General features: G+C 36.5%; 57 protein-coding genes and 1 other annotated feature (1 of these 58 only partly in view). Of the genes, 6 read left to right on the top strand and 51 right to left on the bottom strand.

Annotated elements, in window-relative coordinates:
• The 19 genes from ACFPQ3_RS05075 to ACFPQ3_RS04985 all read right to left on the bottom strand — a co-directional run.
• Positions 1-664: the 5' portion of an ATP-binding cassette domain-containing protein gene (locus tag ACFPQ3_RS05075; RefSeq protein ID WP_156805431.1), read on the bottom strand. It extends 23 nt beyond the left edge of the window; the window shows 664 of its 687 coding nt (coding positions 1-664); its start codon is at positions 662-664; the stop codon falls past the left edge of the window.
• A 113-nt stretch (positions 665-777) separates the two neighbouring features.
• A complete protein-coding gene (locus tag ACFPQ3_RS05070; protein ID WP_156805432.1) occupies positions 778-2,121 on the bottom strand; it encodes a sensor histidine kinase in 1,344 nt (447 codons plus the stop codon).
• Complete coding sequence (locus tag ACFPQ3_RS05065) at positions 2,114-2,797, bottom strand: response regulator transcription factor (protein ID WP_156805433.1); 684 nt, start codon at positions 2,795-2,797, stop codon at positions 2,114-2,116. The genes ACFPQ3_RS05070 and ACFPQ3_RS05065 overlap by 8 nt, the downstream gene beginning before the upstream one ends.
• 217 nt (positions 2,798-3,014) lie before the next feature.
• Complete coding sequence (gene rplL / locus ACFPQ3_RS05060; protein WP_156805434.1) at positions 3,015-3,380, bottom strand: 50S ribosomal protein L7/L12; 366 nt, start codon at positions 3,378-3,380, stop codon at positions 3,015-3,017.
• A gap of 74 nt (positions 3,381-3,454) precedes the next feature.
• Positions 3,455-3,949: a 50S ribosomal protein L10 gene (rplJ, locus tag ACFPQ3_RS05055; RefSeq protein WP_156805435.1), complete on the bottom strand. Its 495-nt coding sequence runs from the start codon at positions 3,947-3,949 to the stop codon at positions 3,455-3,457.
• 28 nt (positions 3,950-3,977) lie between these two features.
• Positions 3,978-4,111 (bottom strand) — a sequence feature (ribosomal protein L10 leader region).
• Between the two features lie 107 nt (positions 4,112-4,218).
• The gene (gene rfbB, locus ACFPQ3_RS05050; protein WP_156805436.1) at positions 4,219-5,265 is read right to left on the bottom strand and encodes a dTDP-glucose 4,6-dehydratase; all 1,047 of its coding nucleotides are present in this window, start codon (positions 5,263-5,265) and stop codon (positions 4,219-4,221) included.
• Between the two features lie 178 nt (positions 5,266-5,443).
• Positions 5,444-5,932: a phosphoribosylanthranilate isomerase gene (locus ACFPQ3_RS05045; protein WP_156805437.1), complete on the bottom strand. Its 489-nt coding sequence runs from the start codon at positions 5,930-5,932 to the stop codon at positions 5,444-5,446.
• Position 5,933: 1 nt separating this feature from the next.
• Positions 5,934-6,527 (bottom strand): dTDP-4-dehydrorhamnose 3,5-epimerase family protein, encoded by a 594-nt coding sequence (locus ACFPQ3_RS05040; RefSeq protein ID WP_156805438.1) that lies wholly within the window; start codon positions 6,525-6,527, stop codon positions 5,934-5,936.
• Complete coding sequence (gene rfbA, locus ACFPQ3_RS05035; protein ID WP_156805439.1) at positions 6,527-7,396, bottom strand: glucose-1-phosphate thymidylyltransferase RfbA; 870 nt, start codon at positions 7,394-7,396, stop codon at positions 6,527-6,529. Before rfbA ends, ACFPQ3_RS05040 begins: the two co-directional genes overlap by 1 nt.
• A gap of 54 nt (positions 7,397-7,450) precedes the next feature.
• Complete coding sequence (locus tag ACFPQ3_RS05030) at positions 7,451-8,545, bottom strand: NAD(P)/FAD-dependent oxidoreductase (RefSeq protein ID WP_156805440.1); 1,095 nt, start codon at positions 8,543-8,545, stop codon at positions 7,451-7,453.
• A gap of 3 nt (positions 8,546-8,548) precedes the next feature.
• A complete protein-coding gene (locus ACFPQ3_RS05025) occupies positions 8,549-9,367 on the bottom strand; it encodes a ZIP family metal transporter (RefSeq protein ID WP_156805441.1) in 819 nt (272 codons plus the stop codon).
• Positions 9,368-9,390: 23 nt separating this feature from the next.
• Positions 9,391-10,182 (bottom strand): Nif3-like dinuclear metal center hexameric protein, encoded by a 792-nt coding sequence (locus ACFPQ3_RS05020; protein ID WP_156805442.1) that lies wholly within the window; start codon positions 10,180-10,182, stop codon positions 9,391-9,393.
• Complete coding sequence (locus ACFPQ3_RS05015; RefSeq protein WP_156805443.1) at positions 10,166-10,855, bottom strand: tRNA (adenine(22)-N(1))-methyltransferase; 690 nt, start codon at positions 10,853-10,855, stop codon at positions 10,166-10,168. Before ACFPQ3_RS05015 ends, ACFPQ3_RS05020 begins: the two co-directional genes overlap by 17 nt.
• Positions 10,856-10,932: 77 nt before the next feature.
• The gene (locus tag ACFPQ3_RS05010; protein WP_156805444.1) at positions 10,933-11,673 is read right to left on the bottom strand and encodes a cyclase family protein; all 741 of its coding nucleotides are present in this window, start codon (positions 11,671-11,673) and stop codon (positions 10,933-10,935) included.
• A gap of 32 nt (positions 11,674-11,705) precedes the next feature.
• Complete coding sequence (locus tag ACFPQ3_RS05005) at positions 11,706-12,986, bottom strand: O-acetylhomoserine aminocarboxypropyltransferase/cysteine synthase family protein (protein WP_156805445.1); 1,281 nt, start codon at positions 12,984-12,986, stop codon at positions 11,706-11,708.
• An 89-nt stretch (positions 12,987-13,075) separates the two neighbouring features.
• A complete protein-coding gene (locus ACFPQ3_RS05000) occupies positions 13,076-13,900 on the bottom strand; it encodes a metal ABC transporter permease (RefSeq protein WP_156805446.1) in 825 nt (274 codons plus the stop codon).
• On the bottom strand, positions 13,893-14,750 hold the full coding sequence (locus ACFPQ3_RS04995) for a metal ABC transporter permease (RefSeq protein ID WP_156805447.1): 858 nt from the start codon (positions 14,748-14,750) through the stop codon (positions 13,893-13,895). Before ACFPQ3_RS04995 ends, ACFPQ3_RS05000 begins: the two co-directional genes overlap by 8 nt.
• Positions 14,743-15,513 (bottom strand): metal ABC transporter ATP-binding protein, encoded by a 771-nt coding sequence (locus ACFPQ3_RS04990; protein WP_156805448.1) that lies wholly within the window; start codon positions 15,511-15,513, stop codon positions 14,743-14,745. The genes ACFPQ3_RS04995 and ACFPQ3_RS04990 overlap by 8 nt, the downstream gene beginning before the upstream one ends.
• Before the next feature lie 12 nt (positions 15,514-15,525).
• Positions 15,526-16,455, bottom strand: a complete 930-nt coding sequence (locus tag ACFPQ3_RS04985; protein WP_156805449.1) for a metal ABC transporter solute-binding protein, Zn/Mn family — start codon at positions 16,453-16,455, stop codon at positions 15,526-15,528.
• 142 nt (positions 16,456-16,597) lie between these two features.
• On the opposite strand from ACFPQ3_RS04985, the gene ACFPQ3_RS04980 reads away from it, so the two are divergent.
• Positions 16,598-17,239, top strand: coding sequence for a metal-dependent transcriptional regulator (locus ACFPQ3_RS04980; RefSeq protein ID WP_156805450.1), 642 nt, complete (start codon positions 16,598-16,600; stop codon positions 17,237-17,239).
• Between the two features lie 242 nt (positions 17,240-17,481).
• Here ACFPQ3_RS04980 and ACFPQ3_RS04975 read toward each other — a convergent pair whose 3' ends face one another.
• From ACFPQ3_RS04975 to ACFPQ3_RS04950, 6 genes are all read right to left on the bottom strand, one after another.
• Positions 17,482-18,438 (bottom strand): sensor histidine kinase, encoded by a 957-nt coding sequence (locus ACFPQ3_RS04975; RefSeq protein ID WP_156805451.1) that lies wholly within the window; start codon positions 18,436-18,438, stop codon positions 17,482-17,484.
• Complete coding sequence (locus tag ACFPQ3_RS04970) at positions 18,435-19,100, bottom strand: response regulator transcription factor (protein ID WP_161978584.1); 666 nt, start codon at positions 19,098-19,100, stop codon at positions 18,435-18,437. The genes ACFPQ3_RS04975 and ACFPQ3_RS04970 overlap by 4 nt, the downstream gene beginning before the upstream one ends.
• A 7-nt stretch (positions 19,101-19,107) precedes the next feature.
• Positions 19,108-19,371 carry a type II toxin-antitoxin system RelE family toxin gene (locus tag ACFPQ3_RS04965; RefSeq protein ID WP_156805453.1) on the bottom strand — a complete coding sequence of 88 codons (264 nt, stop codon included), beginning with the start codon at positions 19,369-19,371 and terminating at the stop codon, positions 19,108-19,110.
• The gene (relB, locus tag ACFPQ3_RS04960) at positions 19,361-19,600 is read right to left on the bottom strand and encodes a type II toxin-antitoxin system RelB family antitoxin (RefSeq protein WP_156805454.1); all 240 of its coding nucleotides are present in this window, start codon (positions 19,598-19,600) and stop codon (positions 19,361-19,363) included. The genes ACFPQ3_RS04965 and relB overlap by 11 nt, the downstream gene beginning before the upstream one ends.
• A 95-nt stretch (positions 19,601-19,695) precedes the next feature.
• The gene (locus ACFPQ3_RS04955) at positions 19,696-21,666 is read right to left on the bottom strand and encodes an FtsX-like permease family protein (RefSeq protein ID WP_156805455.1); all 1,971 of its coding nucleotides are present in this window, start codon (positions 21,664-21,666) and stop codon (positions 19,696-19,698) included.
• 1 nt (position 21,667) lies between these two features.
• Positions 21,668-22,420 carry an ABC transporter ATP-binding protein gene (locus tag ACFPQ3_RS04950; RefSeq protein WP_156805456.1) on the bottom strand — a complete coding sequence of 251 codons (753 nt, stop codon included), beginning with the start codon at positions 22,418-22,420 and terminating at the stop codon, positions 21,668-21,670.
• A 435-nt stretch (positions 22,421-22,855) separates the two neighbouring features.
• On the opposite strand from ACFPQ3_RS04950, the gene ACFPQ3_RS04945 reads away from it, so the two are divergent.
• Positions 22,856-23,335, top strand: coding sequence for a hypothetical protein (locus ACFPQ3_RS04945; RefSeq protein ID WP_156805457.1), 480 nt, complete (start codon positions 22,856-22,858; stop codon positions 23,333-23,335).
• Positions 23,336-23,612: 277 nt separating this feature from the next.
• Here ACFPQ3_RS04945 and ACFPQ3_RS04940 read toward each other — a convergent pair whose 3' ends face one another.
• The gene (locus ACFPQ3_RS04940; protein ID WP_232323173.1) at positions 23,613-25,502 is read right to left on the bottom strand and encodes a GBS Bsp-like repeat-containing protein; all 1,890 of its coding nucleotides are present in this window, start codon (positions 25,500-25,502) and stop codon (positions 23,613-23,615) included.
• Between the two features lie 265 nt (positions 25,503-25,767).
• Between ACFPQ3_RS04940 and ACFPQ3_RS04935 the strand changes: the two genes are divergently transcribed.
• Positions 25,768-25,938, top strand: a complete 171-nt coding sequence (locus ACFPQ3_RS04935) for a hypothetical protein (RefSeq protein WP_198039876.1) — start codon at positions 25,768-25,770, stop codon at positions 25,936-25,938.
• A gap of 123 nt (positions 25,939-26,061) precedes the next feature.
• Here the strand turns inward: ACFPQ3_RS04935 and ACFPQ3_RS04930 are convergent, their stop codons facing one another.
• The 17 genes from ACFPQ3_RS04930 to dnaG form a co-directional block, all read right to left on the bottom strand.
• Positions 26,062-26,562: a GtrA family protein gene (locus ACFPQ3_RS04930; RefSeq protein ID WP_156805458.1), complete on the bottom strand. Its 501-nt coding sequence runs from the start codon at positions 26,560-26,562 to the stop codon at positions 26,062-26,064.
• Position 26,563: 1 nt separating this feature from the next.
• Positions 26,564-27,496, bottom strand: coding sequence for a glycosyltransferase family 2 protein (locus ACFPQ3_RS04925; RefSeq protein ID WP_156805459.1), 933 nt, complete (start codon positions 27,494-27,496; stop codon positions 26,564-26,566).
• Between the two features lie 8 nt (positions 27,497-27,504).
• Complete coding sequence (locus ACFPQ3_RS04920) at positions 27,505-28,290, bottom strand: glycosyltransferase family A protein (RefSeq protein ID WP_156805460.1); 786 nt, start codon at positions 28,288-28,290, stop codon at positions 27,505-27,507.
• Positions 28,291-28,294: 4 nt separating this feature from the next.
• Positions 28,295-29,209, bottom strand: a complete 915-nt coding sequence (locus ACFPQ3_RS04915; RefSeq protein ID WP_198039877.1) for an NAD-dependent epimerase/dehydratase family protein — start codon at positions 29,207-29,209, stop codon at positions 28,295-28,297.
• A 16-nt stretch (positions 29,210-29,225) separates the two neighbouring features.
• A complete protein-coding gene (locus tag ACFPQ3_RS04910; RefSeq protein WP_156805462.1) occupies positions 29,226-30,581 on the bottom strand; it encodes a DUF6056 family protein in 1,356 nt (451 codons plus the stop codon).
• Entirely contained in the window at positions 30,578-31,075 is a 498-nt protein-coding gene (locus ACFPQ3_RS04905; RefSeq protein ID WP_156805463.1) for a hypothetical protein, read from the bottom strand. Before ACFPQ3_RS04905 ends, ACFPQ3_RS04910 begins: the two co-directional genes overlap by 4 nt.
• 12 nt (positions 31,076-31,087) lie before the next feature.
• Positions 31,088-32,698, bottom strand: a complete 1,611-nt coding sequence (locus ACFPQ3_RS04900) for an LTA synthase family protein (protein ID WP_156805464.1) — start codon at positions 32,696-32,698, stop codon at positions 31,088-31,090.
• Entirely contained in the window at positions 32,695-34,452 is a 1,758-nt protein-coding gene (locus ACFPQ3_RS04895; RefSeq protein WP_156805465.1) for a rhamnan synthesis F family protein, read from the bottom strand. The genes ACFPQ3_RS04900 and ACFPQ3_RS04895 overlap by 4 nt, the downstream gene beginning before the upstream one ends.
• Positions 34,452-36,176: a glycosyltransferase gene (locus ACFPQ3_RS04890; RefSeq protein ID WP_156805466.1), complete on the bottom strand. Its 1,725-nt coding sequence runs from the start codon at positions 36,174-36,176 to the stop codon at positions 34,452-34,454. The genes ACFPQ3_RS04895 and ACFPQ3_RS04890 overlap by 1 nt, the downstream gene beginning before the upstream one ends.
• Positions 36,177-36,191: 15 nt before the next feature.
• A complete protein-coding gene (locus ACFPQ3_RS04885) occupies positions 36,192-37,385 on the bottom strand; it encodes an ABC transporter ATP-binding protein (protein WP_156805467.1) in 1,194 nt (397 codons plus the stop codon).
• On the bottom strand, positions 37,385-38,191 hold the full coding sequence (locus ACFPQ3_RS04880; RefSeq protein WP_156805468.1) for an ABC transporter permease: 807 nt from the start codon (positions 38,189-38,191) through the stop codon (positions 37,385-37,387). The genes ACFPQ3_RS04885 and ACFPQ3_RS04880 overlap by 1 nt, the downstream gene beginning before the upstream one ends.
• A gap of 3 nt (positions 38,192-38,194) precedes the next feature.
• Complete coding sequence (locus ACFPQ3_RS04875; RefSeq protein ID WP_156805469.1) at positions 38,195-39,124, bottom strand: glycosyltransferase family 2 protein; 930 nt, start codon at positions 39,122-39,124, stop codon at positions 38,195-38,197.
• The gene (cps2T, locus tag ACFPQ3_RS04870; RefSeq protein ID WP_156805470.1) at positions 39,114-40,268 is read right to left on the bottom strand and encodes a beta 1-4 rhamnosyltransferase Cps2T; all 1,155 of its coding nucleotides are present in this window, start codon (positions 40,266-40,268) and stop codon (positions 39,114-39,116) included. The genes ACFPQ3_RS04875 and cps2T overlap by 11 nt, the downstream gene beginning before the upstream one ends.
• A gap of 116 nt (positions 40,269-40,384) precedes the next feature.
• Positions 40,385-41,236, bottom strand: coding sequence for a dTDP-4-dehydrorhamnose reductase (gene rfbD, locus ACFPQ3_RS04865; protein ID WP_156805471.1), 852 nt, complete (start codon positions 41,234-41,236; stop codon positions 40,385-40,387).
• A 368-nt stretch (positions 41,237-41,604) separates the two neighbouring features.
• Positions 41,605-41,940: a metal-sulfur cluster assembly factor gene (locus tag ACFPQ3_RS04860; protein ID WP_156805472.1), complete on the bottom strand. Its 336-nt coding sequence runs from the start codon at positions 41,938-41,940 to the stop codon at positions 41,605-41,607.
• A gap of 96 nt (positions 41,941-42,036) precedes the next feature.
• Entirely contained in the window at positions 42,037-43,146 is a 1,110-nt protein-coding gene (gene rpoD / locus ACFPQ3_RS04855) for an RNA polymerase sigma factor RpoD (protein WP_156805473.1), read from the bottom strand.
• A 5-nt stretch (positions 43,147-43,151) separates the two neighbouring features.
• Positions 43,152-44,957, bottom strand: a complete 1,806-nt coding sequence (gene dnaG / locus ACFPQ3_RS04850; protein WP_156805474.1) for a DNA primase — start codon at positions 44,955-44,957, stop codon at positions 43,152-43,154.
• A gap of 132 nt (positions 44,958-45,089) precedes the next feature.
• Here dnaG and mscL point away from each other — a divergent pair, with 132 nt between their 5' ends.
• Entirely contained in the window at positions 45,090-45,467 is a 378-nt protein-coding gene (gene mscL / locus ACFPQ3_RS04845) for a large conductance mechanosensitive channel protein MscL (RefSeq protein ID WP_156805475.1), read from the top strand.
• Between the two features lie 131 nt (positions 45,468-45,598).
• Here the strand turns inward: mscL and ACFPQ3_RS04840 are convergent, their stop codons facing one another.
• The 8 genes from ACFPQ3_RS04840 to ACFPQ3_RS04805 all read right to left on the bottom strand — a co-directional run bounded on the left by ACFPQ3_RS04840 (position 45,599) and on the right by ACFPQ3_RS04805 (position 54,474).
• Positions 45,599-46,369 (bottom strand): alpha/beta hydrolase, encoded by a 771-nt coding sequence (locus ACFPQ3_RS04840; RefSeq protein WP_156805476.1) that lies wholly within the window; start codon positions 46,367-46,369, stop codon positions 45,599-45,601.
• 137 nt (positions 46,370-46,506) lie between these two features.
• Positions 46,507-48,168 carry a ribonuclease J gene (locus tag ACFPQ3_RS04835; protein ID WP_156805477.1) on the bottom strand — a complete coding sequence of 554 codons (1,662 nt, stop codon included), beginning with the start codon at positions 48,166-48,168 and terminating at the stop codon, positions 46,507-46,509.
• Positions 48,169-48,429: 261 nt separating this feature from the next.
• Positions 48,430-49,188: an ABC transporter ATP-binding protein gene (locus ACFPQ3_RS04830; RefSeq protein ID WP_156805478.1), complete on the bottom strand. Its 759-nt coding sequence runs from the start codon at positions 49,186-49,188 to the stop codon at positions 48,430-48,432.
• Positions 49,185-50,051 carry an ABC transporter permease gene (locus tag ACFPQ3_RS04825; RefSeq protein WP_156805479.1) on the bottom strand — a complete coding sequence of 289 codons (867 nt, stop codon included), beginning with the start codon at positions 50,049-50,051 and terminating at the stop codon, positions 49,185-49,187. The genes ACFPQ3_RS04830 and ACFPQ3_RS04825 overlap by 4 nt, the downstream gene beginning before the upstream one ends.
• 24 nt (positions 50,052-50,075) lie before the next feature.
• Positions 50,076-51,074: a tryptophan ABC transporter substrate-binding protein gene (gene trpX, locus ACFPQ3_RS04820; protein ID WP_156805480.1), complete on the bottom strand. Its 999-nt coding sequence runs from the start codon at positions 51,072-51,074 to the stop codon at positions 50,076-50,078.
• Positions 51,075-51,185: 111 nt separating this feature from the next.
• Positions 51,186-52,361 carry a tryptophan synthase subunit beta gene (gene trpB / locus ACFPQ3_RS04815; RefSeq protein ID WP_156805481.1) on the bottom strand — a complete coding sequence of 392 codons (1,176 nt, stop codon included), beginning with the start codon at positions 52,359-52,361 and terminating at the stop codon, positions 51,186-51,188.
• Between the two features lie 367 nt (positions 52,362-52,728).
• Complete coding sequence (locus ACFPQ3_RS04810; protein WP_156805482.1) at positions 52,729-53,667, bottom strand: dihydroorotate dehydrogenase; 939 nt, start codon at positions 53,665-53,667, stop codon at positions 52,729-52,731.
• 9 nt (positions 53,668-53,676) lie between these two features.
• Positions 53,677-54,474, bottom strand: coding sequence for a dihydroorotate dehydrogenase electron transfer subunit (locus ACFPQ3_RS04805; RefSeq protein ID WP_156805483.1), 798 nt, complete (start codon positions 54,472-54,474; stop codon positions 53,677-53,679).
• 258 nt (positions 54,475-54,732) lie between these two features.
• Between ACFPQ3_RS04805 and ACFPQ3_RS04800 the strand changes: the two genes are divergently transcribed.
• Together ACFPQ3_RS04800 and ACFPQ3_RS04795 are read left to right on the top strand one after the other, a co-directional pair.
• Positions 54,733-56,385, top strand: coding sequence for an Rqc2 family fibronectin-binding protein (locus ACFPQ3_RS04800; protein ID WP_156805484.1), 1,653 nt, complete (start codon positions 54,733-54,735; stop codon positions 56,383-56,385).
• Positions 56,386-57,291, top strand: coding sequence for a LysR family transcriptional regulator (locus ACFPQ3_RS04795; protein ID WP_156805485.1), 906 nt, complete (start codon positions 56,386-56,388; stop codon positions 57,289-57,291). It begins immediately after the preceding gene.
• Positions 57,292-57,671 lie beyond the last annotated feature (380 nt).

The raw sequence follows: 57,671 nt of genomic DNA, 5'->3' as shown, positions 1-57,671 counted from the left end.
TAAAGAACAATTGCTCTAAATCGTCGTCATGTGAATTAATCTGATTATAAAAAATCTCTCCATCATGCAATATGATAATACGGTCTGCAACCTTGCTCACCTCATGTAATTGATGACTTGATAAGAGAATCGTCATTCCTGATTCTTTTAAGGTTATCATCAAGTCAAGTAATTCTTTAATGCCATCTGGGTCAAGACCGTTCGTCGGTTCATCTAAAATGAGCAAATCTGGATTTGTAATAATGGCCATTCCCAGACCAAGGCGTTGTTTCATTCCTAAAGAAAAATGACCTGCCTTCTTTTTACCGGTATGTGATAATCCTATAAGTTCTAACACTTGATGAATACGTTCATTAGAAATATCATATAACAGAGCTCTCGTTTTCAAATTATCAAAAGCAGAGAGGTTCATGTAAATAGCAGGTGCTTCAATTAAAGCTCCCATTTCATAATCACCATGGGGTGCCTTCTTTTTACCAGAATAACTAATTGTTCCACTATCTATAGCCTCTAAGCCAAAGATAATTTTCATAATAGTAGATTTCCCTGCACCATTCACACCTAAAAGACTACAAATCGTTCCTTCTTCAATCCTAAAAGTGACACCTTTTAAAATCTCTCTATCCTTATAAGCTTTTCGTAAATGATTAATCTGTACTTCCATTATCAGTACCTTCCTTTCCATATAGAACACTATACTAAGGATTTGTCAGAATTTATTCAGAAAAAAGAAGTTAAGACAAAATTCTCAACTTCCCTATCAATTTTTAATAAGTATTAAATATCATTTTTGATTAAAAGGGTCACCAGTGCACCTCCTTTGGAAGGATTTGATAACACCAACTGTCCTTGGTATCTCTGTGCAACTTTGTGAGCAAAAGATAACCCAATACCGTAATGGTTCTTATCTCTGCCTTTATTATCCGTATAAAATAGCCCACTAGCATGAGTTAAGGCTTCTTCTGTAAAAGGTTGCCCATTATTCCATACTTCAAATACTAAAAAATCGTTATCATCTTTCACGGATAGGGTAACCATTCTTTCTCCGGAACTATATCTGACTGCGTTAGCTAATATATTAATGAGAGCACGATTAAGATTTAATTTATTCCCTCTTAAAAACTGTCTTTCAGTTAAGTTATCTACAACTAGAGTCACTTGTTCTGCTGCCATCATCTCCTTTGCTTCACCTGTCAATTCCCTAAGAAACTTTGTCAACTCAATTTTTTCTTGATAATCCTTATCTTCAATCAACAATCTTGAATAGTTCACCATTGAATTAAAATATTTTTCAAAAGTTATGACACTATTAGTCATTGAGCTCACAAAATCTACTTGTTTTTCATCCAAATCAGTCATTTCAAGAAGTTCAAGATTTCCTTTTAGCACCGTTAAAGGCGTTTTGACATCATGCGCTAGCGCTGCAACTTGAAAGGATAAGTCTTTTCTATCTTGCCTTTCAGCTTCTAAAAGTGCTACCAATTCATCATCTTTCTGGTAAAGCATGTTTAAAATGGTATTGAACTCAATCATCTCAGTTTCTCTTCGATCAATGCTCACATCTTTACTTCCCATATTTAAGGATATGACTTCAATCAATCGGAAATTTCTTGTAAATTCTCTCAACAATTTAGCAACTGACCAAATCAGTAATATCAGTTCTAATCCTGAGATTAGGAAATATGAAAATGTATTATAGGGAATCTGACGTAATTTAGGATTAACAAACTCAGGAAGGATAGGCTGTCTCACAATAAGCAATGCTTCTGAATTTTTATACTCAGTATATCTAACAGAACCTATTTGGACAGAGTTGTTCTGTTTAATGACCTGTTCATAATAAGCCCAATCTGATTTTTGGTAATTTCCAGCAATCTCGTTATTTTTTTCACGATCAATCAAAAGATAATCAAATGTGGATGTTTCCATCAATGATATGGTATCAGACTTAGAAAGTGACTCAATAGGTATCTTAACAGTCAAATCATAGGTATTCAACTGTCCTGAGACCACCAATGCATAACTGACTGCAAAAAATATAAGTAAAATAGCCAGGGTTCCTAAAACAATTTCCCACACTGTCCTAAAAACTCGTTTTTTAATGGAATAGTGTTTAATCATGCCATTGGTACCCCACACCTCTTACGGTTTTGATTGGATTAATATCATAGGGTGAAAACTTATTTCTAATCTGATAAACATATTCAGAAATAGAGCGAAATAGGGTATCGGAATCCTCATCATAAACCTGTTCATAGATGTCCTCTCTTGTAAATACCTTATTGGTTTTCCTAGATAGCAATTCTAGGATATTGTATTCACGACTAGTTAAAGCAATTGTTTCTCCATTGATACAGACACGTCTTTCCTGTAAATAAAATGTGATTGGTAATAATTCTCGAACAACCTGTTCTGTGTGCTCAAAATGGTTGCGACGTTCTTCACGCTTCAAATGCGCAGTTACTTTGGCAACAAGCTGCTTAACGCTAAACGGCTTTGTAATGTAATCATCTCCACCTAAGTTTAAGGCATCAATAATATCTTCTTCAGTATCCTTAGCACTGACAAAAATAATCGGAGTTGGCACCTTATCTCTAATCTGACGACACAATTGTAACCCATCAATATTGGGCATCATCACATCAAGTAATATCAGATCAAAACCTTTAAAATCATCAATAACGATTGGCGTCCTAACCTTCTGGAAAACCGTCACATCATAATTTTTCATTTCTAAAATATTTCTCATCAATTTTAAAATCTCAAAATCATCATCTACAACTAATAGTTTATACATACTATCCCCCATTGTTATATTATTATTTTACACTATTTCCATAACTATATCGATGAACTAAAAAGTGTTTTTTGGGATGGTTATCTCATTTTAAGATAAGTGTATCAAGAAAAATTCAGAATTTGTTCAGAACATCTTTATTTTTAGGCAAAAAAAACCGCTACTCCAAAGAATAGCGGTTTAATCATGTTTTTAGGCTACTTGAGTAGTCGCTCTATTATTTAAGAGTAACTGAAGCTCCAGCTTCTTCAAGTTTAGCTTTGATTTCTTCAGCTTCTGCAGTTGCAACGCCTTCTTTAACCATAGCTGGCGCACCATCAACAAGTTCTTTAGCTTCTTTAAGACCAAGACCTGTGATTTCGCGAACAACTTTGATAACGCCAACTTTTTTGTCGCCAGCAGCTGTCAATTCAACATCGAATGAATCTTTAGCTTCTTCAGCAGCACCACCAGCAGCAGCAACAGCAACTGGAGCAGCAGCAGTTACGCCAAACTCTTCTTCGATTGCTTTAACAAGGTCGTTAAGTTCAAGGATTGTAGCTTCTTTAATTTCAGCAATAATGTTTTCAATGTTCAATGCCATTGTGAATTTCCTCCAAATAGGTATTTTATAATATTAATTGTAGCTTTAAGCCGCTACTTGCTGACGCCATTTGATTAAGCTGCGTCTTCTTTTTCTGCAACTGCTTTGACAGCATATGCAACGTTGCGAACTGGCGCTTGAAGTACAGAAAGGAGCATAGAAAGCATACCTTCACGGTTTGGCAATGTAGCAAGTGCTTCGATTTCAGCTTTAGTTGAAACTTTACCTTCTACAGCACCACCCTTGATTTCAAGAGCGTCAGCAGTTTTTGCAAAATCGTAAACGATTTTAGCTGGAGCAACAGCATCATCTGAAAATGCAACAGCTGATGGTCCTACGAACAGTTCAGCCATTCCTTCAAGACCAGCTTTTTCAGCAGCACGACGTAAGATAGAGTTTTTGATAACTTTATACTCAACGCCTTCACCACGAAGATTACGACGAAGAACAGTATCTTGTTCTACAGTCAAACCACGTGCGTCAACTACAACGATTGAAGTAGCTGCTTTCATTTGCTCAGCAACAGCGTCCACAAGTTCCGCTTTTTTAGCAATAATAGCTTCTGACATTTAAGTTTACCTCCGTTTTTATTTTGGGCTAGGCACAAAAAAATCGCACCTAAACCTAGACACGAAAGTACAAAATACACATAAAAAATATGGTTTTTGTCCTCGGTAGGATGTTTATGAGTCCAGCTCCCCTACTGTCTTAGGTCAGTTTTATTCAAAACCTCAATTATTGTACCATGCTAAACTATCTCTGTCAAGAAAAAATGTTATTTTTATCAAAAAACCTTGCCATCCTCAACAAAGGTTGATATGACAAGTTTTTTTGATTTTTATTTGATAACTTCTTGTGTCTTAGCGTAATTAGCCTCGACGGCTTCTTTTTCGGCTTTCCACCAATCTTGGTTTTCTGTGTACCAAGCGATGGTTTCTTCCAAACCTTCTGAGAAGTTGGTGAATTGTGGTTCCCAACCAAGTTCTTCACGGAGTTTTGTAGAATCAATCGCATAACGAAGGTCATGACCGGCACGGTCAGTGACATGATCATAAGCATCTTTTGGTTGTCCCATTTTCTCAAGAATCAACTCAAGCACTTCTTTGTTATTTTTCTCACCATCGGCTCCGATAAGATAAGTCTCACCGATACGACCCTGCGTCAAGATAGCCCAGACACCTGTTGAGTGGTCATTGGTGTGAATCCAGTCACGAACGTTTTTACCTTCACCATAGAGTTTTGGTTTAATCCCTGCCAAGATATTTGTAATCTGACGCGGAATAAATTTCTCAATGTGTTGGTATGGTCCGTAGTTATTTGAACAGTTTGAAATGGTTGCCTTGACACCAAATGAACGAACCCATGCTTTAACAATCAAATCAGAAGCTGCCTTAGTTGATGAGTAAGGTGATGATGGATTATAGTTGGTTTCAGCGGTAAATTTCTCACCTGGTCCTTCTCCGTGACCTGGCAAATCTTCACGAAGGGGAAGATCGCCGTAAACTTCATCAGTTGACACGTGGTGGAAACGAATATCGTATTTACGAGCTGCTTCCAAAAGTGTGTAAGTACCGATAAAGTTCGTGTGGATGAACGGACTTGGGTCGTTCAATGAGTTATCATTGTGACTTTCAGCTGCATAGTGAACAATAGCATCTGCTTTCGCTGCTAATTGGTTTACTAACTCAGCGTCAGCGATGTCACCGACAACCAACTCCACACGATCGCCTAAGATAGCTTCCAAGTTCGCACGGTTACCAGCGTAAGTCAATTTATCCAAGACGGTTACGTGAACGTCTGGATGATTGTTGTAAACGTAGTGCACAAAGTTAGAACCAATAAAACCTGCTCCACCTGTGACGATAATATTTTTAAATTCTGACATATTTTAAGATACAAAGGGACGATTCGCTTGCGAAATACTCCGTAGGAAAATAGGAAAATTCGTGCAGACGTCTGCGTCTAAGTAATTTTATACCCACTAAAAGGGTAGAGCCTCTTTTTCCTTAGGAAGCTAGTCCCGTGTTCAGTTTTACGAAGAAAACTGAACAATCCTTTCTTGCTTATTTTCTTAATGCTTGTTTTAAGTAATCAATTTTTGCGAAATCTTTGCGGTTATTATTCTCAGCACGATAGCTATCCTTTGATGAAGCCTGGTAAATTTTGAGGTATTGTTCCAAATTTGGCAGGTAGTAATGAACATCTTCATCTTCTACCTCTTCTAGGTCTTCCAGTTCTACACCAGCAAAACTCGGCAGAGAATGCAGTCCGCCAAATTCAACGGAATGTCCCTCCTTTTGAAACTCGTGTTCATGGCGATTGACCAAATGATAACCTAGCTTTTCCATGATAGCATTAAGTTCATCAAATCGGTAAATCCGCCCTTCATCAGGCGCTGCCCAGCCACGAGGGTCGCTAGGAACATGGATGTCCAAATCTCTTGCCTGCCAAGATTGACCTGTTCGCACTTCTAATCCGACAGATCCCATCAAGAGCGGAACGATGCCAATCTGGTTTAATTCTCTGGCAATCGTTAAAAATTCTTGATACATCTTACAAATCCTCAGCTCTCAAAGGTTTGACGTCCTTGAGTAGCGGATGGTTTTTATCCGCTTCTGACACTTCTGCTGCTTCAAGATTTTCCCACTTGATCCCTAAAGTTGGATCAGCGTAATTGACAAAGGCATATTTCGGTTTAAGTTCCAACGCCCAATAATCATTGACCAAGTAAGTATAAGCTGCTGTATCTGACAACACTTGGAACCCATTGGCAACACCACGTGGTACGAAAATACCTTTTGACGCATCAATGACCGTTTGGTAGGTATTTCCAAAAGTTTCACCTTCACGAAGGTCAACCCAAGAACCGATCACTCGCCCTTCATCCGCTATAGAAACGTATTTATCCCAAGGCTCAGCATGGAGACCACGAAGAGTATGTTTCTTATTGAATGAAATGTTGTTTTGTAACTTGCCTTCTGCAAAGAAACTTTCTGGAAAACCAAGGGGTACCATTTTTTCTTTTTGGAAGTTTTCTTTAAACCACCCACGGTTATCACCACGAACTGGAATATCAAATTCTAACATCCCTGGAATACCTGGAACTTCGCGACAAGCTAGTTCTTTGTCAAAAAACTGTTCTGTCATTAGGCCTCTCCAATCAAACGTAGCAAGTATTGCCCGTACTCATTTTTCTTCAATGGCTGTGCCAATTCGAGCACCTGCTCTTTAGTAATATAGCCCATGCGATAGGCAATTTCTTCAAGATTTGCCACTTGAACATTTTGCATACGTTGAACAGTTTCAATATACTGCGCTGCTTCAAGCAGACTTTCATGGGTACCTGTATCGAGCCACGCAAAACCACGTCCCATGACTTCAACTGACAAGTCACCACGCTCAAGGTAAACCTTATTAACATCTGTGATTTCCAATTCACCACGAGGAGATGGTTTGATGTTTTTGGCAATCTCTACAACATCATTATCATAGAAATAAAGACCTGTAACTGCGTAATTTGATTTCGGTTGTTCTGGTTTTTCTTCGATAGAAATAGCATTCATATCCGCGTCAAATTCAACGACACCAAAACGCTCTGGATCTTTAACTTGGTAGCCAAAAACAGTCGCACCTAACTCTTTAGCCGCAGCACGCTGCAACATTGCTGATAAGCCTGGACCATGATAAATGTTATCCCCTAAAATAAGAGCAACATTATCATCACCAATAAATTCTTCACCAATGATAAAGGCTTGCGCCAAACCATCTGGACTTGGTTGTTCCGCATAAGAGAGCGAAATACCAAATTCCGCACCGTTCCCAAGTAGTTCCTCAAAACGTGGCAAATCTTGTGGCGTTGAGATAATCAGAATTTCCTTAATACCAGCCAACATCAAAACTGATAATGGATAGTAAATCATTGGTTTATCATAAATCGGCATCAATTGTTTTGATGCAGCACGAGTCAATGGGTATAAACGTGTTCCTGATCCACCAGCTAGAATAATACCTTTCATGGTTCTCTCCTTAAATATATAATCACTTTATTTTATCATATTTTGTATAGTGTGTCATTTCTTAATATAGCGACTAATTAGATAATCACTAGCAGAAAGAGCTGTTTGTTGCCCCATCACTAATTGACTAAGCATTTTTCCTAAGAGTGGCCCCGTCGTGAGTCCTGATGACCCAAGTCCACTAACAGCATAAACACCTTTGAGGCCTGGAACTTCACCTATAAAGGGACAAAAATCTTCCGTATAAGCCCTAATTCCCACACGATCACGCGTTTTTATCGCTTCTGTTATTTTAGGGAAAAAGTCTTGCGCTCTTACTTCAAAATCTGCCAAAATCCTTTCATTAACAGTTAAGTCAAATCCCATATTTTTTTCATGACTAGCACCTACAGAAACTTTTCCACCAGCAAACGGGATAACATCAATCTCCCCCTCTGGAATAATCACAGGATTGTGTCCTGTTTCTAAGTCATCAAAATAATAATCTCTTAATTGTCCTTTTTGTGGACTAACATCAACTTGATACCCTAACGGTTCTAAAATATCTGGCAACCAAGCACCGCAGGCTAAAAGAACTGAATCAAATACCTGACCATTAACGTCGTAAGTACCATCTGACAAACGTTTTAGCTCCGCTTTTTCCTTTAAAAGAGAAAAGCCAGATGCCTCAATTAACGTTTCAGTCAGTTGTGAACCTTCAACTCGTGCTGCACCACTCGCTAAAATCCCTTTGTCAAAGCCAGCTAAATCTGGAAAACTTTTTTGAGCTTCTGCTAACGTTTGGACAGAGAGGGAACCAATTAGTGGGGATTCCACCAATCGTGACTCAGCCAACTCACGTAGTTCTTCCAAATATTCTGGACGAGATTTCAAGAGAAGAGCTCCCGATTGATCATAAAAATCTGTAGCGATGCCATCATTTTTTAAATCCGACAAGAGTTCCTGATAAAAATCTGCTCCTGAACGTGCCAGACGATACCAAGCTTTATGACGGCGACGAGAAAACCAAGGACAAATAATACCTGCCGCAGCTTTTGTAGCTTGTCCGTGACCTTCGTCAAAAATTGTTACAGTCATGTCACTCTTTGAGAGATAATAAGCTACTGTTGAGCCTACAATTCCTGCTCCAATAATTGCAATTTTTTTCATGATTTACCCCAATGCTACATCCATCACCATCATAATCACAAAGCCAAGCATCAGTCCAAGTGTTGCCAAATCAGTATTCCCGTTCGTTTGAGATTCAGGAATTAATTCTTCAACAACAACAAAAATCATAGCTCCTGCTGCAAATGCTAACGCATAAGGAATAATCGCTAACATCCACATCACAAGCGCTGCCCCTAATACTGCTCCGAACGGTTCAACAATTGCTGACATAGCTCCCCAATAAAACGCATGCTTACGTGATTTTCCTTCTGCACGAATAGGAATAGATAAAGCTGCTCCTTCTGGAATATTTTGAAGTCCAATTCCCAAAGCCAAGCCCATTGCCCCTGCAATAGCCGCTTGAGACATACTACCATTAGCAAGTGACCCAAAAGTCACCCCAATTGCTAAGCCCTCTGGAAAATTATGAATTGTAATCGCCAAAAAAAGTAAAGCTGTCTTTGATAATTTTTCTGGTTCAATTCCTTCAGCCTCAGATTTATTTTTCCCAAGATGTAAATGTGGGACAACAGCATCAATCAACCGCAGACTAAAACCACCTGCTAAAAATCCTATTGCTACTGGTCCCCATGCCCACTTACCATAAGCAGGTTCTGCGTATTCTAAGGCTGGTGCTAAAAGTGACCAGAAAGAAGCTGCAATCATCACACCTGCTGCAAAGCCATTCATGGTGTCCAGTAATTTTCGATTAATCATTTTAAAAAAGATAACAATGGCAGCTCCTAAAATAGTACACCCCCATGTAAAGAGTCCAGCTAAAAAAGCCAATAAAATCGGATTTAAAGACAATAAATTAATCATCGTTAGTCAAACACTTTCTAATCTCAAAGATGATAAAAAGGATTGGTATTGCTAGAAGCTCCCAAAACTTCAATGCCCCAATGATTTTCTAGGGTCCAATGCCTTAACAGCTCTGCTATTTTTTCAATAAAAAGCACTTCAATATGATGACCAGGATCAATTCCTAATAGTCCTTCTGTAAGCATCTCCTGCGCAGTGTGATAATAAATATCTCCCGTCACATAAACATCTGCACCTTTAGCAAGTGCCTGTTGGTAAAATTCATCGCCTGAACCACCACAAATAGCTACTCGAGAAATGACAGGATTTTCTTTGTCATAAGAAATTAAGCGAACACTGTCAAGTCCAAATACTGCTTTAACTTTTAGGGCAAAGTTTTCAAATCTTTGCTCTGCTATTGTTCCGACACGGCCAAGTCCATAACCAGTAGCTATTGGCGATAAAACTTCTGCTTCATGGATTTCTAACAGCTCACAAAACCAATCGTTTAAACCACCAGGAACGACATCAATATTAGTGTGACTAACATAAACTGCTATATCATGCTTAACCAAATCCAGTAAAATATCACGCTGTGGACTGGACACTAGATCTTTAATCCCTTTAAAAATCGGAGCATGTTTAGTGATAATGAGGTCTACCTTATTTGCAACAGCTTCTGCCACGACATTTTCACGGACATCTAAAGTAACCATGACACGCTTGATGTTTTTATCTAAGGTTCCTATTTGAAGCCCTACAACATCACCCTCCATCGTCAATTCCTTAGGGCAAAAAGCTTCATATCTTGCAATCACATCACTTGCCAGAACCATCGAGTACCTCCTGAATTGTTTTGATTTTTTGGGAAATAGCAGAGCGGTCACCGTCATTACTTTCAGGAATTTGTGACAAAGCTACTTCTAGTTTACCAATTTCACGCGCCCATTTTGCTAGGAAAACTTCTGATTTTTCAGCTAACAAATGTTTGCCAAAACGCAGTTCAGTTGTCGTCAACTTTTCTTCACCGTGCTCAGCAACTAAAATTTCGTAAAACTTGCGATTTTCAGTCATGATTTTTTCTGTGACGATTGTAAAATGATTTTGAACGAGCCAAGTCCGTAAATCATCCTCACGGTTATTCGGTTGTAAAATCAAACGTTCTACTTGCGCCAGTTTTTCTTTTCCTGCTTCTAAGATATCAGCAATAAGGCGTCCTCCCATACCACAGATAGTAATTGTTGTGACACCGTCATTCTGCTGAAAAGCAGCTAGCCCATTAGCTAAGCGTACCTCAATCTTATCCGATAAACCATATTCAGCAACATTTTTCACCGCAGAGTCATAGGGACCTTGAGCAACCTCCCCTGCAATTGCCGAAGAAATGTGACCAGATTGGATTAGAGCAATTGGTAAATAAGCGTGGTCACTTCCCACATCTAACAGTTTGCTACCTTTGGGAACAAATGTTGCTACCTCAGTTAGGCGACTTGATAAAATCGTATCCATAATTATTCTTTCTACTTGTTTAATCCTTTTTATTATACCAAAAAAACTCGCTATAAGAACGAGTTTTCGATAGGTTATCATTTATTCACATAAGCAACTGCACGAACTGGTGAACCTGTTGCCTCTTTCCAATTAGGATAGGCAATTGAAATGATACTTCCAGTCGCTGGTACTTGATCTAAGTTTGCTAGCACTTCGACTTGATAGATCCCTTGTTCGAGAAGATAGTATTCTTGTTTCAAAGCTCCGCCATTATCAAATGCAGACTTACCGCTGTCTGTATCTAGGGTTTCATGGCCGACCGCCTTAACGCCTCGTTCATGAATTAAAAATTCTAAAGCTTCGTGAGTCCAGCCTGGTGTTTGTTGGGCACCATTTTCATCTAAATTACGGATAGCACCCTGGTCAGGCCAACGTTTATGCCAGTCGCTACGAAAAGCAACAAAAGCACCTGATTCAATTTTGCCATACTCTGTTTCAAAATCCAAGATATCCTGTTTTGTTAATTCATAATTAGGGTTTTCTGCCACCGCTTGTGACTTATCAATCACATAAAGAGGTAACAGAAGGTCTTCCAAAGCGATTTGGTCTAGCCATTTTCCGCCTTCTACGAAGTGAATTGGGGCATCAATATGCGTTCCATATTGCCCAACTACTGTAAATTGTTGCACATGAAAACCATCTTTTAAGGTGAAAATATCCTCTTTCTCAAGACTAGGCAGAGCTGGAAAATGTGGACTATTTTCATCAATTTTGTGAGTTAAATTCACTAATCTTGCTGATTTAAAAACCTGAAAGGCGTCTAATAACTTTATCATAAGCACTCCAATTCTTTCTCTTTAATAATCACTCAAATCTTTTCCAAGGCTAAATTCAAATCTTCAATCAAATCATCAACATTTTCAAGACCAACAGAAATACGGATTTGATTTGGTGTCACACCACATGCCGCTAAATCTTCTGAAGAAAGCTGTGCATGCGTTGTTGTATAAGGGTGCACGACTAATGATTTGGCATCAGCAACATTGGCAAGGTTGGAAAATATTTCAAGGTTATCGATAACCGTCGCAGCAGCCTTATCATCTCCCTTAACATGGAAGGTAAAAATAGAACCAGCACCTTTCGGTAAGTATTTTTGCGCCAAGTCATAGTAGGGACTAGATGGCAAACTTGGGTAATTAACCTTTTCAATTTTGGGATGGTTTTCGAGAAAGGCTGCAATTTTTTTCGCATTCTCAACATGACGTTCAACACGCAACGACAAGGTTTCCAACCCTTGTAACAGAAGAAAAGCATTAAATGGTGAAATAGCTGCTCCCGTATCACGTAAGAGTTGCACGCGCAAAGCTGTAATAAAAGCGGCAGCCCCAATATCACGAGTATAAGAAATATTGTGATAAGAGGCATCTTCTTCTACAAATTGTGGGAATTTACCAGAATCTTCCCAGTCGAATCTACCACTATCAACAATAATGCCACCAATCGTCGTACCATGTCCACCAATAAATTTCGTTGCTGAATGAACTGAGATATCAACTCCATGTTCAAATACATTGATAAGATAAGGGGTACCGAAGGTATTATCAGCAACCAGCGGAATCTTGTGAGCATGTGTTAACTCTGCCACTTTTTCAATATCTGGAATGTTAATCAATGGATTACCTAAGGTTTCAATCAACACCAATTTTGTATTGTCTTGAATAGCAGCTTCCACTTCTTCTAGATTTTCAATATTGACAAAGGTTGTCGTAATCCCGTAACGTGGCAAGGTTTCTTTCAGAAGATTAAAAGTGCCACCGTAAATCGTTGTAGCCGCCACCACATGGTCTCCTGCATGTGCTAATCCTAGTATGGTGTAAGTCAGAGCAGCCATTCCTGATGCTGTCGCTAAAGCTCCTACACCCTTTTCAAGCGCAGCCACCCGGTCTTCAAAAACTGCCACCGTAGGATTACCAATACGCGTATAAATATTTCCAGGCTTTCTCAAGGCAAAAAGATCTTCACCTTCTTGAACATCATCAAAAACATAAGAAGTCGTTTGATAAATAGGCACTGCACGTGATTTTGTCTCAGCATCAGTTTTTTGCCCAGCATGCAATTGTAAAGTTTCAAATGAAAATTCTCTTATCATATCAATTCTCGCTTTCGTTTTTTCTTATTTTAACGAAAAAAAGCAGAGCTGACCAATACTTATTCTATGAAAAAAGGTATAGTTTCAAACTATACCTTTATTTTTTTAATAAGTAAAGATGTGACATACAGTCCTAAACCAGTTACCGCACAAATTCCTGATAAACTAAGATCAAAGTGCATTCCTAAAGCATATCCAATAACAACCATCAAACAGCTAAAAAAAGCAACCATTCCCAGAAAACTATGAAAATGCCTTGCCCAAAGCTGTGCAGCCATTGCTGGAGCAACTAGAAATCCGATAACAGCTATAGAGCCTGCGATATCAAATGCAAGGACCACTGTCAGCGATACTAAAAAGACAATTATTATCTGCAACCTTCTGACTGATAATCCCGACAGCTGTGCATGATTCTTATCAAATAAGAAGATTTTTAGATGTTGATAAGTCAGTCCCAAAAAAAGTACAATCGCTAAAAGTAACCCACCTGACTTTACCAAAGCAACCGGTAAAGATATCCCTAGCAATTCAACTCTATTCAAGGGTGTAAACAAGACCTCACCCATTAACACCATATCTAGGTCCAAATGTACATTTCTAGCAAAAATTGAAATCAAAATGACTGCCGTAGCAAAAAAAGTTGTAAAAACTAAACCAGTTGCTGCATCATGAGTCAATTTAACAGAGCTAAGTCCTTCAATAGCCAAAACAGCTAAAACGCCAAATAAAGTAGCTCCTAATATCAAAATAGGGCTATCTAAACTTCTCACAAGGAAAAAGCCTAGAACAATTCCTAAAAGTACCGAATGAGCTAAAGCATCTGCTAACATTGATTGGTTACGTAGCACTAGAAGACTTCCAAGAAGACCGCAAGAAAGCCCTGTTAAAAGCAAAATAATTAAAACTTCAAACATGGTGACCCAACCTCCGTGCCTTAGTCACTACATAGGATATCAATGCCAATACACTCATAACTAAAATAATGGTTGGACCAGTTGATAAACCTGAAATAATAGAACTCAAGTAGGTTCCTATTAAGGTTGAAAAAATAGCTGAGCCTCCTGCTAAAATCAAGGTTGTTTTATAATGCCTTGCCCAAAAAAGACCAATGGTTGCTGGAGCAATTAAGAAGGCAGAAATAAGAACAGCACCTACAACTTTTAAACCAACCGAAATAAGACTAATCATCAACAAAACAATAAGTTGCTCTAAAAAAATACTTGAAATCCCGATACTTTTAGCAAAACCTTGATCAAAAAGATAAAGCTTCAGTGCTGGATAAATTATTCCAAATAGCAAAAGAGCAATGCCAGATACGCCTGCGATCAACAAGATATCTTCAAACTGAATAAAAGCTGCTTGCCCAAAAAGATAATTTTGTAAACCTGCCTGCGAACTTTTTGAAAAATACTCATTACCTTGTAACAATTGTTTTAGTACCATCCCAACTCCAAAAAAGGAAACCGAAACAAGGGATAACACATTTAATAACGGCTGCCCGCTCTGCTTTTTTATCCAGTAAACTAACGTATAGGAAAAATACCCTGAAAACACCGCACCAATCATAAGGAGTAATGGATTTCGAGAGTGAAACACAATGAAAGCTAAAATAACACCAGGGTAAGAAGCATGTCCCAAGGTATCTCCAACCAAGCTTTGCTTTGTTAAAACACTAATTGTACCAATTAAACCAGTCGCTAAGGCAAATAGCGTAATTCCTACCGCTACTGTTAAAAAGGAATAATCGGTTAAAACCTTAAGCATGGCGCCAACCTCCTTGTTCCTTTTCCTTGAAAAGTAACTGAGCTGAACTTTGATAAGCTTTTTGATAATTTTCAAAAGTTAAAACTTCTGCTAGCTCCCCACTAGCTACTACGGTTTTATTCAGCCAAACCAAATAATCAAAGTAATTTTCTATTGTGTTCAAATCATGATGGATAACCACCGATGTTTTTCCTTCTTCTTGAAACTCTCTCAAAATGGACATAATGATTTCTTCAGTCTTGATATCAATACCAGCTAAGGGCTCGTCCATTAAATAAAGCTCCGCTTCTTGAGCAAGGGCACGTGCAATAAACACACGTTGTCTTTGTCCGCCTGATAACTCACTAATTTGCCGATTTTTTAAATCTAACAAATTCATTTTTTCTAAAGACGCAAAAACAATTTCTTTATCTTTTGCTGTAGGTCGTTTTAACCAATTTTTAATGTGGGGGTAGCGTCCCATAAGGACGATGTCATAAACAGTTGCAGGATACTGCCAGTTCACTTGACTTGCTTGTGGAATATAAGCTACCCTAGTCGCTATCATTTGCGACAAATGATCTGATTGTCCTAGAAGTTTAATTTGACCACTTCTAGCTTTTTCAAAGCCTAAAAGACTCTTGAATAAAGTTGACTTTCCGGCTCCATTAGGGCCTACAATAGCACAGCGACTCCCTTGTGGAATGATAAGATTCATATTCTCTAATGCTGAGACTTGTTGATAGGCTACCGTTAGTTCAGAGACTTGGATAGCTGGATTCATGATTTCCTCCTTTTATTTAAGATAGTCAACAATTAATTTAATATTATGTTTATACATGTCGACATAATTATCTCCCTCTTCACCTGCTGGGGCTAGTGAGTCTGAGAAGAGTTCTTTATGCTCTCCAGTAACAACGCTAACTGAACCACCCTTAGCTTTGACCGCTTCTTGCAGTTTCTTCATACGATCTGGATTTGTTGTTGACTCAGTGAAAATAGCTTTAATATTGTGATCAATGATCAAATCAACGGTTTTAATCATATCACTATTAGCAACTTCTGACTCTGTGCTAACGCCTTGTGGTGCATAAAGTGTAAATCCGTAGCGATTTGCAAAATAGTTAAATGCATCGTGTGGTGTCACAAGGTAACGGCTTTGTTCTGGAATAAGTGACAATTGCTCCTTGTTCCATTTATCTAGCTCATCTAATTCATTTAAATAAGCCTTCTCATTTTTTTCAATTGTTTCTTTTTTATCAGGCAAAAGTTCTTGCAAATCGTCTGAAGCTGCCTCTACTGCTTTTTGGTAAAGATCTATATCAAACCAAAAATGTGGATCAACGACATCTTCCCCGTCTTCTTCCATGGTTCCAATTTCAGTTTTAGTAAAATCACGAGTAACAGCAGAACCTGTTTTTTCCAAAGCTTCAATCATCTTACCTTCAAAATGCAGACCATGATAAAGGACTAAATCCGCTTCTTGTAATTTCTTTAAATCACTTGATTTGGCAGTATAAAGGTGTGGGTCTTCTCCAGCTGGAATAATGAGCTGACGTTCAACTAAATCTCCGGCTAATTCACTAACCATGTCATCTAAGAAAGAAGTGGTCACAGTAACAACGGGCTTTTCTTTTTCGTTTTTAACATCTGTAGATTGATTTTGACAAGCTGCCAAAGCTAATAAGGCAACAGAAGTTAATATAATAGTATTTAATTTTTTCATCTTTAAAGACTCCTAGGTTTTATTATTTACATAGTTAGGCAATCCTAACTTTATAAAAAGGATAACCGATATAAGACTTTTTGTCAACCATTTACCTACAATTTTGTTATAATTAAGGAGTGAAAAATAGATGAGGTTTAATATGACACCTAACAAAGAAGATTATTTAAAATGTATCCACGACCTAAGGGAACGTGGTGATAAAATTTCCAATAAAATGATTGCGGACTATATCCAAGTTTCCACTCCTTCTGTCTCAGAAATGCTAAAAAAAATGCAGGCTGAAGACTGGGTGGTTAAGGATAAGTTTTTTGGATATGCCTTAACCGAAAAAGCGGAACTTATTGTCACCGAACTCTATCGTAAACATCGATTGCTAGAAGTTTTCTTACAAAATCACCTTCACTATACAACCGAGGAGACACACCAAGAAGCTGAAATTTTAGAGCATGCTGTCTCTACGATGTTTATTGATCGCTTGGAAGAAAGCCTAAATTTTCCAGAATTTTGTCCACATGGTGGTACGATTCCTAAAAAAAATGCTCCTTTAAAAGAGAAAAATCACCAGACTCTTGCTCAAATTGCTCAAGAAGGGAACTATCAACTGGTTCGTGTGCATGACGAAATTGAACTATTAGACTATTTACAACGTCATAATTTTCATCTGGGGACTGAGTTTACTTTAACTGAAATCGATTCTTACGCTCAAACTTATCAGATCCATTTTGGTAACAAGAATTTAACGATTCCCTTGACAATTGCTAAGTTAATTTTTGTTAAATGATGATCTTCTTCCACATTAATACTACTGAAAGAAAAGTTTACAAAGATAAAAAACGAATGTTGATACCTAGTAAAAAGCTAGATATCCTTCATTCGTTTTTTTACAATTAATACTCATTAAGAATCACAATTAGACATTAACAAAAACATTAATTTTTGATTGACATAAACAGAACTATGACTGTTTCTTCCAAAGAGTGACATTATCTGCTCAGTTTTAAAATCTACTTTGCAATTACTCTTTTAGAACGCCTCATTTTTTCTCTTTGAAACAACCACTTCTGTTCCGATATCAATCTGACTGGTCACTTCAATTGCTAGATCTAGCTGATTTAAAACCTGTTTGGTCATGTAAAGTCCAAATCCTGAAGCCTTTTGGTGTTCGTGTCCATTATAACCTGTGAAGCCTTCCTCAAAAAGACGCGGGAGATCTTCTGGCAAGATACCGATCCCCTGATCAGCGATTGTGATGCTATTTTTTGTTAAGGTAATCGTAATTTTTCCACCTGCGGTACTATACTTAATCGCATTATCCAAAATTTGAGACAAAGCAAAGCTCAACCACTTTTTATCTGTTTTTAACTGCCAATCACCTGTCACCTCTACAGATAATTGTTTGTGGAAGAAGAGAATTCGATTTTTTTTAATTACTTTCTTGATTAGTTCATTAACTGAAATCTGCTCAAAACGAAAGTCATCTTGTCTTTCACTGAACTTCAAATAAGTCAAGAGATTCTCCAAATAATGTTCTAATCGTATGACCTGTTGATTAACATCATCCGATTGAAGTTGATTAGTTTGTGCCATTAGTGAAACGGCTGATAAGGGAACCTTCATCTGATGAACCCACATTTTGATTAAATCTTGTTGACGAGAAGCCTGGCTTTGAGCTCGAAAAACTTCCTGTTGAGCCTTATCATTATGTGCAGATAAGGCTTTTTGATAACTCTCATCCAATGGACTTGACAGCTCTGCTATTTCCCACAAATCCCTAAAATTCGCTAAGAGTCTCAACTGACGCCGAAAGCTCAGAAAATGCCAGATACTAAAGGGAATTAACACTATTAAATTAAAAAGAAGCGTCATGCCAAAATAAATCATTGGTAGATGGTAGAGAGCAAAGGATACTAAAAATCCTACTGATAAAAAGCTTATCACAAGGTACCAAATCCCATGTTGCTTTATATATTTCATCATCATCTTAGTAAATATCCGACTCCTCTTACTGTATGAATATGGTCAAACCCAAGCCCAGCTACCTTCTTGCGCAGTCGTGCTATATTAACATTGAGGGTATTCTGATCAATGAACTCATCACTCTCCCACAATTTCTCTAAAATCGTCTCCTTACTCACCACTTCTTCCTTATGAGAAAATAGCAAAGCTAGTATTTTATTTTCCGTGGGTGACAGCTGGATGTGTTCAGAACCAATAGAAAGAGCACCGTCACGGCTGAGCGAAAAATCCTTAAATGTTAATTCTTCACTGGTAAACTGATGCGAACGACGTAAAAAAGCTCCAATCTTAGCATCCAGAAGACCAATCGAAAATGGTTTAGCAATGTAATCATCGCCTCCCATATTTAATGCCATAACCATATTCATCTCATCATTGCTAGACGAAATAAAAATAATAGGTACCATTAACGTTTTTCGAATCTCTGCCGTCCAATAAAATCCATTAAAATAAGGAAGGGTAATATCAAGTAAAATCAGGTCTGGCTTAACTTCCTCAATCTCCTGCTTAACTGCACGAAAATTAGACGCACTAAACACCTGATACTGCTGTCCCAAATGCCCTTTCAACAACGATACAATGGTCTCATCATCTTCAACAATAAAAATTTTATCTTTAGTCATCATTGCTTTCTCAATAATTATCTCTGCGGTAACCAATCGTAACTGCAAGAACTACTAACTCATTATCTATAATGTCACAAATCACACGATAATCACCAACACGATAGCGCCATTGCCCAGAACGATTTACCGTCAATCCTTTACCTTTTGACCTGGGATTTTCTATTCCATCAATATTCTTATATAGATATTTTATAATTAAACTCGAAATTCCCTTGTCTAATTTTCGAAGTTGCTTTTGAGCTCGTGGTGATAAAATAACTTTATAACTCAATTCCAAGCTCCTCTGCCATCTCCTCCAATGTCATTGGCTCAAGTCCATTAGCTAAATCATCTAAATATTCCTCATAGGCTAGTTCACCTACCCTAGCATCATATTCATCTTCCAAAGCTTCTAAGGTTTTGGTACGAATCAACTCAGAAAGAGAAACTCCTTCAAATTTCGCCATTGCCTTCATAAAATTTTTATCAGCTTCAGAGACTTTTAAGGTTATTGTTGGCATATCAAACTCCTTTAGATTAGTAACACCATTGTATTACTTTTGATATTAAAAATCAAGAAAGCACCTGCTCATTTAAAAACAAGTACTTCCAATCATTATCTTTCTACCAATTTGTAGTAGGTTCTGCTGGTAACTTTGTAACTGATGAAATAGAGAATACCAACCACAAGCATGGTAATCCCAGCCACTAGGTAAACTAAATTACTGCTAGCAACCCCAAAGAAAAGAAGCATTTGTTTTAACATCGGAATAGCCACTACATAATGCAGCGCCGCAATTCCCAGTGGCATAAAGAAGACTAAAATGGTTTGAGACGAAATCGTTTTCTTAACCTCTTCTTTTGACATCCCAACTTCTTGGAGAATCTTATACGATTTCTTATCTTCTTGACCTTCTGAATATTGTTTATAGTAAATAATCAAAGCTGCACCAAGTAGGAATGAAAGACCTAGAACCACACCTGTAAAGAGCATACCACCAAATAATGTGTAGCCTTCATCCAGAACATCTTGTTTGAATTGAATGTCACCAATGCCATTTCCAGCATCATCGACAATACCAACACCACTAGCTAAGTTTAGTTTCTCAGCCTCCTCTTTCGTTAAATTGAGATGAGCCGTGTAGGTATTTGGTGGAAAAGTCACTGCATAATCCATAATCTCTTTAAAAGATGTTTTTAGTTTAGTCGCAACTTCTTCATTGGTAACAATCATCACTGCACCATTATAAGTGTTATAAACTTCAGGGATAATAGCTGTTTGATAATTTTTAACGACATTAAATTGATTACCTAACAAGTTTATGGTCTTGTAATGACTGTTTCCTTGTTGTTTAAAGAAGGCGACTTGATTGGCAGACAAGTTAGGAACATCATTACCTAACTTCTTAAAATCATCTTGGGTAACAACAAAGATAAATCCAGTCTCAGCGGCTGCTTGCTTTATTTCTTCTATGTTTACATAGGAGATATGGTCGCGATTTTCTAGTGGAAAACTAATGAGGGATGATGTGTAACCAACTACTTTTTTCTGCGAATCAAGTTTACTCAAGACATACTTATCTAGTAAAGCCTGACCTTCATCTGAAAAACCATCAACAGTCAATGAAATCTTGGCATCATTGATAAACAGTTTACTGATTTGGGTTTGTGTGTTAGCATAAAGCGCAGCTGTTGTCCCAATTGAAACAAAAGCCATAACAGATAAAAGTGTGATACTTGCCAGACCAGCTGCGTTAGCCTTCATACGGAAAATCATCTGACTGGTTGTAATAAAGTGCTTCGGTTGATAGAAATAAGCTTTGTTGCTCCGCTTTTTCTTCAAATACCAAGCCATAAAGCTAATATAGAAGAGATAGGTTCCTAAGATAACTAGCACCACCGCTACAAAGAAGTAGAGAATGACCAAGAGGGCTGCCAAATCCTTAGAATAAAGGGAAATCCCGTAGCCAGAACCAATAAATAGGACACTGAGAAAAGCTAGAAACATATTGCCACGTGGTTCTTTTTCACCCTGCTCGCTACTTTTGAACAAGCTGAGCGGAGAGGTTTTACCAATACGACGCAACCCAACTAGCATAAGAATAAAGAAAATCCCCACAAAAAGCGATGCATTCAAGATAAACGCTAACGGTGACAAGGTCAAAATCAGCTTGTCATAATTGATGATATTAACAAAAATCAGATAAAGAAAATTGGCAAAAATTCCAGAGAATATTGATCCTAAAATCACTAAAAAGATGAAAATGATTCCCAATTCTAAGGTTGATACCCAGCCCACTTGACGCTTGTTCATCCCTAGAATATTATAAAGTCCAAATTCCTTGCTTCGCTGTTTAAGGAGAATATTATAACTGTAAATCTCCATGGCAATGGATAAAATGGTTAACACCACCACACCAAGAGGTAAGATAATGGCAGCCGTATCCATTCCTTCTCTCATCGGACTGGTCATGATAAGCAAAATGGAACACGTCAGACTATAAAGGACAAAACTTGCTAAGAGAAACGGAGCATAGGCCTTTTTCGATGACTTGATGTTATTCCAAGCCAGTTTTAAATAAAACATATTATTCACCTCCTAAAAGAGCTGACATGGCAAGCGAAATCTCACGGTTAAAATCTGTTGAGGTCTTATCACCACGATAAAGCTGGTGAAAAATACGACCATCTTTGATAAAGAGAACACGTTTAGCATGACTAGCCGCATTGGCAGAGTGAGTTACCATCAAAATGGTTTGACCTGTTTCGTTGATTCCTTCAAAAAGCTTCAATAAATCTTCTGAGTTTTTATAATCCAAAGCAGCGGTTGGTTCATCTGCCAATAAAAGCTGAGGTCGCGTAATAAGCGCACGCGCAATGGCCACGCGTTGTTTTTGACCACCAGAAAGTTCAAAGGGACGTTTATTTAACAGAGTGTCAATTCTCAGACTACTAGCCAATCCCTGCAAGCGCATCTCCATCTCCTTGTAAGATTTTTTATCCAGTACAAGTGGCAAGAAAATGTTGTCTTTAATAGATAGAGTATCTAAAAGGTTAAAATCTTGGAAGACAAACCCTAGATTTTTCAGACGATAACTAGCAAGTTTACTCTCCTTGATTTTGGTAATATCCTCACCATTTAAAATAACCTGTCCCTTACTAGGTTTATCAAGAGTCGCTAGAATGTTGAGCAAGGTTGTCTTACCAGAACCAGACTCACCCATAATGGCAATAAACTCACCTTTTTCAACCTTAAAATCCACATCTTGCAAAGCGCGTGTTTCTTCCTTTGAAAAACGTGTACGATAAACTTTTTCTAAATGATTGATTTGTAAAAACATAATACGATTCCTTCCTTACTGTCCATACTTTCTAACTGATAGCTATACTTTCTCTACTACTATATCAGAAAGTTCTCACTTCCTACATCTTTCAGCCCTGCATTTTTTCCTAAAACAAGCGGTGCAGACCGATACGACGATCAAACCCAATATCATGATAGTATAACCTAATTTATTCATTTCACTCACTTCCATTTCTTGATGGTCACATTTCCTAACAAAATAGTTCCTGCCAAAACACCTAACTCCCACGGTAACAGTCAGAGGTTCCTTTTAATTGCTTCTAGTGACATCGTTTTCTTCCTTTCTTTTGATACTCCTATTTTACTAGAAAATAGCAGAGCGAATCTTACAATAAAGTGCTTAAACCTTACAAATTTGTAAGGCTTTGATATAATGGAAAAAAACTCTAGAAAATTAGCACGAGGACTTATTATGGCAAAAAAACTTGGAAAATTATTCGGTGCTGTTGGTAATCTCTTAGCTATCCCAGACACTATTGATGCTATCAAGCATGTAACCGATAAAACAACACCCATCATTGAAAAAGAATTAGACCGCAGATACGAACATAAACAATCACTCATTCAACTCGATGATGTTCATAATGTGCCACTAGATTATGCCCAAACACTCTTGGAAAGTCGCGGGTTTACTGTTTTACCCATCTTAGCCAAGGCCCATACAAAGTACGCCAACAAACGAGCTTTAGAAGTCGTTGCAATGCAACCACGTCCCGGTAAACATCAGCCAAACACCCTCGTCAAACTCTACTTTGTCAACGACGAAATCATTGAACAAAGTCAGATGCTCAAAAAACAAACTGCAAATTATCTGGCAATGCTTCAAAAAAATGTTAATCAACAACTTGATTCCCTCAAAAAAGTCAAACTCCCACTTGGTAAGAAAAAATAAAAAAACACCTAGACCCGTATCATCATATTTCGGGCCTAGGCGTTTTTTTATTATAGCAACAATTGATACTTGCTAAAATTCAAAAATTACTTTTTGCTTCTTTCTTAGAAAGTTCGTTCTTCTCAAGAGTAGCATCCAAGCTCTCTCATTTCTAAGCTTAAGCTGAAACTATCCACTAGACAGTTTCACTCCAAATTAAGTTCTATCAGATATGTTGTCTTACTCCGTTTTCAATCCATCGTAGCCATAAACAATGAATTGAGAACTCTAGAAGGTATCAGTCTACTTGAATATATCGACGCGCTCCTGAATAAGATAAGTAAGAAATCCACTGTTTTCCTTCAGCGATAAGTACCCTATCATAGTTGACCTTTTCTCCCTTATCGTAAGTTGCAAGAGTTGGGCTTACTGATTTTGCTTCTGCTTTAATTGGTGATGATTTTTTAAAAACATATATCCCTTTTGATGGCAGTGTAATCTGTGCTTTTATTTGTACTGGTAGCTGAGTCGTTATTTGAGAAATATAGGTTTGATTACCACCGTTATCTTGATAATACAGGTGTGCGTGATACGTTCCACGATCGTTTTTATGATTCGAACTATCAACAGTCACTTTATAAGTGCCATCTGACTGCTTACTTGCAATATACCAAGCAATGTCATCTTGTCCAGCGTTTTCTGACCAAACAGGAACATACACTTCTTTTAATTCTGCGTGACTAACATCAGATACAACAATATCGAAGGTACCTTTATGATTGTTTTTATTCACAATCTTGATATTTCCTGTCGTTGGTTGTTGAACACGAGTTGTTACAACTGGAACAGTTGTTGTCTGTGCTACAAAAGTTTGTTTGCCATCGTTAGATTGATAATATAGGTGAACATGATAGATTCCACGATCATTTTTGTGGTTGGAAATATCCACAGTCACTTTATAGGTGCCATCTGATTGCTTCGTGGCAACATACCAAGCGATATCATCTTGCCCTCCTTTATCTGACCAAATTGGAACTTGTACCTCTTTCAATTGGTTATGACTCACATTTGAAATAACAACATCAAAAGTTCCTTTGGCATCATTCTGATTTTTAATCGTAAGTTTTCCTTTAGTTGGTACCGAAAGTGCCTCAATTGCAATATAGCGTCTGTTTCCACTATAAGAAAGATAAGACAACCATTTATAGCCTTCAGCTTCAACAACTTTATCATAATGAACAGACTGCCCTACTTCATAATAATCTAATTCAGGACTAGACGTTTTTGCTTCTGCTCTAATCACAGACTTCTTAGAAAATGTATAGGTACCACTTGAAGACAGACCTGACTGATTGACCGATACTGGTGATGACGTTTGAATACTAGATGAAGCGGACAAATCTTTAAAATGAATAAAGCCGTCAACTTTGCTTCTATGAATGGTTCGCTTATGATATCGATGAGTATAGTCATAATTGTATTCTTCAATAGTCACGTAATCACCCGATACTTCTGAGACCCAGGCCACATGACAACTATTCCACCAAGCCACAGCTCCAACAGCTGGCTGTTTATTAACTAGGTAACCCTCACGTCTTGCACGCGGCCCCCATTCATTAGCATTACCATAAGCTCCTGGAATGGTAAAGCCATTAACTGAGGATAGTCTATAAGCCACAAATGATACACACTCTCGATTAAACAGACGCCAAGGGTCAATAAGGCTATCTGCTGCTGCATTTTTGAGATAAGCAGGGTAGTCATCTCCCAGATGTAAAAAATTCAACTTAGGCATCTCTTGAGCCTTTTTTACTTTGGACACTTCCACTATTGGGGGAATCGTCTTCTTAGGTGCTACTTCTTTATTAGGAATAGTAACTTTAGGAGTTTCCTTTTTAGCTTCAGGTATAGTTACTTTTGGAACTGTAACCACTGGCTCCTCAACTTTCTGTTCAGTCATTTCTGAAGGAATAGCATCTCTGTTTTCTTGAGTCGTGGTACTAGTAGCATTTGTCATCTCTGAAGAAGTAACTTGCGTTACTAACTGAGAGGTAATCTCAGAGGTGGTTGAAACCTCTTCCGCCAGAACACTACCTGTCATTAGAAATGTTCCCAACAGAACCGACGCAGCTCCAACACCACACTTACGAATTGAAAAACGTTGAACAGTTTGCATACCTTTTTGCATTCATTAACTCCTTGTAAACTTAATCTTTCAGGCCTGTACCTAATTATTCGCAAGGAGAAGAAAAAATTAAGGATTTAAAAAATAATATTTTGCTGGGAAGAATGAGAAGAAAAAATAGACTTCAAAATTATTCTCTCAAATAATAACCTAGTCTTTTCTAACAGGTAGCAAATCAGTACGAAAAATTAGATATTTTCGCAAATCTCTCAAGAAGTTAGTCAATACCCATCATCATGAGTTTACTTGAGAGGCCAAGAGACACTACTTGAATACTGAAAAATACATCACCTATCTTCTAGAACATCTTCCAAATGAGAAGACACTCGCAAAAAAGGAGGTGCTAGAGGCTTATTTACCATGGAATGAAACGATTCAAAAAATTGTAGAAAGAAAAAAACTTCCAGAGTCAACAAAGACTTTGGAAGTTTCAATATAGTCTGTTATTGGACACTTACTTTTATTAACTCAAAAAGCCTGTACTATCTAAATAGTATTAGCTACTAAAGAAATTATAACTCTCTTAAATAATTGATATTTACTTCTAAAATGTAACATACCTCTACTTGAAGGCCCAAAATTTATTTAATAAAAAATTAATCGGAACACTAATAATTAAATTAAGAATAGGTGCAATCAGTTCAGAAAGATTAAAAAATTTAATCCATATAATTAATAATAGACTATTCAAAAAAAGTCCTGTTATAGAATACGAAGCAAAAGTTTTCAATAGAGCCTTCCAGATATGACGCTCCTCTCTTGACTCAGTAAAAACCAATTTGTTGTTCCAATAAAAAGACCATAATACTCCTACAATAAAAGCTATTGTTTGAGCGCTCAAATAACGAAACTCACCTGATATTCCTAACCATTTTATGCCGGACCATGAAACTAAGTAAATCATATACGATAATAATGTATTGCTAAGACCTACAATTCCAAATTTAAAAAATTCATAGACTGTTTCAACCCAATGGTCACTTATTTTTCGTCTAGTCAATTTTGTTAAAATTTCTAATCCCTTACGAATAAAAGATTTTAACAACTTTTCAATAACTATCATCCTACTCCTCGTTTGAGATATACTCTCTGATAACAAATTGCGGTGCCTTGTTACCATTTAGATAAATCCGTCCAACATATTCTCCCAGTAGACCAATCATCATCATTAGCACACCACCAGTAATCAGTAAGACAGACATCAGTGAAGCCCATCCTTGGGTACTGATTCCAAAGAAAAGCATCGAAATTAAGATGTAAGTTACAAATAAGAATCCAAGCAAAGCAAATACAGCACCTAACAAGGAGGCAAACCGTAATGGAATAACAGAAAATGCTGTGAAACCATTGAGCCAAAGTCCTAACAATTTAGCAAAAGTATAGGTCGTTTCTCCAACCTCTCGTTCTCTGTGCTCGATAATTTGGTTAGCAATACGATTCGTAGAGCGCAAAATTAATCCCCAAACATATGGAAAAGCTCCATCATATTTGACAATCTCTTTAGCAACAAAAGAGGTCATGATAAAATAGCTACACAAACGAAGATCTTGTGGTTTACCGATTACAACATTAGCCATTTTATCATTGACTTTGCTACCAAAGTTCTTAAACCAACTGTGTTTCTTAACTAGATATTCACCAAAGACAACATCGTAACCTTCTTCTAATTTTGCAATCAATTTATGCGCCTCAGCTGGAGGATTCTGTCCATCATCATCTAGTGAGATAATATAATCTCCTGTACAATAACGATAACCTGCCATTCTCGCTCCATCTTGTCCAAAATTCTTTGCCAAGTTAATCCCTTTGATGAATGAATACTTCTGACACAAGTCTTGAATAACTCTAAAAGTATTATCAGTTGAACCATCATTTACTAAAACTAATTCAATATCATATTTTGTGTGAAATTCAGCTATAACAGTTTCAACAACATCTGCTAGAGTTTGCTCTGAAAAATAGCATGGAATCACGAAAGATAATTTTTTTTTGTCCATAGACCACCTCAATCATACGTCTTATAACTTCTTTGATAAAGTTTAAACCCAATTTTTATCAACCAATTCGGCCAAAACTGACGGAACATATACATTTCATCATTAACACGGATATTATTTTCAGTGAAGGATTTACTTGTTGCTTCTTCATGGATACGATAATAAAATAATTTTTTATGAATATAAATAAAAGGTTCATTATATCCTGCAAACTTCACAAAAGTGTCCCAATCCAACGCAAATTTCAACGGAGAAGTAAAAACTTTACCATTAATTAAAGATTTATTATATGCAACAGATGGACAAGAAATAGCATTTCCAAAGCCTTGAAAATATTTCTTAAAGAACTTATTATGACGTAACACTTTAAAGCGCATTGGGGTTCTAAAAAGGCGCTTCATTCGAGAATTTAAGTCAGTTCCAATTCTCCCATTTTTTATCGGTAAATAATCTGTAAATGCCATTATAGCGTTAGGTTCTTTAGAAATTTCTAAAAGAAGCTCTTTAGCATAATTCTCATCATAAATGTCATCCTGATGAGTGACAGTAACCCACTCAGTCTGGGCTTTCTCACAACAAAAATTCCAATCATCCTGTATATCACTTTTCCCTTCTCGTATAAAAAGAGGGATATCATAAGCGTTGGCGAGATTAGATAAAAAATCGCTTGGTGTAGAAGTACACATAATAATATTACTATAGGCATTTTGCTTAACAACAGACTGTATACAAGTTTCTAAATGTGGCGACTCTTTGTAGGCACAAATAGCAAATGTATGTTTTTTTGGTTTCATGGTATTATTTATTTTCCTTTTTCATTACTGTATAAAGTTTTTTCATTCCTTCACTTAGTGAAAGCATTTGATGACTTGGAAATTCATTCTGATAACGTTTTATATCTAAAACACTATAGTCTAAGTCAGAATCTCTTTGTGGAAAATAATTCACATCAACTTTTTTCCCATTAAGAAGATAAATTTGTTCTAAAATATCATTTAAAGAAGTTCCAATGCCTGAACCCAAATTATAAACTTCTTCATTGTTCTCAGAATGAGCAATGTTAATAATACCTTGGATAGCATCAGAAATATATATATAATCTCTAACAGATGATCCATCGCCAAAAATAGAAATTTCTTTTCCTGAAAGAGCACGATCCATGAAGACTGTTACTGCACCTACCGCACCATTTGGATTTTGACCAGGTCCATAAGGATTTGCCAAACGAACAACTCGAAAATCTAAATTAAATTTATGCTTATAAAGATTCAGATACTTTTCAATCATTAATTTTTGGATACCATATGAGGCGATTGGATTTGTAACAGCACTTTCTTTAAATGGCCTCCTATTAGATTTTCCATATACTGTGCCTCCTGAAGAGATAAAGACAATACGCTTAACATTTTCTTTTACGCAAGCCTCTAGGAGTGATAAGGTACTAAAAACATTATCCGTTATTTCTTGAGTTAAGGATTGATTTGTACTTGGCAAAGTAGTACTTATTAGATGAAAAATAACATCGTGCCCCCTTACTAAATTATCAAATGGATAATCTGGCGAAAACTTTCCTTCAACAAATTTTATCCTACCGCTTTCAAATTCGTCTGCATGTTTGATGTCAAAAGCTGTCACTCTTTGCCCCGACTCCAGCAAAGTACGTGTCAGATGTTTTCCTATAAAACCTGACGCTCCTAGTACTAAATAATTCATTATATGATTCATATCCTTACGTATGTGTTAATAAAAGTGAAGAGATACCTGCTAGTGTCGAAATCACTAACATTGTAATTGTGATTAATTTTGCCTCTTTGTTAGTAATAACCTTTTCCTTAAGAGCATAGCTGTAAATTAAAATACCAATTCCAATTAAAGAAAAATATAACGGTGTCGCCGTTCTAAAACCCGAAGCATATATCGTTGGAGAAAATCCCATAGCTACCCTAGAGGCTACTCCAGAAATTAAAAGAGAAAATGCAAGTAAATTAGGATATAGCTTTTCTAAACAAAGAAACACTGTTACCATAAAACAAAAAGCAAAAAGAGCAACTAAACTATATTTGGCAAGTGAAAATAAACTATTGGTAGTAATACTAAACAAACCATTTGGGGCAATTTCTACTGTCAGCAAGTTTAGGTTACTAAAAAATATTAAAATCACATTTTTCAATAAGCCAAAAAATAAAATCATAACGAATGGAATAGTAGCAAATCCCTTTAAAAAAATACTCGTGTATTTTTTATAAACGATATAGAACATCATGCTAGTTATCACTAGCATAAACAAATGATTTTCAAAAATAACATTTTGCATCGTTGAGAAAAAGCCAATATCAAGCTTATCCACCGTATCTAGCATATTATAAGTGGGAAACCAATGAAATGTCTCCGAACCGCTTCGATTACCATTCCCCGGAGCAGTTACTGTAAAAATAAGACTCAAAACTAATAAGGCTAACTGTACCCACATAAAAAGGTGATTTTTTTTAGATAGTAGGAAATAAATGAGAAAAACTAAATAAACAAAAAGCAGTACGACTAATTCTAATTCTTCATTAGCTGCATAAATAAGAGTGATACCATAGATGAAGAATTGCCACCATTTAAACCTTTCAACATCTTGGATTTTACGAATTGGAACAAGTGCAATAAAACCTGCTGCCATTGGCCAAAAGTAAGTCATAAACGTCACCAACCATCCAGCCGATCCTAAATACTCAATAGGATAAATCAAAATCATTCCAATAATAAAAATATTTATAAAAACATTATCATATCCAAATAATTTTGAAAAAGCTTTCGCTAAGGCCAATCCAACAAAGGCATTTATCATTGTAAATACTATAGTCGGTTTCCCTAATAGATAGTGAATGACAAAATTTACCAAAACCCTAGATGACCACAAATAATAATCTTTTAAGATGAGTTCCCAATGATCCGCCCAAGTCAAATTTTGATATTCTCCCATTAAAGCTGCATCATCATTAGCGATTTTTACTGAAAAGAAAATCACGAGGTATGCAATAAAAAGCAATAAAAATGGTATATTTTCTTTTCGTAATCTATTGTTTATTAATGCCTTCACTTCGTCAATTCCTCTTTTATACTATTACTTATTTTTATAATATTCTTCTCTCCATCAGAGTTGTCAACTATAAATACTTCATAGTCATGTTTTTTAATCATATCACTTGCTGATATGACAGCATAAAAACCACTATCTGAATAATTGACACCATCTCCAAGATATGTTTCTAAATCTGGCCGATTAACAATCTCGGTAGCAATTTCAATATACTTTTTTGAAGTTTTGTCTTTCAGAACTACTGTACGCTCAATAACTCCTATATCAACACCTTCTTTAATTAACCAACCACTTATCGCATAGCCGTCATTAGCAGTAACATCATCAATCCAAAACTGATACCCATCATTCACTACCTTAGACTTATCAAATTTATAACTAGCCACCGCTACTTCATGTTTTCTTAAAAAGATAAAACACAAAACAAACAAGAGTACCGTCACCATAGAAATTAGAAAAATTAACTTTTGATACTTCTCTTCATTAGTTTTCACAAAATAACTCCTTTATGGTTTTGGTAAATTAGGTTGTTGCAATTTAGCAGTATAATAATCCTTAACAATTTTCTCATAATCAGCCGTCTCATCTTCTGTTAAAAAATTAATAACATTATCTTGACTGGTCATATAGTTTCCCTCGGAAACATATAAATAGCTTAATTTACTATATGGTTCATCACTAAACAAGCTATTTCCTAAGAAATAATTCGGAGCAGTGATATCCAGAAAATCTAATATCGTCGGAGCAAAATCTAAAGAATTTCTTCCTCTAGCATCCACTTTTTTAGACTGAACTCCTTTGTGATAAAGGATGAAAGGAACTTTATCAAAACTAGGGTACGCTCTTGATTTCCAAGCTTCAATATATGCTGCATCAGTATAAGTTGCATGATCTGTTGTAAAAATCAAAATAGTATTTTTAGCTAGCTCAGATGAATTAAATTTTTCTAAAAATTTCCCAATTTGATAATCAGAATCAAAAAATTTATTAAAAAGACTATTTTTACCATCTTTATAAACTTTATCTGTAGAATCTAACGATAAGTGAGTTCCAAAGGTATACATCGAAATAAAGAAGGGCTTAGTAAACTTATCCTGTCTAACCATCTCATCATATAAAAAACGGTAAGCTTCTCTATCGGTTGTTGAACCATCCATTCCCTTATTTATTTTTGAACTTATGACATTGTCAAAATTAAAGTTTTCTAAATAATTTTTAAAATCACTATTATGTGGTTCTGTATTAATAAAAGTAGTTCGATAACCTTGGTTTCTAAAAATATCTTGCAACCCAATTAAAGAATTACTATCATAATTTTGTAATTGATAACCTGAATACAGTTGCCCACTTAAACCACGATAAGTAGCAAAAGTATGATTATAATAATTAACAAAATCTATAGACTCTTCTTGAAGCCTTTTCACATTAGGCATCAGATTTTCTTGACTATCAATCACTGATTGTGATAATCCTTCAACAAAAACGATAACGACATTAGGCTGCTTTACCAGGGAATCGTCCTTCGAATAATAGTCATCTATTCCATCTCTGTAAAACTCACCTGTTACATCAGTAGCTGTTGATACTTCAGCTATTAATTTTTGTTGATATTGATATTCTTTAAAAACTTGATAATAATTTACAAATGGTGTTATTGAAACAAGGTGAGTTGCTAAAACACTCATTTCGATCATCAGAAAAACTAACAACAATGAGGCATTTACAAATCTAGGAAATGTTATCTCAGAAATAGGCAATATTGCCAAAATAATAACAAATAGTGTTGCCGATATATAGAGCCCTGCATTTCCAGAAAGAGTGGAGAGTGAATCTATATTGGTTAGCATAACCAATGTCAAGTATGTACCACCAAAAATTTGAACCATTTTTTCAACATAGTACAGAAACATAAAGAGACTGTTGAATAAAAAACCTAACCATCTATTGCGTACTACTAAAAAATTACTGATAAAGACAATAATACTTAATTCCGTAAAACTTATTAATAAATCTTCCCAATTTTCTGTTAGCTTAAAAGCCCAAAAAGTAATTGCAATTGAAAAAGCATATTTAATAACTGTCAATGCTTTCGGTGATACTATTTTTTTTAAATTCATTTTCCTTTTCGTAAGAGTCGCTTAATAATATATTTAATCGCACTACCTGGTCCACGATAAATATAATGCAGAGCTCCTTTTATTCCTCCAATGTTATCAAAATTTATAAAAGTATTTGGAAGTGACTCAGGTCTAATATTTAAAACTTTATTATCCACAAACGGTGTAATATAAATATTATTTTTTGAAATGGCATAGTCATAATCATTTGCCCAAGCTAAATAAACCAAAATACGCTCAATTGAATGTAAAATTGTATGCTGTGGAATTGGTTCTGATGGGATTTCGTTATCAGCTAGTTCAAGTTCAAATAATGGTTGTAATGTTTTATTTTTAAACCAGATAAAAGTGCCGTAGCTCATTATAAAAGTATCCAATTGTGAAAAATCAATCTGGCGTGGCATATTCATTCGTTTCCATAAGACATTCATATCATCCGCAAATCTGTTTTCATTCCAAGGGTCAACAATTTTGGTATATCGAAAGAATGAAGGAATGTCAGCAATAACTAGGCCGAGATTTTCATTTGTCTCTAAATTGGCTAAAATATTATCAGCAGGTTCAAGAAGCATCTGATATAATTCTCTTCGCCATGAATCACCTACCCAATATGGATATTCCGGTGATTTTTTAGTATGAAAATGACCAATGTAATCATAACTTTCCAATTCTTTTTTCAGCTTTAACATCGGTATAATATCACGCCCTTTATTCCCAGTTAAGAATACCTGAGCTCTTTTACCATTTTTATCTAGAATAACTTGGATTTGTTCTTTTTTCTCCTCTGTATCCGTCGTCAAAAACAAATCATAGTCAAAATGGAAATGTTCAAACTGTGTTAAAAACTCCTCGAGTAAATCAACATAAAATGTATGCAAATGAACAGCAACTTTTTTAGTATTTGAATAAACCTTAGGTGCCTTTTCCAATACTTTTCGATCTAACAAATACGGTGGCGTTGGCAGACTAACATCTGACATATGATCTAGAATATGCTTAATCGGGTACTTTGTCTTCTCCTCAATAGCTTGTAACAAATACGGCGATAAATGTTGTGACAAATCAAATGTTTTTATTTTAATAAACGGTACCTTATGATCCAATAAAACATGTGGATAATGAATCGTAAAGTTGGAATGGAAAAAATCATCTGCTAATGGTACTGTGTCTAATACAGGCTTATACTTAAATCCCGCATCTGTAAATAATTTTGTATATTGAGTTTCGTAATTGTCAATAACTTTTTGAACATCTGAATAGGATTCAACATGTTCCCAAAAATTTTGGAATACATCCGATTGAATAATTGATTTTTTAAAAGACATAAAATAGGATTGAAGATGCTCATTAATAAATATATGACGCACATCAACCTTAGCATGATTTGTCATTCCCCAAAAGTCAATGTCATCAGTTGATTCAAAGGAATCATAATAAGATTGCATATCCCAAAGCGGACCAAAACAAGTATCATTCATACAAGTAATTGAATCATAATTTTTTAAGCTATCAAAACCAATTAATTGCATCCCATCATGCCAAGCCGCAAAATCATATCCTAAGTTTTGTCTTTGAATAAAAAACTCAATTAATTGTTTCTCTTTTAACTTTTCCTCAATTTCGTGAGTCAACTGACTATTTGAAATGAACACAACCGTTGAAAACAGAGGTCGCATTTTCTCTAATTGGTAATAAACATGATCGCTAATCTTATTATTTTTATTAAAATGGACATACAATAGTAAACGTCGCATTATTTTCTCCTAATGATATTAATAATTTTTGTAGGTATGGTCCATCGTTTTGAACCAATTACTGCACGATATTGATTGCTAACTACTTTTATTTCATCAGATAAATCTTTATTCTTAGCTTCTAAATCTACAAATTTTTGAGTCAACTCCTGATAAAAAGATATTCCTGTATCTTCAATCATGTTCAACTTTTCATATGATAAAACAAACTTTTCCCCAAAATGAGCGATATTATATATGAGTTGAGGATCTGAATTACCAAAAATGACACCATTAGTATATCTCAACCCATTTGAGGAATGAGGTAAAATCTCAGTTTTAAAATTGAAAGAACTTAGACAAACATTTTGAAAAATCATGGGTACTTCTCCCAAATCAATTCTTAAAACTTTCACTCCTTGAGGGATTTGAAATTCAAGGATGTCTTTATTTTTTAAGCAAAATGCCATGCTATTATTTATAGAAAATCCTTCATTTTCATATTGGTAAAAAATTCTTACCTCTTGATTCATTAATTGAAGAATATCTAGGTCTTCTTTGAATCGGCCAAATAGGCTCTCTAATGCCCTTATTGATTTTGGAGACGGCATTGCCATTTGATCAATGCTTTCAATAACCTCTTTAAAACATGTCCTTAGCGTAAATTGATTAGCGAGTTCCGATTTTCTCTTAATAAGTTCATATTTCTCAATATCAAAATTGGCTATCATTTGCTGAATCGTAGAAACTAATCGATCCAAATTCCCCAATGGATATAATCTTCCTACATTAAAAAAGTCATGTACTGTTAAAAATCCAGGATTATCTGAAACTATAGTTGGGATTCCATTTAAAATTGCCTCAACATAGACAAGCCCAAAGGTTTCCATTTTTGATGAAAAAATCGCTATATCTTTTTCTGAAATATGTTCCCACGGATTATCTTTGTGCCCCATAAAAACAACAGATTTTAAACGATGTTCTTTAATGAAACGATCGCACTGCTTCTTATATTCATCATCCCAGCCACCTATAAAAATTAAAGGATTTGAAATACCTAATTGGCTATATGCTTTTATAATTTCAAGCTGATTTTTATTTTCATTAATTTTCCCAACTGAAATTAAACGAATCTCATCTCCTTGTTCATCTAGAAAATCTTGGTGGTTTTTTATCTCTGAATAGGGAATAAAAGTCCCCATTTTACATGATGAAAATGTGCTAGTCAATCTATTCAATTCATTTGCTAAATTTCCCCTAACCGCAAAAACTTTGTCAGAATTTTCAATAATAAATGGTAATTTATCTTTATAGTACTCAAATTCTGCATTAGGAAATTCATGAATTAACCAATAATGTGCCACACCTTCACACGCAGCTGCAATCGCTCCATAAAAAGTATTAACAGTATTAGTAATAACTAAATCAATATCAGATTCTCTTATGACTTTTCTGATTTGATAAAGGTTTTCACGATAAAAAGCAAGCTTAGTAGATTCTTCAAAATCAGAAGGTTCTGGCGCCTCCATCCACCACCACTCTGGAGTGGCTAATGGAATGTTTTGAACCCCAAAATCTTTTAATTTTTCAACATAATTAACTTGCGAAGGATGAGGACTTACTGGGTAAATATTAAAAATATTATATCTTTTCTCCTCTATCAGAAACCCCATTAAATTAGTAATAGAAATTTCTGCACCATTATCTAATGTACCTGTAGGTGAGATAAAAAGGATATTTTTCATAGAGCCACCAATCGACTATTTCCAAGAGCCACTACGTCTCATCATTCCAGTATTAGCATCCCACTCACTTTCAAAAACAGAGTCTACTATTCTATCAATTACAATAATCGGAGCTGTTGTAGCTGGCGAAAAGGCTAGTGGATGTTTTTCAGAATCACGAACAGTCGCTGCTAATTTTAATTTTGCATGATTTAGATAATCTAATTTACAAGTAAATGTTACAACTTTTCTACCAGTACCTGTCGTTTTTAAATCAATAGAATTATCATTATATAATCCAAAACTAGTGTCTATATCTAAAAACGATAGAGCGATATGAGTATCAATATCTTGTAAAACATTATATGTAAATTCAAGGATAATATCTTCATCTGGTCGAATCTGAGCGGGTGTTAGCAATTTAACATCAAAATCTTGGATGACTTGACTCACTTTTTCTTCATTTTTTTCCGAAATTTTTTCAGCATTAATAACATTATCAAAACTGTACTGGTTGGCAACTTCATCAGGGTTCCCATATGCTTTCACTAAACCATGTTCAATCAACACCGCTTTATTACAGTACTTTTTGACAGCTCCCATATCATGAGTTACTAGGATAGTAGTCTTACCACTGTTTTTACGCTCCATAAAGTAATCATTACATTTTCGCTGAAATGCTTCATCCCCTACAGCAAGAACTTCATCAAGGATAAGAATATCTCCTTGAGCTTTAATTGCGACTGAAAATGCTAGTCTTACTTGCATACCTGATGAATAGTTTTTAAGTTTTTGATTCATGAACTCGCCAAGTTCAGCAAAGTCAACAATATCATCATACATGGCATCAATTTCCTCAGTCGTAAAACCAAGCATTGCTCCATTCATATAAACATTTTCTTTACCTGTCAATTCTGGATTAAAACCAACACCAAGTTCAATAAAGGAAACTAGTTTGCCATTGACCGTTACTTTTCCTTGTTCTGGAACATAGATTTGTGAAATAATTTTAAGAAGAGTTGATTTTCCTGAACCATTTCGCCCAACAATACCAAAAAAGTCTCCTTCTTCTACTTCAAAATTAATATCTTTGAGAACATGTTGTTCTTTATATCCTTTGATACCTTTGAAGCGATTCACAAGAGCAGTTCTTAAACTCTGAGTGCTTTCTGTCGGTAATTTAAAATATTTTGAAACGTGTTCAACTTTTACTGCAATATTTTTTGTCATTAAAGAATCTCCGCAAATTTCTTAGCACTTTTCTGGAAAATAGCGTAGCCTATTCCAAAAATTAAAATTGGTAAGATGTAGGGTACTATAGCAATTGCCTTATTCTCAATCAAATCCCAGCCTCGTAAACTTCCTGAAAAAACAATAAAGTGACGTAAATCTTGAATAATCTGCGCTAAAGGGTTCAACATCATTACTTTCGCAATGGCCACTTGGCCTTTTTGTAAAATAAACGTCAGAGAGTAAATGATAGGTGTCCCGTACATTCCAGCCTGCATAACAACTTCCCAAATTGGACCAATATCCCTATATTTCACAAAAAGTGTTGCTAAAATAAACGCAATGCCAGTTGTCATTAAGAAGAGTTCAATAAATAGTGGAAAAATCACCAACCACCCTAAAGACATATTTACTCCGTTTATGACAGCAAAGATAAAAACAACTAGAAGATTAATGGCATAGTTAATGGTTGCACCTACTACCGATGAGATGACAATAATTTCTTTAGAAAAATTTAACTTCCGAAGTAAATCCCCTCTTGAAACAATTGACATCATCCCCATATTGGTCGCCTCAGAAAAAAAGTTCCAGGTTACCATACCTATTAATAAACCAATTGCATAATGAGGAGTTCCATCATCAAATCGCAAAAATCGAACAAATACCAGATACATAATAGTGAAAAGCATCATTGGTTTTAAAATAGACCACACATGTCCAATAACACTTCCTTGATAACGAAGTTTAAAATCTGTTTTAATCATTTCTCGAAGAAGAATACGATTCTCCTTGGCAAATATATTCATTTGTTACTCCTTATAAGCAAATTTTGTAATCAGTAATGTTCTAAAGACGATTGTATGGAACATACGATTTTTTCTAAATCCATAATTTTTTAATACAGAAATCCGCTCAAGAAAATCATACCTCTGTAGATTGATAAATTTTTCAATGATATCCTTTTTTTCGGTTGCTATATTTAAATCAAGTAGATGCTTAGCCTGTAATTGGCTAGCTATAATAAGTTCCCAGTACTTGCTGAATAATAAGTGCGGACGCATCCATTTATACAATCGCTTAGACCATGTCCTTGCACCAAGAACATTATTGTCATGTTGACGGTAAAGCTCTGTCGGCTGGTCGATATAAACCAACTTGCCAAGAGCTGTCGCTAATAAAGCCAAATACCAATCATGCATTAACAAATTCTCTGTTACCGTCCAATATTCTGCAAGCGCATGGTTGATCATCGCTGTCCCACCAGTCACCGTATTTTCCGTTAACTCTTGAAGCAACTCTGTATTGGCATGGTGAGATTGGCTACGAATCATACTGTCATTTATGACTTCCAACTGTTGGTTGACCACTTTTAAGTCAGTATAGACCATCAGAGGATCCGTTTGTACGTGATTTTGCGCTTCTGCAAGTGTTAATTCAATTTTTTCAGGTAGCCAAATATCATCCTGATCACTGAAAAAATAATAATCTGCTTCTCTATGTTTGACCAACATAAAAAAAGATTTAATAACACCGACGTTTTCCGTCTCAGCTGAATTGATAAAAGTAATCCGTGAATCCGTATCCGCATACTGCTTAATAATTTGACGTGTACCATCAGTTGAACCGTCATCACGGATAAAAAGATTCCACTCCGTAAACGTCTGCGCCTGAATACTTTCAATTTGTTCTGCCAAAAAACGCTCACCATTGTAAGTAGCCATCAGAATATTAACTTTCATTCAAAAACAACTCCTCGTACTCTCCTACAATTTTGTCCCAACTGTAATGGTTTGCCATTCGTTTTTTAGCAATATTTCCCAATTCTGCAAAATTTCTTTCTTGATCAACTTGATTAATTAGCTCTGATAGATTTCCAATATTTTTCGACCAGTAATATGCTGTGTTTTCAGCAACTGAGCGGTTAAAATCAACATCTAATATCAAATTAAGATCCGTATGTGCCAATGCTTCGAGGAGACCTGGATTTGTCCCTCCAACCTCATGTCCGTGAATATAAGCATGAGCATGAGCACGTACGTAAGTCAAAAGGTCCCTATCATAGACAGTGCCTACAAATTTAATACGAGAATCGTTAGCAAAACCAGTTACTTTGCGCAAAGTTTCAAAATAAGCATTTCCTTCATGATTGCAAATAATCAAAAGATCTCGATTGGTATCAGATTTCATGAATTCTCGAATAGCTGTTTCATAATTATTTTCAGGAACAAAACGGCCAACAATAAGATAGTACTCTTTTTCTTTGCTCTGCCATTTTCCAAAAAAACCACGAACTGAAGGACTTTTTTCGGTCAATCCAGAAGCTGTTAACTCTGTTCCATATGCAATAAAACGTGTTTTTGACCAAGGATAAGAGGCTTTAATATAATCCTCAATCCCTTCATTATCAGAAATGACAAGGTCCGCACTCTTTGTCATCATCTTTTCCGCAAATTTTAGATAGGATTGAACTGGATGAGACCACTTACTACGTTTCCACTCTAAGCCATCTGGATTAATCAAAAATTTCCCGCCTAGACGTTTAATTTTTCGAGCCAAAGGTGACATAAAGGCACCAATAGTGTTACCAAGCACATAAAAGATAGGATTCTCAATATTTTCTTTTTGAATCATTCTCAAAGCATACCTTATAGCTTGAATATCATAAGCAATAACTCTTGCTGGACCAAGCTTCGGAGGATTTATAGTAAAGCAATCTGCACCAAACACATCAAAGTGAATCCCTTGCTTTTGATCACTTAGGCAAGCAACATGGTACTTAATTTTAGCACTCTTCTGATGTTTTACCAGTTCTTCAACAAACGTTTCAAAACCACCGTATTGAGCCGGTAAGCCACGGCTCCCTATAATAAAAACGTGTTGCATATTAAGCCTTTCACTTTCATGGTAATCTTATTAATTATAGCACATTCTAGAAAATTCTGCTATTAACGACCCATATTTAGCCACGCATCAAAAAAAGAGGGACGATGCCCCCTTTTTTATCTCTTGGTTTGTTTAAAAAATTCTTTTAATGCATCTTGCCATGTTGGAATAACAAAGCCAGTTGATTTTGCCTTGTCTAAATTCATCGTTGAGTTAAGTGGACGCTTAGCTTTAGCTGGAAAGGCTGATGAATCAACAGGTACAACTTCCACATCGGTATCTTTTAGAATTTCCACCGCAAAATCATACCATGTAGTATCTTCTTTGGCATCATTTGACAAGTGATAATATCCAAATTCTTTTTGATTTTCTGCTAAGTAGCACATAAATTCTGCAAGTGTACGTGTCCATGTCGGACGGCCGTGTTGATCATTAACAACCGTTAAACGAGAGTGTTGCTTTGCCAAATTTTGCATAGTAAAGACAAAGTTTTTACCGTAATTTCCAAATACCCAAGCCGTTCGAATAATATAAAACTTATCAGCATATTTTTCAACCGCTTCTTCTCCTAAGCGTTTAGTGCGCCCATATTCTGTCTTAGGATCTGTTTTATCGGTCTCTAACCATTCTTGACCAACTGGTTTTTCACCATCAAAAACATAATCTGTTGAAATATAAACTAACGTTGCATCATATTTAGCAGCTGCTTTAGCAACATTTTCTGTACCAATCACATTGATCGCATGGTTTAATTCTTTTCCTTCATCTTCTGCTGCGTCAACCGCTGTATAGGCAGCACAGTGGTAGACTAAAGTTGGTTTCACTTGCCTAAAGACCTCATCGACTTTTTCAGCGTTTGTGATATCCATTTCAGCAACATCAACTGCAACATATTCTTCATTTCTTTCATCAAGCAAATAGCGGAGCTCTGTCCCAAGCTGTCCATTAGCACCCGTTACTAAAATCATATGATTCTCCTTAGATTGTATTTTCTCTATTGTACCAAAAAAAGGGTGATAAAGCACCCTTTTAATTTTCATGAATCATTCCCGTAGTTGCTAATGTCAATGAGTGATTTCAGGATAGAAAAGTCAATTTTTTGAAAATACAATCAAATAACCCATATTATGCGCGATCCAACTGTCCTTACACCAACAATTTCAATTACCTTTATATCTGAAAACGCCAAAACTTTGTGGCGATAATGTTGAAAAATGGATGTTCTTCTATAAGTTGATAAGTTAAAACGTTAATATCATGTGGCGATTTTTATTTTTATAGTCTTCCAATCGCTTGATAGGACCGGGAGGAAGAACAACGGGAAAGATTCTTCATATTAACGTATTCCGAGAGCAATCCGTGCATAACGACTTAGACGATCAACTGTCCAGGCTGGGTACCATACTAATTTAACATCCACTTTAGTGACTTCTGGAACTGACTTCATGGCATCATGAATTTGATCCGTGATTAAATCAGCCAAGGGGCACCCCATCGTCGTCAAAGTCATATCAATCTCAGCAGAACCATCTTGTTCAAAACGGATTTCATAAATTAAACCGAGATTAACAATATCAATGCCAAGCTCCGGATCGATAACTTCTTCTAACCCTTGAAGAATATTATCTTTAATGGCTAGAATCTCTTCATCGGTATATTTTTTATCTGACATATTATTCTTTCTAGTTGATAAATTGCTATCAACAATTACTAATCAGCTACAAAAATGATTAACTGTAAAACATCATTTTGTCTGAATGGTTAGCTGTTACTCATCCATAAAGTCCTTCAATTGTTTACTACGACTTGGATGGCGTAATTTGCGGAGCGCTTTAGCTTCAATTTGACGAATACGTTCACGAGTAACATTAAAGACTTTACCAACATCTTCAAGTGTACGCATTTTACCATCATCAAGACCGAAACGAAGACGAAGTACATTTTCTTCACGGTCTGTAAGAGTGTCTAAAACTTCATCTAGCTGCTCACGTAAAACAACGCGCGTCGTATAATCAACTGGATTTTCAATCACTTCATCTTCGATAAAATCACCTAAATGACTATCATCTTCTTCACCAATGGGTGTTTCTAACGATACCGGTTCTTGAGCAATTTTTAGAATTTCACGTACCTTATCCGGCGTCATATCCATACGTTTTGCAATTTGCTCTGGCGTCGGATCCTGACCTAATTCTTGTAAAAGATTACGTTGCTCACGGACTAATTTATTAATCGTTTCAACCATGTGAACAGGTATACGAATTGTTCTAGCTTGGTCCGCGATTGCACGTGTGATAGCCTGACGGATCCACCAAGTGGCATAAGTTGAAAATTTGAAGCCTTTTTCATAGTCAAACTTATCAACAGCTTTCATTAACCCCATATTTCCCTCTTGAATAAGATCGAGGAATTGCATCCCACGCCCAACATAACGTTTTGCAATAGAGACAACCAAACGCAGATTGGCTTCTGCCAAACGTTGCTTAGCTTGTAGATCACCAGCAGCAACTGCAACAGCCAGTTCTTTTTCTTCATCATTTGTCAATAATGGAACTGTCCCAATTTCTTTAAGATACATACGAACTGGATCGTTGACTTTAGCCGAATTTGATCCTAGTAACTCCTCATCTGTCAATTCTTCAGGCCGAATCTCTTCAACCACATATTTTGTTGATGGATTACCCTCTTTGTCTGTAATCGCAATTCCACCATCTGTTAAACGCTCTAATAAGTCATCAATTTGATCTGCATCAAGAACAAAAGGAATGACTAGTTTTTCAGTCACTTCTTCATCAATAGCTGTTCCATTTTTTTTATGATTACGAATGAAATCTGCTACTTGAACATTAAATGTAGTGTTTGTTTTTTTAGTTGCCATATATTTTATTCCAACTTTCTTTTTTGGGAAATGAGGGCTTGCAATTCCTCAACAGCTCGGTCAATATCTCCATGATTACTGGATTCACGAATGGATTTAGCCGTGTGGCGAAATTTCTGCTCTTCTAAAAGTCGATAAATCCTTTCTTCTATTTGTACAATTTCTCCTTCAGCAACTTCAGGAGGCAATATTTCCTCAAGAACCTGATAATAGGCCCGGTTTTCTTCTTCCGATAATAAACTTAAATCTAGGGCACTAATCTCACCAGATTTCTTCAAAAGCAAATAAAGTGATTGAAGTTCTGGAATTTTAAATGAAAAATCTGAACGATTTTTAAACTCATTAAGTAGATAAGGATGGTGTAAAATCCTGTGAAACAGTTGATTTTCTGCTTTGTGAAGAGCTGTGAGTGCCTTACTTAAAGGAAGGTTTTTTATGACTTGCCGTTCTTGGTAAGTTTTCTCTTGGCGTTCTTTGCGGTCAATCAATCGATGATTGTTAACAGCTTGTTCAACCTGCATATAATCAAAGTCAGGTAATAAATCCGCCACCAAATTAATATAGGTATTTTGCGCTGTAAGGGACGGCACTTGAGCAATCAATTCAGAAATCTTCTCAACATAAGCAATTTGCGCTTGAAGGTTATCAGTATTCACAGGTTTTAGATAATAAATCCAAAACTCTGTAGATGATAGCCGTGATTGCGTTAAAAGCTTTGCTAGTGCTTCTTCAGAATGTCTTTGTAAAAACTCATCAGGATCCAATTGATTTGGCATACGGACAATTTCAACAGTCATCTCCCTCAAAATTTCTAGAGATTTCGCAATAGCATTTTGTCCAGCTGAATCACCATCATAAGTCAGTATAACCTTTTTAGTATACTGTTTTAGATGACGAACATGTTCAGGTGTCAGAGCAGTTCCCATAGAAGCCACCGCATTGGTTATACCTGAGCGGTAAGCTGCAATAACATCCATAAAACCTTCCATCAGATAGATTTCATGCGTTTTTTTAGCCACCGCTTTTGCTCTATCCATATGATATAATTCGTAAGATTTATTAAAAACTGGGGTTGTACGCGTATTTTTATATTTCGCTTGCCCTTTTTCTTTGTCCTCTTCTGTCCAAATACGCCCCGAAAAACCTAAAATATGTCCACCATCATCAGTTAATGGAAACATAATACGATTTTGGAACGCATCAAAAATACGATTGTTTTCTGAAAGATTGAACAAACCTGCTTGCATCAAAGTGTCTTCATCATATTTTTTTGACATTGCTTGGTACAGATAGTCAGGTTCACTTGGAGAAAGTCCGATATTAAAATATGAAATGATTTCATCTGTCAGACCACGACTATAAAGGTAATTTTTAGCTTCTTGTCCTTGCGTTGTTGTCATCAGAACTGCATGGTAAAACTTACTTGCATCTTGGTTAAGCAAAAAAATTTTCTGATGGGGATGTACCTGCGTTCGTTTAACTTGTGGCTCTTGAACAGCAATGCTAATACCAGCTCGTTCAGCCAAAATCTGAACACTTTCCATAAAGGTAATTTGACGATACTCTTCAAGAAACTTAAAGACATCTCCTGATTTTCCACAACCAAAACAGTGATAAAATTGTTTATCTTCAATAACATTAAAGGAAGGAGTTTTTTCATTATGGAATGGGCAAAGTCCCAAAAAATTCCTGCCGGCTTTTGTAAGCGAAACAACTTCACCAATGATATCGACAATATTAATAGCATTTTTGATGTCAGCAATCTGATCTTTACTAATCGCCAAATCATCACCTCCACACAAAAAGCCCATTTTAGATTTATGTTTTATTATAACATGTTAAGAAAATAGTGTAAATGAAAAAAATCAGTCATTTCATTTGCCTTTCCATTTGATATTCGTTATACTTATACAGTAATAAATTTAAAGGGGATTTTTAATTATATGATTAAAGATTTGAAAAACTTCTTGTTCCGTGGGAACATTCTTGATCTTGCTGTCGCTGTCATCATCGGTGGCGCTTTCGGTGCAATCATCACATCATTTGTCAGTGACATCATTACACCACTTATTTTGAACCCAGCTTTAAAAGCAGCAAATGTTGAAAATATTGCACAACTGACTTGGAATGGTGTTAAATATGGTAGCTTCTTAAGTGCTATTATCAACTTCCTTATCGTTGGTACTTCTCTCTTCTTTGTTGTAAAAGCTGCTGAAAAAGCAACTGCTCTTACTAAAAAAGCTGAAGAGGAAGCCGCTGAAGCAGCTGGACCAACTCAAGAAGAACTTCTTGCAGAAATCCGTGATCTTCTAAAAAAATAAAATTACCAAAAAGCACTTCAATAAGAGGTGCTTTTCCTATATCAATAACAGTAGATAAATGAGTCTGGGACAAACCAGAACGATGCTGATCCCACTCTAGTTCCTCACTACTAATCTTAGTCTGTTTAATATTAACTCAATCGTTCTTCTGTCACATAATCAATTGGCAACATTTCTAAAAAGGCTTCAATTTGTTTTTCCCAATAATACCAATCATGTGTACCATGAGCTTTACGATAATCAATTGCTATCCCCATTTCTTTAAGGTCAGCGATAGCTTTTTCATTAGTTGCAAAAAGAAAATCTTCTTGTCCACACCAAGCATAGAGGTTTGTTTTTCCATCAAAATCCTTTGCATGATAAGACAAGGTGTGCTTAGAAAGATTTTCAGCTGTGAGTGGTCCAAAAATACCTGTCCAATAGGGAATTTCATTTTCTGTTGTATGCTCTAATATCTTCTCATCAGTAAATAAGGCTCCAGAAAATGAACCGGCCCAACTGAATTGGTTACTCGTTAAAGCAATTTTAAAAGCTCCATAGCCACCCATAGAAAGACCTGCAATAAAGGTTTTATCACGTTTAGTTGTCATATTAGGCAAAAAGTCACGCATCACCTTAGGTAATTCTACTGCAATGGCATCATAGTAATTGACTCCACTAGCTGTATTGGTATACCAACCGTTATCACTATTTGGCATGATAATAATTAAATTTGTGTGCCTTACTAACCGCTGAAGATTTGTGTGATTATTCCAAGAATTTTCATTACCATTCATTCCATGAAGCAAATAAAGAACCGGAATCTCTTTACGATTGCCAATTCCCAAATCAGGATAAATGACATTAACCTGACGACGTTGTTTAAGAACTTCTGAATTGTATTCAATTTGTAAAAATGCCATATACACCCTCTCCCATCCATTTTTCCATTATATCACAAGAAATTTGCAACTCCAAAATTTGCTATACCTATACCTATATATAGGTATATATAATATGAAGAAATCCCACCTCAACTGAGGTAGGATTGATTTTCAAATCAACGAACTTCCATAATAACTGGTAGAACCGCTGGGCGGCATTTTGTTTGATCAAAAAGGAATTTGCTTAACTCATCTCGTACAACTGATTTTAGCTCTGACCAATCAAAACCATCTTTAGCAAAATAATTTTCAACCGTTGTATTAACTAGATCAGCAGATTCGCGCATGATATCACGGCTCTTCTTGACGTAAACAAAACCACGTGTGTGGACTTTTGCTTTTGAAATAATCTTCTTTTGACGTCTATTGACGGTCAAAGCAACGATGAAAATACCATCTTCTGACAAAATTTTACGGTCACGAAGAACAATATTACCAACATCACCCATAGCATTTCCATCAATCATGACATCACTAGCTGGAATACCACCTTCATGAAGGAAACCTTGGTCAGACAGGTGCATCACATCTCCGCGCTTCACGATATAAATATTTTCTGGCAATATTCCAATTTCTTCAGCAAGATTTGCATGGGCTGCTAAATCACGGTATTCCCCTTGAATTGGGAAAAGGTATTTAGGTTTCATAAGATTCAACATCAACTGTAAATCACGCCCGTTAGCGTGTCCAGACACGCGCAGATTTTGTGTAATCATCTTAACAGAACCACCAGCCTTGTAAATCATATTGTTGACACGAGCTACGACTGCTTCCTTAGCAATGCTTGGCGTAGTAACAATATAAACTAAATCACCATCTTTAATCTGAACATAGCGATGACGTCCAATTGCCATTTTTTGCAAACCATTGATCGGCTCTCCCATTCGACCAGCTTCAAGAATAATTAATTCATGATCTTCATATTTGTCCATATCTTTTGCTTTGATAATCAATCGATCGTTAAAGACCGATAGTTTATTAAGTTTAATAGCTGTGCGGACAATATTTTCAACGTCAAAACCTGTCAGAACCACACGGCGACCAAAGCGTGCTGCTGCATCAAATACCTGCTGAATACGAACAAGGTTTGAAGCTACAGCAGCGACAATCACGCGCCCGTGCGCTTCTTCAATAACATTGTTCATCTCGACACCAACTTCTGCTTCACTGGCAATTTGAACATTACTCGTCGCATTAGCTGAATCTGATAAGAGGGCAAGAACGCCTTCACGGCCAATTTCAGCTAAACGCCCTAAATCTGTTTCATAGAAGCGACTGGCTGCTTGGTCAAACTTAAAGTCACCAGTATAGACAATATTGCCTTTCTCCGTTCCGATTACAACTCCCAAACTTTCTGGAATAGAGTGAGTTGTTTTGAAAAAAGAAATTGTCGCTTCTTTAAAATCAATCTCAGTAGCACTATCAACAACGTGAAAATTGTTAAATTTCTTAGTGCTATTATTTTTTTTAACCATCAATTTGGCTAATTCAATCGTTAATTCTGAACCAAATACAGGCACCTTAACTTCTTGTAAAAGATATGGCAAAGCTCCAATGGCGTCAGCATGTCCATGGGTCAAAAAAACACCTTGAACACGATCTTTATTTTCAGCCAAATACTCTAAGTTGGGAATAACAACATCTACCCCCAGTTGTTCATTTTCAGGATATTTTAATCCCGCATCTAAAATGAAAATAGCTTCATTAACTTCCACTAAGTAAAAATTCTTACCATTTTCACGCACGCCACCTAAGGCAATGATTTTTATATCACTCATTTTTGAAAATCCTTGGGTCAAGACTTTACTTATCTTAACCCCAGCCTAGATAAACTGACTAGGCACTCCTTTCTTATGTCTTATCTATTGAGAAAATCATAAAACTTTTCTCTAATTATAAATTATTACAAACGTTCCTTACGTCCTTCATACAAGTATTTGCTAAGGTTGGTAAGTCGAATTACAGTCCCTTGTATTATACCATATTTGAAAATATTTTTCTGAAAAGACAATTAAAAAGTCTGCACGAGGCAGAGCTTTTCATTCAAAAATTTGATAATAATCACTGATGGTCATCTGAGCTTTTTCTGCTGTAGATACGTCTTTTACAATTTTACCATTTTTCATGACTAGAACACGATTACCATAGGTAAGAGCATCTTCCATACGATGCGTAATCATCAGTGCTGTCAGATGGTCTTCTTTAACAAAATGATCCGTTAAAGTCATCAATGAAGTTGAGGTTTTAGGGTCAAGAGCGGCGGTATGTTCATCCAATAGTAAGAGCTTTGGACGTTTTAGCGTTGCCATTAAAAGGCTTAGCGCCTGCCTTTGCCCACCAGATAAAAGACCAGCTGGTGTCATTAAATGGCGTTCTAATCCATTTTCAGTTTTTGCTAAAAGTGTCAAAAACTCATCTGAAAATTCCTGAAGTTTTCTTGGTAAAAGTCGGCGCTTTTCTCCACGATACTTAGCAATAAGTAAATTCTCAGCAACCGTCATACGAGGAGCAGTTCCCATCTTTGGGTCTTGAAAGACACGAGACAAATAATTAGCACGTTTTTCAGCTGGTAGATGCGTCACATCTTCCCCCATGATAAAAATGTTACCGCTAGTCAACATGAGTGTCCCTGCAATGACATTGAAAAGCGTAGATTTTCCTGCACCGTTACCACCTAGAATGGTTAAAAAATCATGCTCATAAATAGTCAAATTAACATCGTCTAAAATGACCTTGACCTCATCAAAACCGTTGTTAACACGGACTGTGGCATTTTTTAATTCTACAATTTTGGTCATCTTGATAGGGTCACTCCTTTCAATACTTTTTCTTTTACTGTTGGGAAAACAAGGCAGAGGGCAAGAACAATAGCACTATATATTTTAAGATAATTACTATTAAAGCCTAGAGCAAGAATAGTCGTAATTAAAGCCCAGTAAAGAATACTGCCAACGACTATAGCAATCAAGCGCTCTAGTAGGGTTAAATTGCTATAAAGAACTTCACCAATAATAATACTGGCCAGACCAACAACGATAATCCCAATACCTTTTTGCACATCTGCATATCCATCTTGTTGAGCAATAAGAGCACCTGCAAGAGCAATAATTCCATTGGAAACAACCAAGCCCATTACTTCCATACGGTCAGTATTGATACCAAAGCTCTTGGCCATATCTCTATTATCTCCCGTAGCAATATAAGCCTGCCCCAACTGTGTATGTAAGAAGAAAATTAAAGAAGCAATCACTATCGTAACTGAAATCAGCCCTAGCAATAAAACATTGACATCCTTACTAAAGGGTAAGAAATCAATTAAAGTTTTTCGTCCAAGAAGACCTAAATTAGCCCTTCCCATAATCATAAGCATAATTGAGTTAGCTGATGTCATGACTAAAATCCCTGCTAAAATAGTTGGAATTTTCCCCTTTGTATACAGAAGTCCAGTCACCAATCCTGCCAAACAACCTGCTAACATTCCTAATAAAGTTGCAAAAAGTGGATTGATATGATGATTGATTAAAGTGACTGCTACTGCCGCTCCTAATGGAAAAGAGCCCTCTGTCGTCATATCTGGAAAATTTAAAATTCTAAAGGTGAGGTAAATTCCTAACCCTAAAATACCATACAGGAATCCCTGTGACACTGCTGAAATAATCATGTTTCTATCCTTATATTGTTCTATCTATTCTTGTATTTTGACGACATCTGCTTCTTCTAATATCTCTTTTGGAAGTGTGATGCCAAGAAGCTCTGCTGCTTTAGGGTTAACAAGCGGTTTACCAGTATCAATAATAGCTACAGGAACATTTTTCACTTCTTGCCCTGCTAAGAGTTTAGCAGCAATCTTGGCCGTCTCTCGTCCTAATTCGTACTGACTTTGAGAAATCGCTGCCAGACTTCCTTGAGCTACCATGGTGTCAACACTTGAGTACACTGGCAACTTAGCTTCATTGGCTACTCCGATAACGGTTGGAAAAGCTGATGCGATGGTATTGTCTTGAGGGACAAAAATGGCATCTACCTTATCAACAACGATTCCCATTGTAGCTGTAATGTCATTACTTGAAGGAACGGCAAACTCAATAATTTCAAACCCTTGCTCTTGTGCTGATTTACGGAACTCTTTTACTTGTGAAATGGAGTTATCTTCACTGCTTGCGTAGAGTACACCAATTTTCTTGACATTAGGAGTAAGTTTACCAATCAAATCCACTGTTTGTTTGACAGGAACGATATTTGATGTTCCGGTAACATTTCCTTCAGGTTTTTGTAAATCAGTAACTAATTTTGCACCAACAGGATCTGATATAGCTCCCATAACGACTGGAATATCTGTTGTTGCATTTGCTAAACCTTGTGCTGCTGGGGTGGCAATTCCAATGACTAAATCATTAGATTTAACTAGCTGATCTGACATGGTTTTGATTTTGCTCTGATCAGCTTCCGCATTCAGTTGTGTTAATTGAACCGTTGTTCTATCGTAACCTGCATCAGCTAAACCATCAACGATTCCTTGATTAATAGCATCAAGGGCTTCATGGGTAACAAACTGTAAGATTCCGATTTTAACAACCTGATTTTCAGAAGATTTTGGCGCTCTGCCATTTTCTCTAGCAAAAATCGCGAACAAAGTTAAGAGTGTAATAGCAGTAAGTGTGGCAATAAGTCCTTTGTGTTTCATAAGTTTTCCTTCTTTTATAACTATCGAATTAGAAGCCTGTTATTAACAACAGCAAAATAGCTTCTTACATTTTCTAATCTAGCATTAAGTCTCTAATAAATGATTGATAGACTATTTATTTTCCAAATAATCAGCAATAGATGCAACATCTTTGTCTCCACGACCTGAAAGATTGACGATAATAATCTGGTCTTTAGACATATACGGTGCTCTTTTGATTGCTTCAGCTAAAGCATGTGAACTTTCAATTGCTGGAATTATTCCTTCCATTTTTGAAAGTAAGAGTAATGCTTGGACAGCCTCATCATCTGTTGCAGAAACATATTCAACGCGGCCATTTTCCTTTAAGAAAGCATGTTCTGGACCTACTCCTGGATAATCTAGTCCCGCTGAAATTGAATAAACAGGGGCTACCGATCCATCTTTTTCAAAAAGTGCAAAAGTCTTCATGCCATCGATGATACCAACACTTCCCTTGGTCATGGTTGCAGCGTGTTTCTCTGTATCAACACCATGTCCAGCCGCTTCAACACCGATCAAAGTCACTGAATTATCTGTTATATATTCCGAAAAAGCGCCAATAGCATTAGATCCACCACCAACACAGGCAATGACGGCATCTGGAAGACGGCCTTCTTTGTCCAAAATCTGTTGACGGGATTCTTCAGAAATGATTTTTTGGAATTCATGCACGATACTTGGGTAAGGGTGCGGTCCAACAGCAGAACCAAGTACATAGAAGGCGTCCAAATCAGCCATCCATGCCGCAAAAGCAGCGTCTACTGCTTCTTTTAGAGTAGCGGTACCAGCTTCAACCGCGTGTACTCTAGCTCCCATCATTTCCATACGGAAAACGTTGAGGCGTTGGCGTTTTACATCTTCAGCACCCATGTAGACATCACAGGCCATGCCGAATTTGGCTGCTGCTGCCGCTGTAGCCACACCGTGTTGACCTGCACCTGTCTCAGCAATCACACGGGTCTTGCCCATCCGTTTTGCCAGAAGAATTTGTCCCAAGACATTATTTAATTTATGGGAGCCCAGATGATTTAAATCTTCACGCTTTAAGTAAATTTTGGCTCCTCCAAGATAGTTTGTTAAACTCTCTGCAAAATAGAGTGGAGTTTCACGCCCTGCATAATCTGTCAAATAATAGTGATATTCTTTTAAAAATTCATCGTCTTTACGGTATTTTTCAAAAATATCTTCTAACTCATTTAGTAATGTTTGGATTTCTTTTGGAACAAATGAACCACCAAAATCACCATAAAATCCTTTTTGTGTCATATCATTTCCTACTTTCTGTTTTGAAAACTAGGCTATTGAACAATAATTTGTCTTGGAGGTATGCAAAAAAGCGCCTAGTTTCCTATGACGCTTTTCTTTTTGAAATCTAAGACAAGCGGCACAGATACTTTTTTGAAGTACTCCAAAAAGTCGTATCTATGCCAAAACATAAACACAACTCTATAGACGCCAGCTTTGCCAGTTTGTAGATGTGAATGATTTCATGTCAAAGACTCCTCTCGTTTAATTTCCTTAATTATAACTTAAATTTTAAAAATTGCAAGACTTTTTATAAAATTTTCTAAATTTTTTAACAGATTTTTTAGTGGCATATTGTCAATTCCTATCAATTATCTCTTTATCACCTTTATCCTCTCAGTTCCTCTCGCACTTCTTTTCTGAGTGTTTCTAAATTAGAAATTCCATACTTGTCCATAACTTTTGGCAAGTCTGTGATGATATTTGGACAGGCATAGGGGTCAGTAAAGTTGGCCGTCCCTACTCCGATTGCTGAGGCACCAGCAATCATCATTTCGAGAGCTGCTTCTGCAGAGTCCACACCACCCATACCAATAATTGGTAAATCTGTCATCTGTGCCACTTGACGAATGAGCTTTAGAGCAACTGGAAAAATAGCAGGTCCTGACATGCCACCTTGACCATTGGTTATGATTGGTTTTCTCGTTTTTAAATCATATCTCGTTCCAACCAAAGTATTAATCATAGTAAAACCCGTTGCTCCCGCAGCTTCGACTGCTTTAGCAACAGTTATAATATCAGAAACACTTGGGGTTAATTTGACATAAACTGGAACGTCAGACTGTTCAACACTAGCTTTTACTGCTGCATAGGCTAATTCTGGAACCTGACCAATTAACAAGCCATTGTTTCCGTGGTCAACATTAGGACATGAGATATTCAGTTCAATGGCCTTAACATTTGGTGCTTTAGAGATTTTTCCAGAAACATAGGCATATTCCTCATTAGAAAAGCCTGCTACATTTGCAATAATGGGTAAGTCTGGAAAGTGCTGTGCTAACCATGGTAATTTTTCAGCTAAAACGGCATCGACTCCTGGATTTTGAAGTCCAATCGCATTAAGCATACCAGACGGTGTTTCAGCAACACGGGGTGTTGGATTTCCAAAACGAGGCATTGCTGTGGTAGCTTTAATCATGATAGACCCCAATTGATTAAGGTCATAATATTTAGCGTATTCTTGACCGAAACCGAAACAACCAGAAGCTGGAATAATAGGATTTTTCAAGTCAAGACCTGGTAATGCAATCTGTAAACGTTTAGACATAGAATCCTCCTATAAAACGATTGTTCCCGTTGGAAAGATTGGACCATCTTCACAAACACGTTTATTGGCAACTTCTGATTCATTTTTCAAGTGAACCACACATGCGTAACAAGCTCCCATGCCACAAGCCATGCGTTCTTCCATTGAGATAAAGGCATGTGGATGGTTCTCAAAGCGCTTATCAACATACTTAAGCATGCCGGGTGCACCGCAGCTATAAATAGCATCTGCTATCCAATCAAAGCCATCAATAACAGTTGATACATAGCCCTTGATACCATAGCTACCATCATCTGTCGTTACGTAAACATCACCATACTGGCACAGTTTTTCTTCTAAAATAGCAGCATCTTTATTGGCAAAACCAATCACAGAAATAACTTTTACACCTTTCTCATATAATTGTTTAGCTGTTTCAACAAGTGGAGGTACACCAATTCCTCCTCCAATAAGGAGAGCTGTTTGACCATTTCCTACCACCGATAAATCAAAGCCATTTCCTTGAGGACCCATGACATCAAGTCTATCTCCTACCTTTAACTGAGAGAGAATAGCTGTACCAGCGCGCTCAACACGATAAACAATGGTCACTTGTTCTTTGTCCTTATCAATTTCAGAAATAGAAATGGGACGACGTAAGAGTTTAGACGCGTCAGGAACACGTATGTGCAAAAACTGTCCTGCTTCCATCTGTTGAACCAAATCACCTGTTAAAACCATTTCAAAAATAGATGGTGCGATTTCACGCTGACTAACAATGGTCATCACTTCTTTTAAAATCGCTTTTTTACCACAACCCAAGCCCATAATGTTCTCACTTTCTATATGCAAAAAGACCCTGTCCATAACTGAGGCAAGGTCGGCTGTTCACAAAAAGACACACTACAGTCCTAGTGCTTTTTTCCTACCTTGTCGCCTCTCTGGACGTCTTAAAGGTTTATTGACGTTTTCGGGTATTATACCTTAATTATAGGCACTTGTCAAAGCAGAATTTTAAGATAATTTTTGGTATAATATCACCTATGATAAATTGAACGATACTTCATAAAAAAGAAAGGAGACTGCATGTCTTTCGACGGTTTTTTTCTCCATCATTTGACCAATGAATTGCGAGATCAGGTTCTATACGGGCGCATTCAAAAGGTTAATCAGCCATTTGAACAAGAATTAGTCTTAACGATTCGCAATAATCGACAGAATTATAAACTGTTATTATCAGCGCATCCTGTTTTTGGACGTATTCAAACAACAACTGCAGATTTTCAAAATCCACAAAATCCCAATACCTATACCATGATTATGCGAAAATATCTTCAGGGTGCTGTCATCGAGGGTATTCAACAGATTGAAAACGATCGTATTCTTGAAATCTCAGTTTCTAACAAAAATGAGATTGGAGATGCTATCAAAGTTACTCTTGTTGTCGAAATAATGGGAAAACATTCTAACATTATCTTGATTGATAAAAACGAAAGTAAGATCATTGAATCAATCAAGCATGTTGGTTTTTCTCAAAACTCTTACCGCACTATTTTACCAGGGTCCACTTATATTGCTCCGCCAAAAACAAACGCGCTAAATCCCTTTGACATCTCTGATACTAAGCTCTTTGAAATCTTACAAACTGAGGACTTATCTCCTAAAAATCTTCAGAAGCTTTTTCAAGGACTAGGTCGCGATACAGCAAGTCAATTAGCTGCGCAGCTTAGAACGGATAAACTTAAACAGTTTCGTGCTTTCTTTTCCCAAGAAACCCAGCCTAATTTAACAGAAAAAAGCTTTGCAGCTCTGCTATTTTCCGATAGTAATCAAACCTTTGAGACACTATCAGAGCTCTTGGACTTTTTCTATGGGAAAAAGGCGGAGAGGGACAGAATTGCCCAGCAAGCGAGTGATTTGCTCCATCGTGTTCAAAATGAACTAGAAAAGAATCGTAAAAAATTAGGCAAGCAAGAGACTGAACTTTTAGCAACTGAAAATGCTGAAGAATTCCGCCAAAAAGGGGAACTTTTGACAACATATCTCAGCTTGGTACCAAACAATAAAGACTCTGTTGAGCTTGATAACTACTATACTGGTGAAAAAATCACCATTGCGCTTGATGTCGCGCTCACACCCAATCAAAATGCCCAGCGCTATTTTAAAAAATACCAAAAATTGAAAGAGGCTGTGAAACACTTAACTGGTCTCATTGAAGATACTAAACAAACCATTGAGTATTTTGAATCCGTTGATTATAATCTCTCACAGGCTAACATGGATGAGATTGAAGATATCCGTGAAGAATTGGTTCAGGCTGGTCTTATGAAACGCCGTACTACTGATAAACGCCATAAGCGCAAGAACCCTGAGCAATATCTAGCTTCTGACGGAACAACCATTATTATGGTGGGACGGAACAACCTTCAAAATGAAGAACTAACCTTTAAAATGGCTAAAAAAGGTGAACTGTGGTTCCACGCTAAAGACATTCCTGGTTCTCATGTCATTATCAAAGATAATCTTGATCCCTCTGATGAAGTTAAGACGGATGCTGCTGAGCTTGCTGCCTACTATTCTAAAGCAAGACTCTCCAATCTTGTCCAAGTAGATATGATTGAGGCCAAAAAACTCAATAAACCTACGGGGGGAAAACCTGGTTTTGTAACTTATACAGGACAAAAAACCTTACGTGTGACCCCTACCGAAGAAAAAATTCAAAGCATGAGGTTAAACTAAATGCGAATCCAACAATTACACTATATTATCAAAATCGTTGAAACTGGTTCGATGAATGAAGCTGCTAAACAGCTCTATATCACGCAACCCAGCCTCTCAAATGCTGTTCGTGACCTTGAACGTGAGATGGGAATTGATATTTTTATTCGTAATCCCAAGGGTATTACATTGACTAAAGATGGGGTGGAATTTCTCTCCTACGCCCGTCAAGTCGTGGAACAAACATCCCTTTTAGAAGAACGCTATAAAAATCCAACTGCTAATCGAGAACTCTTCTCTGTATCTTCACAGCACTACGCCTTTGTCGTTAATGCTTTTGTTTCCTTGTTAAAAGGAACTGATATGAGTCGTTATGAGCTTTTTCTTCGTGAAACCAGAACTTGGGAAATCATCGATGATGTCAAGAACTTCCGTTCTGAGATTGGGGTACTGTTCCTCAATAATTATAATCGAGATGTTCTGACTAAGTTATTCGATGACAATCGTCTTATCTCTACTCCTCTTTTTACAGCTAAACCACATATCTTTGTCTCAAAAACTCACCCTTTGGCTAAAAAAGACTTGGTTAGCATAGAAGATTTGGAAGAGTATCCTTACTTCTCCTACGACCAAGGTATTCATAATTCGTTCTACTTTGCAGAAGAAATTTTAGCTCATATTCCACACAATAAATCAATTGTTGTCTCCGACCGTGCAACCCTCTTCAACCTCCTTATAGGTTTGGATGGCTATACGATTGCAACCGGTATTCTCAACAGTAATCTTAATGGTGATAATATTGCATCAATTCCTCTTGATGTAGATGATGACATTGAACTAGTCTATATCCAACATGAAAAAGCAAATCTATCAAAAATGGGTGAGAAATTTATTGACTACCTACTAGAAGAAGTAAAATTTGACTAATCATTAGAAAATAGAAAAAGAGGTTGGGACAAAAAAATATCTCAACCTTCTTTTTTGATAGTGATAACAGATTGACGCAGTGGTTGATTGGAGGTCTGTAGGTGGATACTTCCTTCATTTTCAAGTGTCCACCTAAAATAGTCCACCGTACTATTTTAGTACCACGCAATCGTTAGCGGTCATCCTATACGAATGTGATGAATGTCGTTCATCTTATTTTCAACCTCCAAAGGTTACCCAGACATTTGGAGCTGTGTAGAGGGGAGAGTGAAACTGTCCAGTGGACAGTTTCAGCCTGAGCTTAGAAATCAGAGAGCGAAGGGAAGTCAAGACTTCGAAATCATGACTTCTTATACTCATGCTTCTTAGGCGATATTTTA

Origin of the sequence: Streptococcus caledonicus (genome assembly GCF_042656225.1) — a bacterium.
Classification (GTDB): Bacteria; Bacillota; Bacilli; order Lactobacillales; family Streptococcaceae; genus Streptococcus; species Streptococcus caledonicus.
This window is presented reverse-complemented; position numbering and strand designations above follow the sequence as displayed.

Excerpts from the sequence above, each read along its gene's own strand:
- ACFPQ3_RS04925 (WP_156805459.1), bottom strand. The coding sequence starts at position 27,496 with ATGGACAAAAAAAAATTATCTTTCGTGATTCCATGCTATTTTTCAGAG.
- rpoD (WP_156805473.1), bottom strand. The coding sequence starts at position 43,146 with ATGGCAACTAAAAAAACAAACACTACATTTAATGTTCAAGTAGCAGAT.
- trpB (WP_156805481.1), bottom strand. The coding sequence starts at position 52,361 with ATGACACAAAAAGGATTTTATGGTGATTTTGGTGGTTCATTTGTTCCA.
- ACFPQ3_RS05005 (WP_156805445.1), bottom strand. The coding sequence starts at position 12,986 with ATGATAAGAGAATTTTCATTTGAAACTTTACAATTGCATGCTGGGCAA.
- ACFPQ3_RS05070 (WP_156805432.1), bottom strand. The coding sequence starts at position 2,121 with ATGATTAAACACTATTCCATTAAAAAACGAGTTTTTAGGACAGTGTGG.
- ACFPQ3_RS04805 (WP_156805483.1), bottom strand. The coding sequence starts at position 54,474 with ATGGGCTTGGGTTGTGGTAAAAAAGCGATTTTAAAAGAAGTGATGACC.
- ACFPQ3_RS05010 (WP_156805444.1), bottom strand. The coding sequence starts at position 11,673 with ATGATAAAGTTATTAGACGCCTTTCAGGTTTTTAAATCAGCAAGATTA.
- ACFPQ3_RS05015 (WP_156805443.1), bottom strand. The coding sequence starts at position 10,855 with ATGGATACGATTTTATCAAGTCGCCTAACTGAGGTAGCAACATTTGTT.
- ACFPQ3_RS05025 (WP_156805441.1), bottom strand. The coding sequence starts at position 9,367 with ATGATTAATTTATTGTCTTTAAATCCGATTTTATTGGCTTTTTTAGCT.
- trpX (WP_156805480.1), bottom strand. The coding sequence starts at position 51,074 with ATGAAACACAAAGGACTTATTGCCACACTTACTGCTATTACACTCTTA.
- ACFPQ3_RS04885 (WP_156805467.1), bottom strand. The coding sequence starts at position 37,385 with ATGACAAAAAATATTGCAGTAAAAGTTGAACACGTTTCAAAATATTTT.
- rplJ (WP_156805435.1), bottom strand. The coding sequence starts at position 3,949 with ATGTCAGAAGCTATTATTGCTAAAAAAGCGGAACTTGTGGACGCTGTT.
- ACFPQ3_RS04980 (WP_156805450.1), top strand. The coding sequence starts at position 16,598 with ATGACACCTAACAAAGAAGATTATTTAAAATGTATCCACGACCTAAGG.
- rfbD (WP_156805471.1), bottom strand. The coding sequence starts at position 41,236 with ATGATTTTAGTAACGGGTGCTAATGGACAGCTTGGGACAGAGCTCCGC.
- ACFPQ3_RS05065 (WP_156805433.1), bottom strand. The coding sequence starts at position 2,797 with ATGTATAAACTATTAGTTGTAGATGATGATTTTGAGATTTTAAAATTG.
- ACFPQ3_RS05020 (WP_156805442.1), bottom strand. The coding sequence starts at position 10,182 with ATGGTTCTGGCAAGTGATGTGATTGCAAGATATGAAGCTTTTTGCCCT.
- ACFPQ3_RS04920 (WP_156805460.1), bottom strand. The coding sequence starts at position 28,290 with ATGAAACCAAAAAAACATACATTTGCTATTTGTGCCTACAAAGAGTCG.
- ACFPQ3_RS04975 (WP_156805451.1), bottom strand. The coding sequence starts at position 18,438 with ATGATGATGAAATATATAAAGCAACATGGGATTTGGTACCTTGTGATA.
- dnaG (WP_156805474.1), bottom strand. The coding sequence starts at position 44,957 with ATGGGCTTTTTGTGTGGAGGTGATGATTTGGCGATTAGTAAAGATCAG.
- ACFPQ3_RS04930 (WP_156805458.1), bottom strand. The coding sequence starts at position 26,562 with ATGATAGTTATTGAAAAGTTGTTAAAATCTTTTATTCGTAAGGGATTA.
- ACFPQ3_RS04830 (WP_156805478.1), bottom strand. The coding sequence starts at position 49,188 with ATGACCAAAATTGTAGAATTAAAAAATGCCACAGTCCGTGTTAACAAC.
- ACFPQ3_RS05030 (WP_156805440.1), bottom strand. The coding sequence starts at position 8,545 with ATGAAAAAAATTGCAATTATTGGAGCAGGAATTGTAGGCTCAACAGTA.
- rfbB (WP_156805436.1), bottom strand. The coding sequence starts at position 5,265 with ATGTCAGAATTTAAAAATATTATCGTCACAGGTGGAGCAGGTTTTATT.
- ACFPQ3_RS04795 (WP_156805485.1), top strand. The coding sequence starts at position 56,386 with ATGCGAATCCAACAATTACACTATATTATCAAAATCGTTGAAACTGGT.
- ACFPQ3_RS04840 (WP_156805476.1), bottom strand. The coding sequence starts at position 46,369 with ATGGCATTTTTACAAATTGAATACAATTCAGAAGTTCTTAAACAACGT.
- ACFPQ3_RS04860 (WP_156805472.1), bottom strand. The coding sequence starts at position 41,940 with ATGTCAGATAAAAAATATACCGATGAAGAGATTCTAGCCATTAAAGAT.
- cps2T (WP_156805470.1), bottom strand. The coding sequence starts at position 40,268 with ATGCAACACGTTTTTATTATAGGGAGCCGTGGCTTACCGGCTCAATAC.
- ACFPQ3_RS04950 (WP_156805456.1), bottom strand. The coding sequence starts at position 22,420 with ATGTTTTTACAAATCAATCATTTAGAAAAAGTTTATCGTACACGTTTT.
- ACFPQ3_RS04995 (WP_156805447.1), bottom strand. The coding sequence starts at position 14,750 with ATGCTTAAGGTTTTAACCGATTATTCCTTTTTAACAGTAGCGGTAGGA.
- ACFPQ3_RS04800 (WP_156805484.1), top strand. The coding sequence starts at position 54,733 with ATGTCTTTCGACGGTTTTTTTCTCCATCATTTGACCAATGAATTGCGA.
- ACFPQ3_RS04875 (WP_156805469.1), bottom strand. The coding sequence starts at position 39,124 with ATGAAAGTTAATATTCTGATGGCTACTTACAATGGTGAGCGTTTTTTG.
- ACFPQ3_RS05040 (WP_156805438.1), bottom strand. The coding sequence starts at position 6,527 with ATGACAGAACAGTTTTTTGACAAAGAACTAGCTTGTCGCGAAGTTCCA.
- ACFPQ3_RS05000 (WP_156805446.1), bottom strand. The coding sequence starts at position 13,900 with ATGTTTGAAGTTTTAATTATTTTGCTTTTAACAGGGCTTTCTTGCGGT.
- ACFPQ3_RS04810 (WP_156805482.1), bottom strand. The coding sequence starts at position 53,667 with ATGTCTAAACGTTTACAGATTGCATTACCAGGTCTTGACTTGAAAAAT.
- mscL (WP_156805475.1), top strand. The coding sequence starts at position 45,090 with ATGATTAAAGATTTGAAAAACTTCTTGTTCCGTGGGAACATTCTTGAT.
- ACFPQ3_RS04895 (WP_156805465.1), bottom strand. The coding sequence starts at position 34,452 with ATGCGACGTTTACTATTGTATGTCCATTTTAATAAAAATAATAAGATT.
- ACFPQ3_RS04915 (WP_198039877.1), bottom strand. The coding sequence starts at position 29,209 with ATGAATTATTTAGTACTAGGAGCGTCAGGTTTTATAGGAAAACATCTG.
- ACFPQ3_RS04835 (WP_156805477.1), bottom strand. The coding sequence starts at position 48,168 with ATGAGTGATATAAAAATCATTGCCTTAGGTGGCGTGCGTGAAAATGGT.
- ACFPQ3_RS04900 (WP_156805464.1), bottom strand. The coding sequence starts at position 32,698 with ATGAATTTAAAAAAAATAGTATCACCGAAAGCATTGACAGTTATTAAA.
- rfbA (WP_156805439.1), bottom strand. The coding sequence starts at position 7,396 with ATGAAAGGTATTATTCTAGCTGGTGGATCAGGAACACGTTTATACCCA.
- ACFPQ3_RS04890 (WP_156805466.1), bottom strand. The coding sequence starts at position 36,176 with ATGAAAAATATCCTTTTTATCTCACCTACAGGTACATTAGATAATGGT.
- ACFPQ3_RS04945 (WP_156805457.1), top strand. The coding sequence starts at position 22,856 with ATGGCAAAAAAACTTGGAAAATTATTCGGTGCTGTTGGTAATCTCTTA.
- relB (WP_156805454.1), bottom strand. The coding sequence starts at position 19,600 with ATGCCAACAATAACCTTAAAAGTCTCTGAAGCTGATAAAAATTTTATG.
- ACFPQ3_RS05045 (WP_156805437.1), bottom strand. The coding sequence starts at position 5,932 with ATGTATCAAGAATTTTTAACGATTGCCAGAGAATTAAACCAGATTGGC.
- ACFPQ3_RS04985 (WP_156805449.1), bottom strand. The coding sequence starts at position 16,455 with ATGAAAAAATTAAATACTATTATATTAACTTCTGTTGCCTTATTAGCT.
- ACFPQ3_RS04955 (WP_156805455.1), bottom strand. The coding sequence starts at position 21,666 with ATGTTTTATTTAAAACTGGCTTGGAATAACATCAAGTCATCGAAAAAG.
- rplL (WP_156805434.1), bottom strand. The coding sequence starts at position 3,380 with ATGGCATTGAACATTGAAAACATTATTGCTGAAATTAAAGAAGCTACA.
- ACFPQ3_RS04880 (WP_156805468.1), bottom strand. The coding sequence starts at position 38,191 with ATGAATATATTTGCCAAGGAGAATCGTATTCTTCTTCGAGAAATGATT.
- ACFPQ3_RS04940 (WP_232323173.1), bottom strand. The coding sequence starts at position 25,502 with ATGCAAAAAGGTATGCAAACTGTTCAACGTTTTTCAATTCGTAAGTGT.
- ACFPQ3_RS04825 (WP_156805479.1), bottom strand. The coding sequence starts at position 50,051 with ATGATTATTTCAGCAGTGTCACAGGGATTCCTGTATGGTATTTTAGGG.
- ACFPQ3_RS04990 (WP_156805448.1), bottom strand. The coding sequence starts at position 15,513 with ATGAATCCAGCTATCCAAGTCTCTGAACTAACGGTAGCCTATCAACAA.
- ACFPQ3_RS04970 (WP_161978584.1), bottom strand. The coding sequence starts at position 19,100 with ATGATGACTAAAGATAAAATTTTTATTGTTGAAGATGATGAGACCATT.